Here is a 56020-nt window from a genome sequence, read left to right as displayed (position 1 = left end):
CGCCACACCCGCAGCCGCGACCGCCGCAATATCACTTACCACTATGATGTTTCCAATGATTTCTACGGGTTGTGGCTGGATCGGCGGCGGGTCTATTCCTGCGCTTATTTCGCCGATGGCGACGAAAGCCTGGACCTGGCCCAGGAAAAAAAGCTCGACCATATCTGCCGCAAGCTGATGCTGAAGCCGGGGGAGCGCTTCCTCGATATCGGTTGCGGCTGGGGCGGCCTGGTGATGCATGCCGTCGAGCATTACGGCGTGAAGGCGGTAGGCATTACCTTGTCCGACAACCAGCATGCCCACGTGCAGCGCCTGATAGAGGAGCGCGGCTGGCAGGATAGGCTGGAGGTCAGGCTCATGGACTACCGCGACCTGCCTGCGCACGAGACGTTCGACAAGATTGCCAGCGTCGGCATGTTCGAGCATGTCGGCCGCAAGAACCTCCGGCTGTATTTCGACAAGATCTACAGCCTGCTGAATACCGGCGGGCTGGTCATGAACCACGGCATCACCTCGGTGGCGGTGAAGAGCAGCGGGCTGGGCAACGGCATTGCCGAGTTCATCGATGAGTATGTCTTTCCCGGCGGCGAGCTGACGCATGTGTCCAACGTGCTGGCGGAGCTGTCCCTTTCCGGCCTCGAGCCGCTGGATGCGGAAAACCTGCGTCCGCATTACGGCAAGACGCTGTGGGAATGGGTGGAGCGCCTGGAGCAGCATCGCGAGCAGGCATTGTCCATGATCGGCGAGAGCAAATACCGCATCTGGCGCATCTATATGGCCGGGTCGGCGTTCGCGTTCGATCACAATTGGCTGGCCTTGTTCCAGGTCGTCGCCGGCAAGCCCGATGCGCAAGGCATGCTGGATTATCCATACAACCGTAGCCATATTTACCGTTAGGCGATATTCTTGAGGCTTTTGCCGGGCTGGCCCTGGCAGGGCTTACCGGAACATGCGTCATTCCATTTTGCTGGTGTACGTGCTTGCAGGCCTGACGGCGCTGGCACCGTTCGCGATCGATACCTACCTGCCTGCCTTTCCCCTGCTGGAGCGCGATCTTGGCGCTTCCACGGTGGAAATCCAGCATAGCCTTACCCTGTACCTGCTGCCTTATGCGCTGATGACGCTGTTCCACGGCGCCATCAGCGATGCGGTAGGCCGCATCACGACCATACGCTGGGGGCTGGGCATCTTCATCCTCGCTTCGATAGGCTGCATGCTGGCGCCCAATGTGGAGACCTTGTGGGCCATGCGGATTCTGCAGGGGCTCTCGGCCGGGGCAGGCAATGTGGTGGCGCGCGCCATGGTGCGCGATCTTTTCCAGGGAGTGGAGGCGCAGCGCGTCATGGCGACGGTGCAAATGCTATTCGGCATTGCCCCGGCGGTGGCGCCTATCATCGGCGGTTGGCTGCTTGGTATCCATTGGCAGGCAATCTTCGGCTTCCTCGCGCTGTATGCGGTATTGATCGCGCTTGCGGCATCGAGGTATCTGCCCGAGACCATGCCGAAGGAAAAGCGTACGCCGTTGTCGGTGGCGAACGTATGCCGCAATTACCAGGCAATTTTCAGCCATCGTGAATTCAGCTTGCTGGTGTTGGCAATCGGGGCGAATTTCTCGGCATTCTTTCTCTATGTGCTGGCGAGCCCGGTATTCCTCATCCATCACCTGGGCCTGAGCTCGCAGCAGTTCTCCTGGATGTTCACTCCCACGGTTTGCGGCACGGTGCTGGGGTCATGGCTTGCCAAGCGCGCGGCGGGCAAGTATGGCGCACGGCAGATATTGCGCTTTGCCTATGCCTGGATGGCTGCCATGGCGGTGCTGAACCTTGCAGCCAGCTTGTTGCCTTTTACCCACGCCGCGTTGAATATCCTGCCGGTCGCCCTGTTCAATATCGGGCTTGCGCTCGCGATGCCCTTGCTTTCGATCAGCGCGCTGGACTGCCATCCGCGCATCCGCGGTACGGCAGCGTCCGGGCAGGCGTTCATGCAAATGCTGCTGTCGACGGTTTCCGCCGGACTGGTGGCTCCCCTGGTCTGGCATCATCCGGCAGGGCTGGCCTTGGCGATGTTTGGCTATTTGCTGCTAGGCTGGCTCGCCGTCAGGCGCACCGGGCTGTTCAGACATGCGCATGCCGGGCAAGGATTGCCCGAGCAATAAAGGCGCCAGCCCTTTATAATAGCGAACTTGACTGGCCGTACTGTGGTAGGTACTGGCTTCAACCGCATTCAACCAGGCAGCCTTGCTGCCAAGAACTCGAGAGGTTTTCATGGTAATCAAACCCCGCGTGCGCGGCTTTATTTGTGTCACGGCACACCCCACTGGCTGCGAAGCCAACGTCAAGCAGCAGATCGACTACGTCAAGGCGCAAGGCGCCTTCAATGGCCCCAAGCGCGTGTTGGTGATCGGCGCATCCACCGGCTATGGCCTGGCAGCGCGCATCAGTGCCGCATTCGCAAGCGGCGCCGCGACAGTAGGCGTGTTCCTGGAGCGGGCAGGCGAGGGCAGTAAGCCGGGGTCGGCGGGCTGGTACAACTCCGCTGCATTCCATAAGTTTGCGGAAGCGGAAGGGCTGTATGCCAGCAGCGTGAATGGGGATGCGTTCTCCGATGCCGTGAAGCAGCAGACCATAGACATCATCAAGCGCGACCTCGGACAGGTCGATCTCGTGGTCTACAGCCTCGCCGCGCCGCGCCGCACCCATCCCAAGACCGGCCATGTCTACAACTCCACCCTCAAGCCCATAGGCAAGACCCTGCACCAGCGTGGCCTGGATACCGACAAGGAAGTGGTGAAGGAAAACGTGATCGAGCCTGCCAGCGACGAAGAAATTGCCAATACCGTCGCCGTGATGGGCGGTGAGGACTGGCAGATGTGGATAGAGGCGCTGGACCAGGCGGGCGTGCTGGCCGATGGCGCCAAGACCACGGCCTTTACCTACCTGGGCGAGAAGATCACGCACGATATTTACTGGAACGGCACCATAGGCGCGGCCAAGAAGGACCTGGACCAGCGTGTTCTGAAGATTCGCGAGCAACTGGCTGCCAAGGGCGGCGATGCGCGTGTTGCAGTGCTCAAGGCGCTGGTTACCCAGGCCAGTTCCGCGATCCCGATGATGCCGCTCTATCTTTCCCTGTTGTTCAAGGCGATGAAGAAGGCAGGCACGCACGAAGGCTGTATCGAGCAGGTTGACGGCCTGTACCGCGACAGCCTATACAACGGCACACCGATTGTGGACGAAGAAGGCCGCTTGCGTGCCGACTACAAGGAGCTTGCGCCCGAAATACAGGAAGAAGTGGCTGCCTTGTGGGATAAAGTCACTGATGAAAACCTGTATGAGTTGACTGATTTCTCAGGCTATAAATCAGACTTCCTGCGCCTGTTCGGCTTTGGCGTGGAAGGCGTGGATTATGAGGCCGACGTGAATCCTGAAGTCCCGATTCGGAACCTGGCCCAGGTTTAAAGATCCAGGTGTAAAAACTATGCCCAATAAAAAAGCCCACACATGCGGGCTTTTTTATTGGGCTGAAAAGTGCGAATTGACTATTCAACCAACAGGTCGCGCTTGCCAGGCGTGCCGTTATTGGCATCGGCATCGGGCAGCGGGGCCTTGCGTGCGGTAATAGCCGGCCAGATTTGCGACAGGCGGGCATTCAGTTCGATGAATTCCTGCTGGTCTTCAGGCACGTCATCCTCGGAGAAGATGGCTTCAGCAGGGCATTCCGCTACGCACAAGGTGCAGTCTATGCATTCATCCGGATTGATTGCCAGGAAGTTGGGGCCTTCAACAAAGCAATCCACCGGGCAAACATCGACGCAGTCGGTATATTTGCACTGGATGCAGTTCTCGGTTACTACGTATGCCATTTATATTCCTCTATGGGTCTTAGCACTACTTAATATAATGCTGGGATTATAAGCGATATTAAATACGGTATTTATTGATTTTAGTAATAAGGCTGTTTGGTTTTGCCGATATAAATCAAGCCTGTACCATCCCTGCGCCAACAGTGTTGTTGGTCGCTTCATCGATAATAATGAACGAGCCGGTGGCGCGGTTGACATCATAGGGATCGACCATCAACGGTTGCGCGAGCTTGAAGCTGATGCTGGCGATATCGTTCATGTTCAGACTGCCCTCGGCTGCCAGTCTCTCGGTGGTGTTGACATCGATCTTGTACTCGATGCTGCCCACCTTGGCTTTGGATTCGCGCGTGGTATGGCGGATGATGTAGGTGCGGGCGGGCGAAAGCGGGGTTTCTGAAAGCCAGCACACCATGGCATTCAACTGCTTGACCGGGGCAGGTGCTTCAGCCTTTTTCACGATCATGTCGCCGCGGGAAATATCAATCTCGTCCTCGAGCAGGATGGTGATGGATTGCTCGGTGATGGCATGCCGCAACGTCACGTCGCCAAGCTGGATCGCCTTGACGCGGGAATTCAAGCCGGATGGCAGCACGGTGACTTCGTCGCCCACGGCAATGTCGCCGGACTCGACGCGGCCCATGAATCCACGGAAATCATGCAGCTCGGGATCGTCGGAAGCGTGCGGGCGGCAGACGAACTGCACGGGGAAGCGGAAGGACTCGGTGCGTTCGGAGTGGGCCGGCGGGGCCGATTCCAGCAGCTCCAGCACCGTAGGGCCCTGGTACCAGGGCATGGCTTCGCCGCGATCCACGATCATGTCGCCGTTGAGCGCGGACATGGGCACGAAGTGGATATCACGTCCGTTGCGCTGCAGGCCGATCTGCTCGGCGAATTCCAGGTAGGTAGCGCGGATGCGCTCGAATTCGGATTGCGAATAATCCACCAGGTCCATCTTGTTGATCGCGACCACGATATGCGGGATGCCCACCAATTGCGCCAGATAAGAGTGACGGCGCGTCTGGGTCAGCACGCCCTTGCGCGCATCGATGAGGATGATGGCGAGGTTGGCGGTGGAAGCGGCTGTGACCATATTGCGCGTGTATTGTTCGTGGCCGGGGGCATCGGCGATGATGTACTTGCGGGTGCCGGTGCTGAAGTAGCGGTAGGCGACATCGATGGTGATGCCTTGTTCGCGTTCTGCCTGCAGGCCGTCGGTCAGCAGTGAGAGGTCGACGGATTCCATGCCGCGCTTTTGCGAGGTGCGCTCGATCTGGGTCAGGGTGTCCGCCAGGATGGTCTTGGTGTCGTACAGCAGGCGGCCGATCAATGTGCTCTTGCCGTCGTCCACGCTACCGCAGGTCATGAAGCGCAACAGGCTGTCGTTGTGCGCAGGTAGATTTTCTAGTTTGGACATCTTCAGTACTCTTTAAACTTGTCGCTATTCAGCTGGTTGGTTGGTCGGCTGATGAATCTGGCCGTCATCTGCAGTGCGTAGTGGCCTAGAAATAGCCTTCCTTCTTGCGTTGCTCCATGGAGGCGTCCGAGGTCTGGTCGTCCAGGCGCGTGGCGCCGCGTTCGGTGATGGTGGTGGTCGCGGTTTCCAGCACGATCTTGCCCAGGGAGTCGGCATCGCTAGGCACCGGCGCCGTGCACGTGATGTCGCCGACGGTGCGGAAGCGCACCTGCATGCTGATGACTTCTTCGCCTGCCTTGGGATGGTTGATGACCTCGCCGCTGGTAAGCGGCACATTGACAGGGAAAATCGCCCCATTGCGCATCACGACATCGCGGTTGTGCGCGAAGTAGATACTGGGCAGGCCGAGTTGCTCGCGTTCGATGTATTGCCAGACGTCCATTTCCGTCCAGTTAGAAATCGGGAAGGCGCGGATGTTCTCGCCCTTGTGGGTACGGGCATTGTAGAGGTTCCACAATTCCGGGCGCTGGTTCTTCGGGTCCCATTGGCCGAACTCGTCGCGGAAGCTCATGATGCGTTCCTTGGCGCGGGCCTTTTCCTCGTCACGGCGTGCGCCTCCGATGCAGCAATCGAAGCCGAACTCTTCAATCGCTTCCAGCAGGGTGACTGACTGGTGCTTGTTGCGGGACTCGTCCGGCGATTTCAGCACCACGCTGCCGCGCTTGATGGAGTCTTCAACCGAGCGCACGATCAGGCGCTCGCCGAGCTCGGCGGCACGCTGGTCGCGGAAGTTGATCACTTCCTGGTAGTTGTGGCCGGTGTCGATATGCATGAGCGGGAACGGAAAGCGGCCCGGGCGGAACGCCTTTTCTGCCAGGCGCAGTATGCATAGCGAATCCTTGCCGCCGGAAAACAGCAGCACGGGGTTGGAGCATTGGCCTGCCACTTCGCGCAGGATATGGATCGCTTCCGCTTCAAGCCAGTCGAGGTGGGAGAGGGTGGATTGGGTCAAGGTCGTCATATCGATTTTGTGCTGAAACTGTTGCTGTCTGTCAGCTCACATCTCCAGTTAGGATTCCTAAAACAAAACTACAACTTGCAAAGCCAGGCTGGCGTAGTCGTGGTGGCCAGCCGGCATACGGATTTACTGCGCAGTGGGTTGCCGGTTCACGCGGCGCCAGACGGGCAGTTGCTCGTCAACGGCGCCTTGGTAGGGCTGGCTGAAGTCCTGCAGGCTAGCCAAGGCGTCTTCCGCGGAGCGGTCGGCGCGGATCAGGTAGCTGTTGAAGCCGCAGCGCTTGAGGAAGAACAACTGGTCACGCAGCACATCGCCGAAAGCGCGCAGGATGTTCTTGTAATGGTAGCGCGTGCGCAGCAGGTTGCCGATCGAGAAGATGCGGCCGTCGGCGAAGCGCTCCACATGCACGGCGATCAAGGGCAGGCTGTTGATGTCCTCGACCGAGCCGACCAGGTCTTCCAGCAGCTCATGGGTGTCGAGCCAGACGCCCAGCTCGCCGGCGGCATGGCGTGCCGCGAGTTCGGCCTTGCGTTCGCGCCATACGGCCAAGGGCACCAGTATCTTGCCAGTGGCTGGGATTTCGGTATTGGCGATCTGCTCGGCGGTGTGGCTGGCTTCGCCCGTGAGCTTGAACAGCACCACCTTGCCGGCCTGTTTCTTGACGACTTCTTCGCCGGCGGGCATGGTGACCAATGCCCATTCGTCCTCGACGATGGCGTTGTTCAGGATCAGGTTGGACTGATGATCAGGCATGTGCTACTTCCTTTTTCTTCTCGCCATAAACATGCGTCTTGAACGGGGCAACGCCAATGCGCCGCACCGTATCGATGAAGCGTTCCTCCGGAGTGCGCTCGCGCACATAGACATCGATCAGCTTCTGGATGACGCCGGGCATTTCTTCAGCCGCGAACGACGGGCCGAGAACAGTGCCCAGGCTGGCATCGTTGCCTTGCTTGCCGCCCAGCGTGACCTGGTACCACTCGGAACCGTCCTTGTCCACGCCCAGAATGCCGATATGGCCCACATGGTGGTGGCCGCAGGCATTCATGCAACCCGAGATGTTCAGCTCGAGTTCGCCGATGTCGTAAACGTAGTCCAGATTGTCGAATTGCATCTGGATGGCTTCGGCAATCGGGATGCTCTTGGCATTCGCCAAGGCGCAGAAGTCGCCGCCGGGGCAGCAAATGATGTCCGTCAGCAAGCCGATATTGGCGGTAGCGAGGCCTGCTGCGCGCGCTTTCTCCCACAGCGGGAAAAGGTCGGACAGCTTGACGTCGGCCAGGATCAGGTTCTGCTCGTGAGAGGGGCGTACCTCGCCGAAACTGTATTCGTCGGCAAAGTCCGCGACGATATGCATTTGCTCGGAGGTAATGTCGCCAGGCGGATTGCCATGCGTCTTGAGCGACAAGGTCACGGCGCGATAGCCGGGCTGTTTGTGCGCATGGGTGTTGCGCTTGACCCAGGCAGCGAATGCGGGGTTGCTCGCGACTGCGCTATCAAAGCTGGCATCGTGTTCCGGCAGCGTTTCGTACGGCATTTGGGTGAAATACTTGCTCACGCGGGCGAGTTCGGACTCGGTGATAGTATTCGGGCTGTCCTTGAGGTACTGCCATTCCTCTTCCACCTGGCGGCGGAACTCCTCGATGCCCAGCGCCTTGACCAGGATCTTGATACGCGCCTTGTAGGCATTGTCGCGGCGGCCGTGCAGGTTGTAGACGCGGATAATGGCTTCGCAATAGGTCAATACATGCTGCCATTCCAGATGTTCGCGCACGACGGAGCCCAGGATGGGGGTACGTCCCAGACCGCCGCCTACCCAGACGCGGACTGCCATCTTGTCTTCCTGGTCGCGATAGAACTCCAGGCCGATATCGTGGGCCTGGATCAAGGCGCGATCCTGCTTGGTGCCCGAAACCGCAATCTTGAACTTGCGCGGCAGCAGGGCGAATTCAGGGTGGAACGTGCTCCATTGGCGGGCGATTTCGGCGATGGCGCGCGGGTCGACCACTTCATCGGGGGCAACGCCGGCGAACTGGTCGGTGGTGATGTTGCGGATGCAATTGCCGGAAGTCTGGATGGCGTGCATTTGCACGGTGGCGAGCTCTGCCAGGATATCGGGCACGTCTTCCAACTGGGGCCAGTTCAATTGCAGGTTTTGACGGGTGCTGAAGTGGCCATAGCCGCGGTCATAGCGCTTGGCAATGTCGCCAAGCTTGCGCAGTTGCCTGGAGGAGAGCATTCCGTAAGGGACTGCGATACGCAGCATGGGGGCATGACGCTGGATGTACAAGCCGTTTTGCAGGCGCAGCGGACGGAACTCCTCGTCGGTCAGCTCACCCGCGAGAAAGCGGCGAGTCTGGTCACGGTACTGTTTGACGCGCTCGTCTACGATGGCCTGGTCAATTTCGTCGTATTTATACATGAGCTCACTTTATGCTAGAACAAATTTCAAACCGATCAGCAAGAGGATCAATGCCAGGATCGGGCGTAATACTTTTTCCGGAATTTTGGCACTCAAATGGCTACCAATCCAGATGCCTGGCAGCGAGCCGATCAGCAGGCTGCCGAGCAATACAAAATCCACGTGACCCAGCGTCCAATGCCCGATGCCTGCGATCGCAGTCAGCGGAATGGCGTGGGCGAGGTCGGTGCCCACGACTTTCAAGGTGCTCATCTTCGGGTAGAGCAGGAGGATGGCAATCGTGCCCAGCGCCCCCGCGCCTACTGAAGATAATGTCACCAGCGCTCCTAGTACGGCGCCAGTCAAGATAGTGGCAGCGACTTGTGTCGTGCCCGTGAAGCGACCGGTGCTGATGGCGCCTTGCTCGATTTCACGCTGCTTGTTGCGCATGATGACACTGCGGACCAGCAGAGCACATGCGGTTAAAATCAATGCAATACCCAGGGCATAAGTAATCAACCCGCCGATTTCCTTGCCCACGGCCATCAAGTGCTTGATGACGTAAATCGTGATGACCGATACCGGCAAGCTGCCAGCCGACAGCAACCCGACGACCTTCCAGTCCACAGACTTGTGAGTGCCATGATGCACCCAAACGCCGCCTGTCTTGGTTAGTGCCGCAAACAGCAAGTCGGTTCCAACTGCCACTACTGGCTTGAAGCCAAACAGGAATACCAGCAGAGGGGTCATCAACGAGCCGCCTCCCACTCCGGTAATGCCAACAAGAAAACCTACGGCAAAGCCGGAGAGAATGTATCCTATGTCCATGAATTGATTGTTGTTTTTATCTGGGACGTCTGGTTGTCCAGTTAAAAAACCATGCCAGAAAAAGCCTTACATTATAACAGGTTAATTAAAATTTTTCATAGTATGTTATTCTATGCATATGTGATTTTGTTATAAAACCAAGGCTGAATAAACACATGAAAATACATCAATTGCGGTACATTCGCGAAGTCGCCCGCCAGGGCTTGAGTGTATCCCTTGCGGCTGATGCCTTGCATACTTCCCAGCCGGGGGTAAGCAAGCAGATCCAGCTGCTTGAGGACGAGTTGAGCCTGCAGATATTCAAGCGCAATGGCAAGAGGCTGATCGGGGTTACGGAGCCGGGCCAAATTATACTGCAGTTGGCTGAACGCGTCATGATGGAGATGGACAACATCAAGCGCGTCGGCGATGAGTTTTCACATGAGGATTCCGGCACGCTGACCATCGCCACCACCCATACCCAGGCGCGCTATCGCCTGCCTGCGGCGGTGAAGGAGTTCATGCAGCGCTACCCCAAGGTCAAGCTGACCATCCACCAGGGCAATCCCACGCAAGTGGCTGAGCAGGTGCAGAAGGGGGAGGCCGATATCGGCATCGCAACCGAGTCCATCAGCAGCTTCACCGACCTGCTTTGCCTGCCTTGCTACCAATGGAACCGTTGCCTCGTGATGCCGCAGGGCCACCCCTTGCTGGCCGAACAGCCCATCACACTCGAGAAAATCACGCGCTACCCCTTGATCACCTACGATTTCGCCTTCACTGGCGGCTCCTTGGTGAGCAAGGTGTTCGAGAAGGCGGGCCTGAACCCGAACGTGGTATTGACCGCGATTGATGCCGATGTGATCAAGACCTACGTCAACCTAGGCCTGGGCATTGGCCTGCTTGCCAACATGGCGTACGACCCGCAGCGCGACAGCCACCTGGCCATGCTGGACGTGAGCGACCTGTTCCCGCCCAGCACGACTTATATCGGCTTGCGCCGCGACGCCTACCTGCGCGGGTATTCTTATGCATTCATCGAGCTGCTGGCGCCGCATTATCCTCGCAAGGCGGTAGAGGCCGAATTGAAGACCGGCTACAACGCGGCGGCGGAACAATAAACGTTCATGCGGTGATTGCCGAGGTTGCCGCCGTGCATTTCTGGTATTGTTGAGCATCTGTTCAATTGATAGTTTTTTGAGGTTGTATGACACCGACTCCTTTAGCTAAAAGCGCGGATTTCCTCTACCTGCTGCCTAAAATGGCCAACCGCCACGGCTTGGTGGCAGGCGCGACGGGGACCGGCAAGACGGTAACGCTGCAGAGCATCGCTGAAAGCTTTTCACGCATGGGCGTGCCGGTGTTCATGGCCGACGTCAAAGGCGACTTGGCCGGCATCAGCCAGATCGGCGGCGGCAACGCCAAGATCGATGCGCGCGTCGCCCAGCTCGGCCTGAACGATTTCAGCTTGGCCGCCTGCCCGGTGACCTTGTGGGACGTCTTTGGCAAGCAAGGCCACCCGATCAGGACCACCATCGCCGAGATGGGGCCGTTGCTGCTGGGGCGCATGCTCAACCTCAATGACGTGCAGTCCGGCGTGCTGACCGCCGTATTCAAGATTGCCGACGACCAGGGCTGGCTGCTGCTTGACCTCAAGGATTTGCGCGCCATGATCCAGCACGCATCCGAAAATGCCGCCCAATACAGCGCGCAATACGGCAATATCTCCAGCGCCAGCGTGGGAGCGATCCAGCGCGCATTGCTGCAGCTCGAGCACGAGGGGGCGGACCAGCTTTTCGGCGAGCCGGCCTTGAACCTCGACGACATGATCCAGACCGACCAGAAAGGCTGGGGCATCGTGAACGTGCTGGCAGCCGATACCCTGTATAACTCGCCCAGGGTGTATGCGACCTTGTTGCTGTGGCTGTTGTCCGAGCTGTTCGAGAAACTGCCGGAAGTAGGGGACCTGGAAAAACCCAAGCTGGCATTCTTCTTCGACGAGGCGCACCTGTTGTTCAATGATGCGCCCAAGTCCCTGCTCGACAAGATCGAGCAAGTCGTGCGCCTGATCCGCTCCAAAGGCGTGGGCGTGTATTTCGTCAGCCAGAACCCGCTCGATATTCCCGATGTCGTGCTCGGCCAACTGGGCAACCGCGTGCAGCACGCATTGCGCGCATTCACGCCGCGCGACCAGAAGGCGGTCAAGGCCGCGGCCGAAACCTTCCGCGCCAATCCCGCGGTGAAGGTCAGCGAGGTCATCACCGAGCTTGCCGTGGGCGAGGCATTGGTGTCATTCCTCGACGAGCACGGCCGCCCGACCCCGGTGGAGCGTGCGTTCATCTGCCCTCCGGGCAGCCGTATCGGTGCCATAACGCCGGTCGAGCGCGAGCAGCTCATCAAGAGCTCCATCGTATACGGCCATTATGAGAACAGCATAGACCGCGAGTCCGCCTATGAAATCCTCAAGGGCCGGGCCACGGAAACGCCCACTGAACAGCAGGAGGCCGACAAGGGCTTCGATTGGGGCGACTTGTTCGGCGGCAATGCAGAAAAGTCCGGCAAACCGTCCAGCCGCCAGGGCGTGCTGGAAACCGCCGCCAAGAGCGCCGCGCGTGCAATCGGCTCCGAGTTGGGGCGGCAGATATTGCGCGGGGTATTGGGTTCCATTCTCGGGGGCAAGCGCCGCAAGTAACCGGCGGGATTAAGTATTCAGTGGTAAAGGTCGGGTAGTTTGCAGATCATCGTACAGCCAGGTCAGGCAGAACAGACCATCAATAAATCCCGTTTTTTCGCGATCGCGGAGTATTGCGCGGATGAGCGCGCCGTCGGCATGTCGCTGCGCCGCCTGGCGGCAGCGCACCAAAGCGCACATCATCTCGCCTATGCGTTCCGTCTCAAGACCCCACAGGGTATCGTCCAGCGCTTCAGCGACGCAGGCGAGCCGTCCGGCACTGCGGGCAAGCCTGTGCTGCAATTCCTAGAAGGCCGCGACCTCATCAACGTCTGCGTCGGCGTGATTCGCTATTACGGCGGCATCAACCTCGGCACCGGCGGCCTCGTCCGCGCCTATGGCGGCACTGCGAAGATGGCGCTGGACGCCGCGCAGATTGGGCCTTTCGTCGAGATGCAGAAAATTCGGATTGAGCTTGATTACAAGCAGTTGGATATCTTCACTCGGGAAATTGCCAAAATGAATGGCGAAATCCTGGACAAGACATTCGCTGAATATGTGACGGTCATTGCGACCGTGCCGGCAAGCGAGATTCCGGACTTGCAGCAGAAATACGGATAGTTGTGGTGTTGGGAATGCAATCTATGTGGCGCATATTTTTAATATTGTGTGCTGCATTAACGTGGTTGGCGGTATCTGTGCTCTGATGCTTAAGTTGTTAAGCCGTGCCACGAAGCAGCATCGGCTTGAATGAATTGTGAGAACCCAACTCAGTGCGTCTCAAAAGAGTTCCATTGATGCGTGTCCAACTCAAGAGCGCAATACGGCTCGAAGACGTACAGCTCAAGCGGATTCTCGATAGCGATGGCAGCGACCTTCAACGAGCGTAAATAGGCTTGGGCCTCAGCGAAAGACGTTCCAAACAGTGGGTCTTGCATTGCCTCCGATCGGGTTAGGTTGGCAATAGCTCTGTCCGGGTGTCTGGCCATGGCGATGCGGAACGCTAAGCTCGCGTCAAAGTGAGTTTTGCCGAAGACATGCTGCCGAAGTCGCCCGATCACACCACGCGAAATACCAACGTAGATTGGTGCGTCTGCTTCAAGAAGCACATAGCAGCCAGAGAAGTCCTGGGGAATGCCAAATTCTTTGATTAGCGTGCCGGGGCCGATTCCGGGTCTTGCAAATAGATCCATGTTGCGCGGATCCGCTAAGGCGACGTGCATTCTGGCCATGTGCGCCGGAAGCGTAGTTGTGGCCAGCTCTTGGAAGGTGTGAGGGCACTCGTGTAGTGGCATTGGGAGCTAACTAATATTTAGATAGCCGCATCGTATTTGATGAGGTAAAGCTAAGTCAATCTACTCTCCAATGATTCAAATAACATCAATCTACATATGATGATTTAGGCCGACTAAAATTTTGCAGATCAATATATTGATAATGCTCACTGGCATTAATAGGTATCGTATCGTAATCTGATTATCATCAGCCAATACAGCCTCAGAATTCATTCATAAAATAACCCCGCATATTCAACTGAATATGCGGGGTTATTCATTGGCTACCTGCTAAGAATGTCAGACGAGGTAGGGTTATTGCGCCGGTGCTGGTTCCGCGACGAAAATCTCCACGCGGCGGTTCTTGGCACGGTTGGCTGGAGTGTCGTTGGCAACCAAGGGTTCGTGCGAGCCACGGCCGTCAATGGTGAAGCGGCTGGCGGCGATGCCGCGCGCGGTGAGGTAGTCGCGAGTGTTGGCAGCGCGGTTCACGGACAATGGGTTGTTGATGGAATCGGAACCGGTGTTGTCGGTGTGGCCGATGATGGTGACCAGGGTGCTGGGGTTGTTTTTCAGGGTGGTGGCGAAGTTGTCCAGCACAGCACGGAAATTAGGCTGGATATCGGCCTTGCCGGAGGCGAAGGAGATGTCGCTGGGGATGTTCAGCTTGAGCTGGTTGTCTTCGGTCTGGGAGACTTGCACGCCAGTGCCTTGCGTGGCTTCCTCCATCTGGCGTTTCTGCTCTTCCATGCGTTTGGACCAGACGTTGCCGGCGATGGCGCCCGCGCCTGCGCCGACGGCGGCGCCAATGGCAGCGCCTTTGCCCTTGCCCGCAATCGCGCCTATCACTGCGCCGGTGCCGGCGCCGATAGCGGCGCCCTTGGCGGTGCCTTTCTGCGTTTCAGACATATTGGCGCAGCCGCCCAGCGCGAGAGCGGCCATCATGGCGCCGACAGTGAGTTTTGTTTTCATGATTTTCCTTTATTGTTAGGTGACGCAACGGGTTTTTTGAGTAGCTTAAATGACCATAAGTTCGTTGCAAACATTGTTTACAATTGTTAATGATCGGCCATGCATGAAAAAGCCCGGCCAATGGCGCGGGCTTTGTTTGATGCCGCAGTCGCGCGGAAAAATTTATTGCTTGAATACGAGGATTTCACCCTTGCCGTCGTTGGCGATGTCGCCGGCATAGCGCTGCACGCGGTTCTGGCTGATCGCGGCGAACTTGCTCGGCAGGTTGCGGAACGACTTGAACATCAGGCTGAGGAAGGGCAGGGTGTGGGTGCCGCAGTCCTGCAGGGTAGCGTGCAGCTTGGGCTCCTGCTTCAGCAGCAGTGTGCCGCGGCGCATGCCATAGCCCACGTATTCGCCGACGCTGCCCAGCACGCCGATGGTGCCTGCCAGCATGCGCGAGGCGAGGTATGATCCGGCGTTGCCCTCGATGAGGATGATGCCGCGGCGCATCTGGTCGCCTGCGCGCTCGCCGACGTTGCCGCTGATGAGGACGATGCCGCCTTTCATGCCCTTGCGGTCGCCGGGCAGCGCTGCGGCGAGGAAGTCGCCTACATTGCCCTTGACCTCGATCAGGCCGCCCGCCAGTCCGCTGGCAAGGAAGGCGTCGGCATCGCCGTTGAGCACGATGTGGCCGTTGCGCATCTGCAGGCCGAGATAGGAGCCTGCTCCGCCGTTGACGGTGATGCGGCCAGACTTCATCTGACTGCCGATGAAGTCCAGCTTGCCGTTGGCGTTGTTGAAGACGATGTCTGCGGTATCGTCGCCTGAAATGTCGAACAGGCTGTCCGCGCGCAGTTTCTCGCGGCCGCTATCAAGCAGGATGGCGCCGATGTCCGCCAGGCTCTTGCCTGCCAGGTTGTCGGGGGTGAGCGGGGACAGGTCGACCCGTTGCTGCAATGTTGTCTTGAGAGTGAAGGTCAAAGCGCTCATGCCATGATCTCCCTTAGTTTGAAGTGGTAGGGTCCGAGTTTGCCGCCGTAGTTGCCGGCGGAGATGCGCTTGATGCCGTTCTTGGCGCCGAGTGCGCATGCGGCGGCGATGCCTGCGCGCATGGCGACGCGGATGTCGGGGTCGGTGAGGCCGTCGATCACGATTTCCATCACTGATTCGATCTCGGGCGAAAGCTCGGTCTTGGTGATGCCCTTGAGCGTGGGGCAGAACGCATCGTTGGTCGATGCGATCAATGCCTTGTACTTGGAGCCGACCTTGGACCCGGAGCGTACCACGCCGCCGGGGAACGGCATGATGACGTTGGGCACCTTGCTCATGGCGTCGATCGCGGCTTCGCATGCGGCGAGCGCTTGCGGCTGGGATTCCGCCAGGATCAGGAAGTTGCCGCCGCCGACGGAGCGGATCATGCCGGTGCTTTCCTCGGTGAGGAATTCGCCGTCCATCACTGGTACGCGCCAGTAGCGCTTGCCGTTGAACACCTTGGAGATCTGGAAGCCGTCGCCGAAGAAGCGCAGGTTCTTGCCGAGATTGATCTTGGTAATTTCAGGATAGCCGTCGTCTATGCCCGAGAATGCCGCCGCGGTAGGGCAGGTCAGCACGCATTGGCCCATGCGGGTTTCGAGTTGCTTGATCAATACCGCGCTACTCATCGCGAACATGAGGATGGAGACGCCGGGGCGGCCGTCCGGGGTTTCTTCCGGGGTGAGCTCGCGCTCGATGCCTGCTTCCACGCCGCAGGCGATCACCGAGGTGGCGAAGCCGGTCATGGCGCGCGCTGCGTTGTAGGCCCAGCGCAGGTTCTGCGCGGTGATGATGACACGGGTGCCGCGCATGCCGAAGGCTTCGGCAAAAGTGTCGTCTATGGTTACGCCGTTGATAATCATTATGCTGTCTTCTCCCTGCGACCCTTGGCTTCCTGAACAATCACCTTGCCGCGGCCGCCGTCTTCAAGCTCGGCGGCGTTGACCTTGTAGTTTTCCATGTTCATGGTGTGATAGCGGTCGAAATATTGCTTGAGATCCTTTTCAATGCTGCGGTCGAAGTCCGGCTTGACCGTATGCGTGCTGCCCCAGGTGACTTTGACCACCTGGCCGTCCCTGACCACCAGTTCGCCGTCCTTGAACACATAGTCGGGTTTGGAGAACATGGCTTCGCGGTCCGGGTTGTCGGTGTAGACCGTGATGTCGGCGGCACCGCCGACGCCGAGATGGCCGCGGTCGTGCAGGCCGACCAGCTTGGCTGCCCCAGCACGCGTCATGACGGCGATTTCGTAGAGGCTGTATTCGCGGTCGATCGATGTCAGCGTGCTCATGGCCTGGGCATCCAGGTTGAGCTTGGTGAACATATCGTTGCGGAAGCTCTTGTCCATCAGCAGGCGGATCAGGTGCGGGTAGCTGGTGAAAGGCGCGCCGTTCGGGTGGTCGGTGGTAAGGAAGATGCGCCATGGGTCTTCCGTCAGCAGGAAGATTTCCAGGCCGATCGCCCATTGCAAGGCGTTGACGAAGTTTTGGTCCTTGTACTTGAACGGCACTACGCCGCAGCCGGAATCGCACTCGATATCCATGAGCACGGCTTTGTTCGGGTGCGCATGGCCGGAGTTGGCATACTGGCGCATGGTGTCGCCGGAGGCTGTGACGGTCTGGCCGAACAGGATCTGGCCGACGTCTGCGGAGACGTTCTTGTGCTTGTTCAATGCTTCGGCAACGGCGGCAGCGCCAGACGAGAACTTGCGGTCGCCCTCGGTGCCGTAGCTGTGGAACTGGATATGGGTGAGGTGGACCGGGTAGCCTTCCACCGCACCCATGGTCTTGAGCGTGGTTTCCATGTTGCCGGGTACGCCGAGGTTGTTGCCGTGCACGTGCAGCGGGTGGGCAATGCCCAGTTCGTAGACGGCGCGCGTCAGCGCTTGCAGCACTTCGCGCGGCGTCACCTGGTAATACACGTTCTCCTCGTCCAGGTTCAGTGCGCGCTGGTTGAACTTGAAGGCGTTGATGCCGCCCGGGTTCACCACCTTGATGCCGATGGCCTGCGTCGCGTGCAGTATCCACGCGACGTAGTCATTGATCGCGTTCTGGTCCTTCTTGGCGGCGAGCATGCGCAGGAAGTAGTCGTCGCTGCCGAGCATGGCGTAGCCGCCCTTGTCCAGGATGGGGATGTCGCACATTTCCAGGTGCGACTGGCGCGCATTGACCGGGGAGAGCGCCGGCTCGAAGCCTGCGGTGTAGCCCATTTCCGCGTAGCGGTAGCCGGTGTTCAATGTCGAGGGGGCCGCATGGCCGCAACCGGCGCGGCAGGCGGCCGTATGCGTGGTGGCGGAGCTGCGGTGGTCCTCGGGCAGCATCAGGCGGGCGATATTGACCTTGCCGCCGCCGATGTGGGTATGCATGTCGATCGCGCCCGCCATGACCACCTTGCCGCGCAGGTCGTATTCCTGGTCTATGGTGTCGTTGTCGCCGGGACGGTCGATGATGCGGCCGTCGCGGACGTAGATGTCCATGACCTTGCCGTCGATCTGGTGCGCAGGGTCGTAGACCCGGCCACCTGTCAGTTTAATCAGCATGTTTCTGGTTCCTTGACTTGCTTAAGCGGCCTTGAGTGCGAACTCTATGGCAGAGAGCACGTCGGCGAGTGTGGGCAGGCTGGTGTCGCGCAGTTTGCGCAATGGCAACGTTACCGAGCTGTCGCTGCGGAATTGTGCGCCGTTGGCTTCCAGGCCGGGAATCGCGATCGGGATGAACACCTCAGGCGCTTGCTCGAACTGCATGGCGGAATGGCCGATGACTATAGTGGGCGCCTTGCTCTTGGGCGGTACGCGCTCCGGCTTGAAGCTGTTGATCCAGACCAGTACGTCGGCTTCGCCCTCAGCCAGCAAGCGCGCGGTGTCGTAGTGGTAGGGGTCGTAGTCTGGGTAGCCGCGGCGGTAGGAGTTGCGGAACGGATAGCCGCTGATCCAGGTGCTGACGTTGTAGGCCGTCACGTCGCCGTCGTTGCCGCTCAGTGGCAAGCCGGCGCTGCGCGTGGTCTTGTTCAGCTCCTGCACCACGCCGACGATGTTCTGGATGGAAAGCTCGGCATGCGGGAAATCCAGTGCGCTGCCGGTCCAGGCGAGCACGCTGTACTTGGCTGCCTTGAGGCGATCTGCGAGTTTTTCCAGCGACTCGCGGGCGATGCCGGCGACATTGTCCGCTTTGAGCGGCTTGCCGGCGACGATCGCGCGCAATGCGGCCAACACCTCAGGCACGCGGTCAAGGTCGCAAGGCAGCACGTCGGGTTGCTTGCCGTTCGGCGAAACGCCCGGCGCGGTATTGAGGTCGCGGCCGCCCAGATAGACGATTTCGCGGTCGGCGGTGTTCTCGGTGAACATCGCCTCCTTGTTCCAGATCACGCGCTCGAAAAAACGCGGGAAATAGCTGACGATATCGGTGCCGATCACGACCAGCAGGTCCACGCGGTTCTTCACTTCGCTCAGTGTGGTGACGAACCAGCCGGAATTCTGCATGACCAGGATGTTCTTCATCGAGCTCTTGGAATTCATGTGGTCGATGGTGGCGCCGGAGGTTTCGGCGAGGTTCATGACTGCACGCATGCCGTAGACGTCTGTCGCCAGGCCGGACAGCAAAGGGTGCTTCGCGCCGCGCAACAGGCCGCTTGCCTTCTCGATGGCGGCTTCCAGCGTGGCTGCCTGACCATTGATGGCGGGAGTGGCGTTGCTGGAAGGTTGTTCGAAGAAGGCTTTGCTTTGGGGACAGTGCGGAGACTGCAGTGATAAGTTGCCGTTGGCATCCCGCGAGAGCGTGAGATCGTCGCTCAATAGCCCGTCGGCAGGATAGGGCACAGCTTCCAGCGATGCCGCCGGAAATTGGGTTGATTGCGTCATGTTCTCCATCCGAAAACTGGTTAGTTTTTCAAGGTTCGTGCCTCGGTCAGGCACGCTGCAAGATTATACCCCTTGATCTTGCCCGAAAACAGCTTCAAGCGCGACCATGCCGTTTTGTGCCAACAAACTTTATCTTGAGGGAGGAGAATAAAAATCTTACTCGAACTTTTTAAACTGTATAAGGCTGGGCTACAATAACGGATTATTGGCATCACAAGTGCCGGTTTCTCGCAAGCTGAAGGAATTCATCATCAATAAGCAGGGCGTCAGTGTTGTTACCACGGCACGATTGCACATGGGGTTTTTTGATCTCAACGGTAATTTGGGTCGCAAGTTCGGAAGTATCGGCGTATCGTTGGATCAACCGGCGACCTCCCTGCGCGCTTTTCCCGCACATGATATTAAGGTGGAGGGCCCCGGCGCCAAGCGCGGGCTGAAAATCGCCACTTCCATTGCCGACGCGCTGCAGTTGTCCCAGGGTGTGCATATCCAGATCGAGAGCGCAATTCCGCAACATGCCGGGCTGGGCTCCGGAACTCAGATGTCGCTCGCCATCGGCAGCGCAATCAACCAATTATTCAATCTTGGCCTGAACCTGCGTGATATTGCAGTGCTCACCTCGCGCGGCGCGCGCTCAGGTATCGGGCTGGGTACGTTTGCCCAAGGCGGCGTGATCGTCGATGGCGGCCGCGGCGAGGGCACGGATGTGCCACCCATCATCGCCCGCGCCGAATTTCCTGAGCACTGGCGCATCATCCTCATGTTCGACCGCAGCCATACTGGAGTGCATGGCGCGGAGGAGCGTGAAGCGTTCCGCCGTTTGCCGGAGTTTCCCGCCGATAGCGCGGCGGCGTTGTGCCGGCACCTGCTGATGCAGGCTTTGCCCGCACTGGCCGAACAGGATCTGCCCGCTTTCGGGCAGGCGATACGCGAGCTGCAATGGCGCACCGGCGACCATTTTGCCCCGGCCCAGGGCGGGCGATATGCCAGCCCCGTGATTTCAAGGATATTGACGCAATTGGAAACCGACGGCATCGATTGCGTCGGCCAAAGCTCATGGGGGCCTACAGGTTTCGCCGTCTGTGCCGATGAAACAGATGCACGAGTGCTGTTGGAAGCGCTAGAATCCCGATATTCCCATATTTCTGAAGTGGAATTTTTGTTGTGCAGAGGGATCAATTCTGGCGCGCAGATCAGTTCATGCTCGATAGAATAGTGTCTTGAAGATTTTTGGAACCATCAGGTTTTTGAAACAATGGCAACAGCCATTATTTACTTAACGTAAAGTACCGCATTAATGAGGGCAAGCGAAATGGAAGGGATCAAATTGGAAAAGCCTTATGTACTACACTTTATTACGCCATCGAAGAATGCCAGTCCGTTCGACGTGAACATGGCGTACGATGCGGGCTACGATGCAATTGCGCAATACACCAACGTGCAGCTGGATGAAGTGACCGGCCTTGTGCAGGATGCCATTTTCTCGCGCGGTCCTCGCGGCGTATGGCGTACCGGCATGCTGATCGGCGGCCGCGATGTGGATCTGGCAATGGATATGCTGGAAACCGCCAAGAAATCCATGGTGCCGCCTTTTGAAATCTCCGTGTTTGCCGACCCGTCCGGCGCATTCACTACGTCTGCCGCAATGATGGCGCGTGTAGAGCAGTTGCTGATCAAGAATTTCGGCGGCACTCTCGAAGGCCGCAAGGTGAGCGTATTCGGCGCGACCGGCCCGGTGGGCGGCTGCACTGCCGTGATCGCCTCCAAGTATGGCGCAACCGTGCAGATGGTGGCACACAAGACCATGGCGGATGTCGAAGAGAAGGCTGCCGCCTACAACAAGCGTTACGGCACCAGCATTGTCTGTGTCGACGGCAGCAACGACGAATTGAAGACGCAGATTCTGGCGAGTACCGACATTGCGCTTTGCTGCGCGGCGGCAGGCGTGCGCGTGCTGACCATCGAGCAGATGAAGAAGTCCAAGACCCTGAAGGTGGTGGCCGATGTGAATGCCGTGCCGCCGACCGGCGCGGAAGGCGTAGGCGTGATGGCCGATGGCGTGCTGATCGAAGGCACGGAAATCTACGGCGTGGGCGCCTTGGCGATCGGCAATATCAAGTACCAGACGCAGCAGCGCCTGTTCAAGCGCATGCTGGAAGGTCAAAGCCATGTCTACATCGACTTCATGACCGCGTTTGAACTTGCACGCAAAGACCTCGTGTAATCACGCTGAATAACAAGATCGCGATCGTGGCGGCAAATGTCCGCCCTTATGTCGTTGCAGCCTCGGCAGCAGGATTCCAAGTCCTGGCTGCCGATGTTTTTGGTGACGAGGATACCTTGCTTGCCTGCGACCGGCATTTGCTGCTGGACTATGACAGCCGAGGATTCTCTGCCGACGCCGTGAGGGATTGCCTCCTGCCCGCGATTGAGGAGTTCGGCGCCAGCCGCTTGCTGTACGGCAGCGGTTTTGAAGCCCAGCCAGCCTTGATTGCCGAGCTTGCTTCGCAGGTAGACTTGGTTGGCAACTCTGCGGAAACCGTGGCCGCCTGCAAGGATGCACGCCGTTTTTTCCAGGCATGCGTCCAGCACCGCATCCCGGTGCCGGAAACTTGTTTTGATCAGCCACCGGCTCAATTCCTGTCAGGTGCTGAGGTGTCACAATGGTTGAGCAAGAGGCATGGCGGTTGCGGCGGCATGCATATTGTCCCGGCTGGATTGTCGACGGTGGGAGATGAAAACTATTTTCAGCGCAAGGTCGATGGACAGCCGTTTTCCTTGCTGTTTCTTGCGCATGGGGGCAGTATTCAACCGCTGGGTTTCCAGCGGCAGTTATTGTCTCCTCTGGATTCCCTGCCATACCGTTATGGCGGCCTCGCCGGTCCCGTAGTACTGGCTGAGGCTGTTGCAAAGGAACTGATACGCGCTGCCGGGCGCCTTGCCGAAGCATTCGGTTTGCGCGGCTTGAACAGCCTGGATGTGGTCGTGGACGGCGAGCAGTTCTGGGTGCTGGAAGTCAACCCGAGGTTGAGTTCTAGCCTGGGGCTGTACCCAATCGAAATGCAGGCCGAGTGGCTGGTTTGCCATATATCGGGACAGCCTGCCAGTTTCACGTCATCTGAGCGAATCCAAGCAACGGCGAATCTGGTATTCTACGCTCCTTTCGATATCCGCATTCCGGGCGGCTTCTCATGGCCGGAATGGACGATGGACAAGCCTTTGGCCGGCAGCACCATTGCGCGGAACATGCCCTTGTGCAGCATTGAAGCCGAGGCCGACAATGCGCAGGATGCCGAAGCGCTGGCAAGAACACGAATGACATTATTGAGCGCTATGCTCCAACCATATTTCAACCCTTGATAGATAAATTAGGAGAACTCCATGTCCGAGGCTGTGATCGATACCAGTTATTGGCCAAGCGTTAATCAACTCACCAATCCGTTGGTCAAGCACTTGGTGGATAATGCCAAGACCTTGCGCCTGCTGGTGGAAAAGCTGCCCAGCGGAGTTACCGTCATCGATGCGGGCATCAAGGCCGAGGGCGGCCTGGAAGCCGGGCGCCTGATTGCTGAAATCTGCATGGGCGGCCTCGGGCATGTCAACCTGCATTCTTCCAGCACTTTCCCGCACTGGCCCTGGACGCTGTCCGTGCATTCCAACAATCCCGTGCTTTCTTGCCTGGGCAGCCAGTATGCCGGCTGGAGCCTTTCCCATGAAAAGTTCTTCTCTCTCGGTTCCGGCCCGGGCCGTGCGCTGGCTGGCCGTGAAGAGCTTTATAAGGAGCTGGGCTACAAGGACAGCGCCGATGCCGCAGTGCTGGTGCTCGAAAGCGACAAGGTGCCGCCGCAGGAGGTGGTCGAGAAGGTTGCGCGCGATACCGGCGTCAAGGCGGAGAACCTGACCTTCATCCTGACCCCGACCCGCAGCCTGGCCGGCACCGTGCAGATCGTGGCGCGCGTGCTGGAAGTGGCCTTGCACAAGATCCATACCTTGCACTTCCCGCTGGAGCACGTGGTCGATGGCGCGGCGAGCGCGCCGTTGCCGCCGCCGGCACCTGATTTCCTCATCGGCATGGGCCGTACCAACGATGCCATCCTGTTCGGCGGGCATGCGCATATCTTCGTCAAGGGCAGCGACGAGGCGGCAGCGAAGCTGGCTAAGGAATTGCCAAGCAGCGCCTCCCGCGACTACGGCCGTCCGTTCGCCGAGGTGTTCAAGGCGGTCAACATGGATTTCTACAAGATCGACCCCTTGTTGTTCAGTCCGGCCGCAGTGACGGTGACAGCCATCGAATCGGGCAAGAGCTTCATCGGCGGCAAGCTGGATGCGGCCCTGTTGGATCAGTCGTTCGGCTATAGCGCATAGTGGATCACCGTATTCCGGTTTTCACCGATGATCCCGGCTGGCATGGCAAGCGCCTCAAGGAGGCGTTTGCCGCGCGTGGATACGAGGCGGTATTCGTCTCCCTCAAGGACTGTGCGCTCAATCTTGGCCTTGGTGCCAACCAGCCGGCAGTCCTGATCCCGGGGTTTGAGGACGCCCTGCCAAAGGGAGTGTTCGTGCGCGGCGTGCCGGGCGGAACATTGCAGCGCGTGATTGCACGGCTCGATATCCTGCATGCGCTCAAGCTGCTGGGCGTGGTGGTCTATAACGACGGCCATGCGGTGGAGCGCACCGTCGACAAGGCCATGACCAGCTTCCTGCTGCACCTGAACCAGGTGCCGACGCCGCAAACCTGGGTTTGCGAGTCGCGCTACCAGGCGCAGGAAATCTACCTCAGGGAAACAATGGCCGGCCGGCAATTGGTGCTCAAGCCGTTGTTTGGCTCGCAAGGGCAGGGCATACGCAAGCTCACGCATGAAACCGCCTTCCCCATCCCCATGGAGCAATATGTGGACGGCCTGTACTACCTGCAGGCCTATGTGGACAGCGGCGAGGGCGCCTGGCATGACCACCGGGTGTTCGTTATCAAGGGCAAGGCGGTTGCCGCCATGATCCGTCATGGCAGCCACTGGGTGAATAACGTGGCCCAGGGCGGCCGTTGCGAGGCGGTTGCGGCCGAGGGCGAGCTGGTCCAGCTGGCGGAGGCCGCTGCCAGGGCGGTCGATGTGGACTATTGCGGCGTGGATATCATCCGGGACGGTGCCGGCAAGCTTTACGTGCTGGAAGTCAACAGCATCCCGGCATGGAAGGGCCTGCAAGGGGCAACCGGCCTGAATATCGGGCAGCTCCTGGTCGACGATTTCCTCTCCCGCATCCATACGCAACCTGCCTTGACGGCCGTCTCATGAACGGTTCCCAGCTTGCCGAAGCCTTCCGTGCGGCATGCATGGCGGAGCTGACCAGCCTCAAGCCGGGCAATGTACATATCTTTGCCGACGGACACGGCATGGTGGTGCAGGAGTTCATTCGCAGCGCCGATGCCGTAGCCGGCGTGATTGCACAGCCAGGGCTTTCGGTGGGGCAGCGCATCCTGGCTTCGGTGGAAGCAACCTGGAACGTCGTGGATTGCAATACCAACCTTGGCATCGTGTTGTTGTCCGCGCCCTTGATCCATGCCGCCTTGTCTGATGCGAAAGGTTCGCTGCGCCAGCGGTTGCTGCAGGTACTGGCGCAATTGGATGTCTGTGATGCCGAGCTTGCGTTCAAGGCCATCGTCCGCGCTTCCCCAGGAGGCTTGGGCGAGGCTGGCGAGCATGACGTGCGCGAAGCGCCGAGCATTACCTTGCTTGAGGCAATGCAGGCTTCTGCCGGGCGGGATCGTATCGCCTGGCAGTATGCGCACGGATTCGAAGATGTGTTTGGCGTCGGCCTGGATGCGTATACGCAGGCGATGGGGAGATGGCAGAACGCTGCCTGGGCGACAACGGCGCTTTATTTGACGCTGTTAAGCCGCTTTCCTGATAGCCACATCCAGCGCAAGTACGGCCGGTTGCAGGCGGAAGACGTCAGCCGCCAGGCAGGCGTGCACCTGAATGCGTTGCTGTCGCACGAAAATCCCAAGCTTTACCAGCGGGCGTTGCTCCGGTTCGATGCCGAACTGAAGGAGCGGGAGCTGAATCCAGGAACCAGCGCAGACCTGACTGTCGCGACCTTGCTGGCGTATGCGCTGTCGAGACGCGACGCTCTATAGTTATGAATAAAATTCAGTTATACTAGCCCGATTCCTTTGGCGGGGTCTGGGCCTATTCCTGGCTGAACAGCCTCCCAGTCGGGCAAGCAAGTTTTCAAGCGTAATATTTCTGTATTTTCTCAAGGAGGAGCAATATGGCTAATTTATTCGATCAACTTAAGGAATTCACGACGATTGTAGCGGATACCGGCGATGTGGAAGCGATCAAGAGCGTTAAGCCTTACGATGCAACCACCAACCCATCCCTGCTGCTGAAGGCAAGTACCATTCCTCAATATGCTCCACTGATCGATGAAGCAATCGCCTACGCCAAGTCCCAGAGCAGCGACAAGGCACAACAAATCGAAGACGCTGCCGACAAGCTGGCCGTATTGATCGGTCAAGAAATTCTCAAGCATATCCCTGGCAAGATCTCCACCGAAGTGGACGCACGCCTGTCCTTCGACACCGATGCGATGGTGCAAAAGGGCCGCAAGCTGATCAAGCTGTACGCTGATGCCGGCATTTCCAAGGATCGCGTACTGATCAAGCTGGCTTCCACCTGGGAAGGCATCAAGGCTGGTGAAATCCTCGAGAAGGAAGGCATCAACTGCAACCTGACACTGTTGTTCAGCTTTGCCCAGGCGCGTGCCTGTGCTGAAGCTGGCGTGTTCCTGATTTCCCCGTTCGTTGGCCGTATCCTCGACTGGTACAAGGCCAAGACCGGTGAAACCTACACTGCTGAAACCGATCCAGGCGTTTTGTCCGTACGCCGCATTTATGCTTACTACAAGGAGCATGGCTACAAGACCGTGGTGATGGGCGCTTCCTTCCGCAATACCGGTGAAATCATTGCGCTGGCTGGTTGCGACCGCCTGACTGTTTCTCCCAACCTGTTGGAAGAGCTGAAGGCGACAGAAGGCAACCTGCCACGCGTGCTGGTGGATAACGGCGCTACCAAGCAGCGTCCTGCCTTGTTGACAGAAAAAGAGTTCCGCTTCGAGCAGAACGAAGATGCCATGGCGACAGAAAAGCTGGCTGAAGGCATCCGCGGTTTCGTGGTTGACCAAAACAAGCTGGAAAAGGCATTGGCCGAAAAGCTGTAATGACTTCAATCGCCTGCGTGTCAATGCCTCATTAACGTTGACACGCGGCGCTCTTGGCGATTACCATTGCCGTTCCGCTTTTGTATAAAAAGTAGTTTTTATTTTCAGTAGTACTCAATTTGTAACCCTTTTGGAGGAAGTATCGTGGCATTGACACAAATGGCATTAGATTCACTGGATTTCGACGCAACCGTTGCGCTGGCTGAAAAGGTAGCTCCACACGTTGACATTCTCGAAATCGGTACACCATGTATCAAGCACAACGGTATCAAGTTGCTGGAAACTCTGCGCGCAAAGTTCCCTAACAACAAGATCCTGGTTGACCTGAAGACCATGGATGCTGGTTTCTACGAAGCTGAGCCTTTCTACAAGGCTGGTGCTGACATCGCTACTGTTCTGGGTGTAGCTGATCTGGGTACTATCAAGGGTGTGATTGACGCTGCTAACAAGTACGGCAAGAAGGCTCAAGTCGACCTGATCAACGTAGCTGACAAGGCTGCTCGTACTAAGGAAGTTGCTAAGCTGGGCGCGCACATCATCGGCGTTCACACTGGCCTGGACCAACAAGCTGCCGGTCAAACTCCATTCGCTGACCTGTCGACTGTTACCGGTCTGAACCTGGGTCTGGAAGTTTCCGTTGCTGGTGGTGTTAAGCCAGCTACCGTTAAGCAAGTTAAGGACGCTGGTGCTACCATCATCGTTGCTGGCGCTGCTATCTACGGTGCTGCTGATCCAGCTGCTGCTGCTGCTGAAATCACTGGTCTGGCTAAGTAATCTTTCGCTTAAGCCAAGCTAAAAAAAATCCACCATACATAGCTCTTCCGAGCTAAGTTGGTGGATTTTTTATTATGGCCTTTTAGAGTTTCATCATCGTTTAATTAAGGTGAATGCTATGAATAAATATCAAGAGCTCGTGGTCAGCAAACTGACCAATGTAATCAACAATACAGCAGAAGGCTATGATGACAAGATTCTGAGCCTGGTTGATGCTGCCGGCCGTACTTTTATCGGCGGCGCTGGCCGTTCCCTGCTGGTTTCCCGTTTCTTCGCCATGCGCCTGGTGCATGCCGGTTATCAAGTGAGCATGGTGGGCGAGGTTGTCACGCCAAGCATCCAGGCTGGCGATCTCTTCATCGTGATCTCCGGTTCCGGCAGCACGGAAACCTTGATGCCTCTGGTCAAGAAGGCCAAGAGCCAAGGCGCCAAGATCATCGTGATCTCCATGAAGGCCCAGTCTCCGATGGCGGAGCTGGCTGACCTGGTGGTGCCGGTCGGCGGCAACGATGCACATGCATTCGATAAGACGCACGGCCTGCCTATGGGCACCATTTTCGAGCTGTCCACGCTTTGGTTCCTGGAAGCCACAATTGCCAAGCTGGTAGACCAAAAGGGCCTGACAGAAGAGGGCATGCGCGCGATCCACGCCAACCTCGAATAAGCCCTCGGTTTTAATAACCAAGGTGAGACCCGGACGCCCCACAAGGCCTCCGGGTTTTTTATTGCTTAATTTTCAATCTTGTGTGAACTTCTATTTAAAGTATCACACTAACTCGCCGTTACCATGCATATGCTCATGCTCATCATGGTGAGTAGACCGGGGACAAGCCCGATGTTAATTTTGTATGGAAGCAAATTATTTATGTGGCAATTCACATAGTTTTCATAAACTATGTATAATATTTGCAAATTTTCAAGCTTGACGTTAAACAGACGTAAGGCAGTTAGATGGCATAGCTAACCCGGCAATGTCGACGTGTTTCTACGGAAACTTTATATTGGAGAATGAAATGGCAGTTATTGATCGCGTTTTAGTAGGTGAAGCTCTTGTTATTGACAATCGTCCTGACGGCAGCGGCCTGGACCTGCTGAACGTAGCTCACATCGATCTGATTATTGGGCCTCGCGGTAGCGCTGCAGAAGACGCTTTCTGCCGCACTTTGACCGACCAGAAGGAAGGCGTAAACGGCCTGTTGGCTATCGTGGCTCCTAACCTGATGGTGAAGCCTGCTACCGTGATGTTCAACAAGGTCACCATCAAGAACGGCAAGCAAGCTGTTCAGATGTTCGGCCCTGCACAACGCGGTATCGCGATGGCTGTGATGGATTGTGTTGCCGACGGCACCATTCCAGAAGAAGAAGCTGATGACGTATTCATCTCCGTAGGCGTATTCATCGACAGCCGTGCTGATATCGATGAGCGTATCCAAGAGTGGAACTACCAAGCTACCAAGCAAGCGATCAAGAACGCTGTTGCGCGTGAGCCTAAGGTAGCTGACGTACTGAAGAGCTACAAGGAATCTGCTCACCCATTCCAAGCTAAGTAATCCTCTAGCGTGGAAGATCCGATATCGCCATCATGATATCGGAACACAGAACGAACGCCCTGATATTCCGGTATCAGGGCGTTTTGCTTTATGAAGCGAGCAAGGTGCGCAATGCGCTTTTATCCAGGCTACCGTTGTGCAACGCGCTGGCGATCAGTGCGCCCTTGATGCCTTTTCCACCCAGTAATTGCAAATCGCCCAAGTGGCGAATGCCGCCGGCAGCATAGATGCAGTGCCCGGGATACCGGGAGTGGAAGCGAGTCAGTTTGTCCATGTCAGGGCCATTGTGGCTGCCGACGTGCGGCAGGCTCATGACGATCACGTCCTGGGGCCATGATGTACTGTTGTGCAATAGCTCGGGAGGCCCTTGATACCCGGCCGCGGTGAAGTCCAGCGACAGGATATGCCGGCTCGCACATGCCTGGGCAAGCTGGTGCCAAGTGGCTAGGTCAGGAATGCTTTCAGTGCCAAGCACCGGACGCAGGCGGGCATGCTTCCAATGCTGGATATCCGCGACGGAGCTGATGCCTGCATCAATCCAGATTTCTAGGTCGGGATGTTGGGAAAGCAATGTGTCGATTAGGTTGCGATGGTGGCCGCGGCCTTGTATCGCGTCCAAATCGGCAATGTAGAGGATAGGGAATGGGTATAATCCCAGCAATGCTTGAACAATCTCCGAAGCTTCGCTGCCGTGGCAAAGATTGGAAACAATCGGCTGGTAATGCGCGCGGTCGCCCTTGCGTGCATGGACCACGGCGCCATTCATCAGATCAATCACGGGTATGACTTGCACAAGCGCTCCTTTTTCTTTGTCCCAGTCACCGGCTGCAATGCGTATCCTGGTGTGTGAATATCTCACAGCGGGAGGATTATACCGCGAGCCCATTCCAGCATCGCTGGCGCAGGAGGCTCTCCTGATGCGGGATGCCATGCTGGGCGCCATGAGTGGCGTTCCTGGTGTGGAAATCCTTTCGGCGCACGATGCGCGCTTGCCGTTGCCGGAGCATGTATCACGGTGTCATGTGTTGAATGAGGATGATGTGCCCTGGCAAGTGTGGACGTCACTGATTGCCGAGGCAGACCTGGTATGGCTGGTAGCACCGGAAAGTGCCGGCGCTTTATTGCAATTGACGGAATTGGCCGAGGCCTCAGGCAAGGCGTTGCTTTCAAGCGGGGGCGAGTCGGTCAGGGTGGCCGGCAGCAAGTGGCTGACCTACCAACAATTGCATTCTGCTGGTGTGCCTGTCGTGGAAACCATGCGGGTTCCGCATCGTCCTGGTTCAGGAAGTGCCTGGGTGGCCAAACCGGATGATGGAGTGAGCTGCGAGGGCGCCAGATATTTCCGGGATGTACATGCGTTGGAACATTGGCTGCGGCATGCGCCGGCGGATCATATCGTGCAGCCTTATGTGCAAGGGCAGCCGGCCAGCCTGACCATGCTCTGCCGTGACGGGGAGGCCTGGTTATTGACATGCAATCAACAATTGATTGAGTTCGAGCAGGGAAAAATATGTTATCGCGGCGGAGTGGTGAACGGCGCTGCCGGGCATTGGGTAAGTTTTGACCGGCTTGCCTGCCAGGTTGCCGCGGCCATGCCGGGTTTGTTCGGTTATGTGGGCGTGGACTTGATCATCGGCAACGATGGCCGGTTGCATGTCCTGGAGGTGAATCCGCGCCTGACCACTTCTTTTGCCGGGCTTCACGCTGCGATCCACTATAACCCGGCGCGGTTGCTATTGGACTTGTTTTATAATGAGGCCTTCAAGCTGCCGGCTGGATTGCAGCGCAACCGAATTGAAATCAATCTGAATGAGTGAAACAACCCCTTCCTTCCAACAGTATCTCGGTTGGGACATTGGTGGCGCCAATCTGAAAGCGGCCTTGGTTCGCGCAGATGGCGTTGCCGTCAAGGTAGTGCAGGTGTCATGCCCTTTATGGCAAGGCCTGGATCAATTGGATGCCGCGTTGAATGCGGCATTTGCCCAATTGGGCGCGCCTCAAGGCATTCGCCATAGCGTGACGATGACGGGGGAGCTGGCGGATATTTTTCCTGACCGGCCCAGCGGCGTATGGGAAATCGCGTCGCGGGCGCATGCCAGGCTGGGCGGGGAGGTGTTGTTCTTTGCCGGCGCCAACGGCTTTGTGCCATTGGCGCAGGTGCAGGCGAACGCCAATGCGATTGCGTCGGCCAATTGGCTGGCAAGTGCGGCTTTTGTCGCACGCAAGCTGAAGCAAGGCCTGTTCATCGATATCGGCAGCACCACAGCGGATTTTGTCCTGCTTCAGGACGGCCGCCCCGCCAATCTCGGGCTGACCGATGCGGAGCGCATGCAGCATGAGGAGCTGGTCTACACCGGCGTGGCGCGTACCTCCCTTATGGCGTTGGCTTCCCGCATTCCGTTCGCCGGGCAATGGCACAATGTGGCGGCTGAGCATTTTGCGACAACGGCCGATGTCTACCGGCTGACTGGCGAGCTCGACGCGGCAGAGGATATGGCAGCGACGGCGGATGGCACCGGGAAAAGCATCGAGGAAACCAGCAGGCGTCTCGCAAGAATGGTGGGGAGGGATGCCGGCGATGCCGACAAGGCCGCTTGGTTGCATTTGGCGCAGGCGTTCAAGCAGCAGCAGCTGGCCTTGTTGCGTCACGCGACCTTGCGCAATCTTTCCCGCAATTTGATTCGTCCTGGAACGCCGTTCATCGGCGCAGGGGCCGGGACATTCCTGGTGCGCGAGCTGGCGCAGCAGTTAGGCCATGAGTTCATCGCGGTCAGCTCCTTGCTGAAGGCCGAGTCGGATCCGGTCAGGAATTGGGCAGGCGTTTGCCTGCCTGCCTATGCCGTCGCCAATCTGGGTATTCCTGCATCTGGAACGGAGGCAGCATGCTGAGGCGCGAGCTTCCCTATCTGGCCGATAGCTCCTCCTTGTTCGCGAGAATAACGCAGCGGCCTTGGGCCATTTACCTGGATAGCGGGCGACCCGGCAACGAATACGGGCGCTATGACATCATGGTCGCCGATCCTGTCGTGACGTTCACCACGCGTGGCGGTTCGACCGAAGTGCGCGACCGTCAGGGCGTGCACGAATCCAATGAAGACCCATTCCTGTTGTTGAAGCAGGCATTGCAACAGTATCCGCGCTTGCAGTCGGACCTGCCGTTTACCGGCGGGGCAGTCGGGTATTTCGGTTATGACCTGGCGCGCAGTATTGAATCCTTGCCCAACCGGGCTCAGGATGGCGAGCACATTCCCGAAATGATGGTTGGCATTTACGATTGGGCCGTCATTGTCGATCACCGCAAGCAGCAAACCTGGCTGGTGTGCTGTGCGATCGTCGAAGAACGCAAGGCCGGTTGGGAATCGTTATGCGCATTGTTTGAAGGTGCTGCTAGCCAGCAGGATGCCCCCGGCTTTGCCGTCGATACGCCGGTACGTTCCAATTTTGACGTTGCCGCTTATCAGCATGCCTTTGAATGTATCCAGCGTTATATCCATGAGGGCGATTGCTACCAGGTGAACCTGGCGCAGCGCTTTAGCGCCGGTGCCAGCGGTGATGCATGGCAGGCATACCAATATTTGCGTGAAATCGGCCCGGCGCCTTTTATGGCCTTCATGAACCTGCCCGGTGTGCAGGTGCTGTCGGATTCGCCAGAGCGTTTCCTGCAAGTCAGCGGACGCCATGTCGAAACCCGTCCGATCAAAGGCACCCGTCCACGGTCAGCCGATGCCGGCGAAGACGCACGCCAGGCGGATGACCTGAAAAGCAGCCTCAAGGACAGGGCAGAGAATCTCATGATCGTCGATTTGTTGCGCAACGATATCGGCAAGAGCTGCGCCACCGGTTCCGTCAGGGCCGACCGCCTGTTTGTGCTCGAAAGCTATGCCAACGTGCACCATCTGGTCAGCACCGTGACGGGAAAGCTGGCTGACCAATATGAGGCGGTCGACCTGCTGCGCGGCGCATTTCCCGGCGGTTCCATCACCGGGGCGCCCAAGCTCAGGGCCATGGAAATCATCGAGGAGCTGGAGCCGCATCGGCGTGGCGTCTATTGTGGCGCCATCGGTTACATCGGGTTTGACGGCAATATGGATACCAATATTGCTATCCGCACGGCGGTTTATTCGCACGGGGAAATCCGCTTCTGGGCTGGAGGTGGTATCGTAGCGGATTCGGAAGCGGATAAAGAATATCGCGAAACCTGGGACAAGGCATCAACCATGCTAAAACTCGTTGAACATTTTCGGGGTGACCAAGATGTGGGTAATTAAACTGGGAGGCAGTCTTCTAGGCTCGTCCGAGCTCAATCTCTGGCTGGATGTCGTGGCGCGCCATGGGGACGGCAAGGTGCTGATCGTGCCCGGAGGAGGTATTTTTGCCGATGCTGTGCGCGATGCCCAGATCAGCAGCGGCATCGATGACGCGACCGCGCACCGCATGGCAGTCATGGCGATGGACCAATATGGGGTCCTGATGACCGGCTTGAGCCCGCGTTTGGTCACCGCCAAGAGCGAGCTGGAAATCGCCGAACGCGGCTGGCAGCACCGCGGTATCGTCTGGCTGCCCAGCGACATGATCTGTGCCGATGAGACCATTCCCATGAATTGGGGAATTACTTCCGACAGCTTGGCTGCCTATCTTGCGGCCAAGCTCAATGCCGAACACCTGATTCTCGTAAAATCCTCGCGTCCTGACGCGGACCAGCAGGTTTCGCTGGAAAAGCTGACCAAGGAAGGGTTCGTCGACGACGCCTTCGGCGACCACATTGCCGGGCGGGCGTTCAACACCTGGGTGGTCGGGCGCCAGGATTGCGTGGCATTCAACGACGGCTTTAGCGAAGAGGAACTGACGCGGGTAGGCTTGCCGGTGCGTTGTTCCTGGAATTGAAGGAGGACATATGGGCGAAACGGAAGGTACTTACAGCGAAGCGGAAATCCAGGCCAGGATTGCGGCGGAGTTGCCGCACTGGTATTACGAGGATGGCTGGATACGCCGCAAATACAAGACCAGCGGCTGGAAGGCGACCCTGATGGTGGTCAATACCGTCGGGCATCTTGCCGAAGCGGCCTGGCATCATCCCGACCTGACGGTGTCCTATGCGTTCGTCATCGTCAAGCTGTGCACCCATAGCGCCAAGGGCATTACCGACAAGGACTGGGAACTGGCGCATAAGATAGAATCCGTGATCCAGTGGCAGCCGGCCAAGGAGCAAGGCGCGCTGGAAGGCACTCCTAATGACGATGCCCGCTTCAAATACATCAAGTACGACGACTGATACTTAGTTTCCAGTCTCCACGCATATATAAGACGGCCAGGATGTTTATCCTGGCCGTTTTTTTTGCCCAGCCCTTAAAGAAACCGGGAGTGTTGCCGATAGATAAATTGTAATTATCATATTTTTCATATTTACTGTATTTATCAAAATGTGTATGCTGTGCTTCAGCTGCGATTGAAAATCGCCCGGCATAACTTGAACGAGTAGTCGAGAAGGAGACAAACATGTTTGCAACGATGAAACAGTGGCTGGTGAATCTTTACCTGGATGAAGAGGGCGCAAGCGGCATTGAATATGCCTTGATTGCAGCTATGGTGGCGGTGGTGATCGCAGGGTTATCCGATGGAGTCAGAGCATCGGTTCAGACTATTTTTGAGAGTATTAGAGATGCTCTTGCAGCAGCAGGAACTTAATTAATGCTAACGCTGCTCTGTATCTGGGCGGGATTGCTGGCTTTTTATGATTTTTCCCAAAGGCGCATTCCCAATCTGCTCAGCTTGGGGGCATTCGTTATTGGCTGTATCTATATGGTAGTAACAGGAGAGGTTTTCTACTACGGCCAGCCCATATCCTCTGCCTTTTGGGGCTTGGCCGTTTCTTTTCTTCTGACGATTCCCGGATATGCCACCAAAACATTGGGCGGCGGGGACGTGAAACTGCTGGCGGCGATTGCTGTACTGTGCGGCGTGAAGGTGGTGGTGGCGAGTTTCGTGCTGGCATCGCTAGGCGTTCTGGCGGCATTGGTAATCTGGTGGCAGTTGAGCCCGCAATTGAGTACTTCAGGCTGGGTGTCGGTGAGCAGGGAAAGCAACAAGCGGCGTTATATCCCTTTCGGTGCTGCGCTGGCATTGGCGATGGGCGTTGTCATCCTGTTTCCGGAAATATGGGGGATGGAATCATGGCATCTATGAAGCACATATCAAGTAGGCGTATATCCAGGCATCGGCAATCCGGCGCTGCGGCGATCGAGTTCGCCTTGTTGTTCATGCTGTTCTTCACCTTGTTCTATGCATTGGTGACGTACGCCATCCTGTTCCTGTTGCAGTCGTCTTTCGTCTTTGCCGCATCGGAAGGCGCGCGGGCGGCCATCGCCGTGGATCCGATGGCTTATAGCAGCAGTGCCCAGTATGCCAATGAAGGTATTGCCTCACGGGTCAGGCATACGGTAGGCAATGCGTTGACCTGGCTGCCGGAGAGCGTGCGGGAGCACGTGCTGGGCGCCGGCAACAGCAAGGTGGTGGTGGATGTGGCCGGAAACAGCTTGAGCGTGCGGGTGGTGTATTCCAATTACAACGACAACCCGGTCATCCCCATCCTGACCATTCCCGGCTATGGGCCCATGCTGCCCATGCCACTGGATTTACAAGGTAATGCCAGGATAAATCTCGTCTGACCTGGCATTACCGCTGATTACAACAGCGGAACATCATAATAATGAGCGGAAATGCATTAAGGATTACAGCAATCCTTCTATTCATCGGGGCGGTATTGATAGGCTGGTATGGCATCAGGGCGGGGCGTCAGCCCGAGGTGCATGCGCCGGCTCCAGCGCCAGCGGTGCGCTACTCCCAAGTGGTTGCACGCCAGGATATCCCGGCCGGGCATGTATTGCTCCCGGAGCACCTGGCGCTGAAGGAAAGTGAAAGCCAGAACCCATTGGCTTTCACCGCTACTGCAGACTTGGTCGGGCGCATGGTGGAAAGCGGCGTGGAGAAAGATGCGCCTGTGCTGTCCACCCACTTCGCGCAGCGAGGCCCGGCCGCGCAATTGCTCAAGCATGGCGAGCGCGGCGTTGCCATCAAGGTCGACGAAGTCGTCGGCGTAGGCGGGTTTATCCAGCCTGGCGACCATGTCGACGTACTGGTGTATATCAATAGCAGCAACGGCATGACCACGGATAGCTCCGCGCAGTCCATCCTCAAGGATGTGCGCGTGATCAGTTACGGCGAAGCTCTGCAGCAGAATGTCTCCTCCTCAAGTGTCTCCCCCGGGCCTGCTTCGCTACTTGCCGATAGTGGTACCGGCAAGCAGCAAGCGTTGAGCGGACATTCTGCTGTCATCGCCGTCAAGGAAGAGGATGTCTCCCGCCTGATGCTGGCGGCCAGCGGCGGTACTTTGCGCCTGTCCCTGCGTGGCGCCAGCCCGGATTCACCAAGCAAATCCAGCGATTTGGTACGGTTGTCGGAAATTACCGGGTTGCAGCAACAAATCAGGGCTCCTGCCGTGCCCAGGCCTGTAAAAACATTGCCAGCAAAGAAACAAGCCGGGGTGGTCAATGTCGTTGTCCACTCCGGCGACAAGACGGAAACGATCAGTTTCAAAGGACAATAAATGGCTGCATTCAATTCACGGGGAAAATTGGCCTGCATGATAGGGGCGGGCTTGTTCTCGCTCGGGCAATGGGTCTGGGCCGAGGAAATTCTGGTCGGCATGGGGCAGCAAAAGTTGTACGAGCACACGGTTGCGTTGCAGCGCGTCGCCGTGGCCAACCCGGAAGTGCTGGCGGTCACGCTGACCAGCCCCAAGACCATGATGATCGTGCCCAAGGCAGTCGGCGCCACTGAAATCAGCCTGTGGGACAGCCAGGCGGCTCAGCCCAGCCGGGTGTTGCAAGTCAGCGTGTCGCCTTCGCTGACGCTTGAGAACCAGGGCTTGAAGGCGGCTGATGTGGAGGATTTGCATATCGAGGCTGCGGGAAACGGCGTCGCCCTGACCGGAGAGGCGCGGTCGCTCGAAGAGCATGCCAGGGCGCTGGAATCCTTGCAGAAAGACCGCAAGGGGGCGCTGGATGTAGCAAGCAGCGAGTTTGAAAGCCACGTGCAGATCGACATCAAGGTGGTGGAGGTCAGTAGGCAGAATATGATGCGTTTTGGTTTTTTCCTTGGGCAAAGTAATGTTGGGCGCGGGGATAAGTCTGGGTTTGCAATCAGTGCTCCAAATAATTTGAGTGGTGTTACTAACAGCAATCATATGAATAGGAATCAATTTCCTGATGCCAGTGCATCTGATATTGATACAAGAAATCTTGAAAGAGGCTTCAACTTTGCAAGTGGTTCAGGCTTTTTCCCAATTCTCAATGCATTCAATTTAGCTCTTGGTAATAAAGGCTCAGGCCTCCTTGGTACCTTAAGTGTTCTGGAAGGCAACGGCTTTGCTTATACGCTTGCCGAGCCGTCGCTGTCCGCCATCTCGGGCCAGACCGCCACCTTTCTCGCCGGGGGCGAGTTCCCGGTGCCGATCCGTACCGGCGGCGGGTCTGATAGCGCCATCACGATCCGTTACAAGGAATACGGCGTCAGGCTGATGCTGACGCCCACCATCCTCAGCAGCGAGCGGATTTTCCTCAAGGTGGCGCCGGAAGTCAGCGAGCTGGATTTCGCCAATGCGGTCCAGACCGGCGGCGTGGCGGTGCCCGGCCTCAAGGTCAGGCGCACGGAGACCAGCGTATCGCTGGGCAACGGCGAGAGCTTCGTGATCAGCGGCATGGTGAGCCGCAATACCGTCAACAACATAGACAAGATGCCCTGGCTGGGCAATATCCCGATTATCGGGGCTTTTTTCAGCTCCAAGCGTTTTGACCGCGAGGACAAGGAGTTGCTGATGGTCGTGACGCCCCGCCTGGTGCGCCCGATTGCGCGCAACGCCGCACTGCCGGCGTTACCGGGGGACGAACTCAGGCACTACAAACCGTCATTCAGCGAGTTTTTCCTCTCGCGTGACGCCTATCCGAAACCAAGCTCAACAGGGATGTCACGCTAATGCACGATAGCCGGAACTACATTGTGGTCAGCAATGGTGACGAATGCATACGCTGGCTCAGGAATATCTCCGACCATTCCAGCAAGTTCATCTTCGTGGAAGAACAGGATACCCGCAAGGTGATGCAATTGGTCGATGCCGTCGATATCAATGCCGTGCTGCTGCATATGCGCTCGCAGGATTTCCGGCAGGAAGTGGCATTGTCGCCGGCATTCCTGCAAGAGGTCGCCTTCATCGAGGAGATCAGTTCCACCCGGCCCGATCTGCCGGTGCTTGCCCTGGCGGATACGACGGATGAGCAATTGCTGTTGACGATCATGCGCGCCGGGGCCAGGGATTTCATTCGCATCGGCAGCAAGGAAAACGAGCTGCTTGCCATCCTGGGGCGGTATAGCTTGCGCAATGCCATCCGGCGCGAGCAATCGGCCCCGCAACAGGCATCGGGCCGGATTACGGCCATCATCAATGCGCGGCCCAGCCCTGATTCGGCCATGCTGGCGATCCATTTGGCCCAGGCGATGCAGGAAACGGAATCGACGCTGCTGGTCGACTTGGGCATCCCGCATGCGGACAGCCTGTTGTTCATGGGCGTGCAGGGGAAATACAGTTTTGTGGATGTGATGCGCAACCTGGCAAGAGTGGATGCAACCCTGATCGACACCGGGTTCGCCCGGCACCGGTCCGGGTTGACCGTGCTCTCCATGCCGGACGATCCGGAAGATGATTTCGAGATTTCCCCTGCGGATATCTATACGGTATTGCGCACATTGAGGAAGCATTTCTCGCAGGTGGTGATCAACCTCGGCGGCGTGACGCGCGTGGATTTCCTGCAATTGCTGCTGTCCGCGGTGGACCGCACTATTCTCGTCGCAGAGCAGAGCGTGCCGAGCTGCAAGCGCAATTACGAATTGTTGCGCGCCTTGCGCGCGCAGAACCTGGAACTGCAGAACACTGGCCTGGTGCTGGATCATTACCTTCCGCGCCTGCTGCCGGATGCCGACAACATTGCCAGTTCATTCGATTTGCCGCTGTTGGGCATGCTGCCTCCTGCAGGCATGATCCGCCTTTCTTCGGTCAATACCGGCGACAGCATATTGGAGTTGAGCCCAAAGAGCCTGTATGCCGTAAGGGTCCGCGAGATTGCGCAGGCACTGCAGGAGAGCAGGGAAAATCCTTCCCATAAGCAGGGCCTGGTGGCTAGCCTGCAGCGTATGTTCGGCGAGTGGCATTTCTCCAGGTCCAAGTTGCTGTCATGAGGCTCTCCGAATACAGGTTCGACCTCAAGGCGGCGGAGCAGTCGCAAGACACCAAGCTCCTGCTGCACAGCTATCTGATCGCTGAGATTGAGCAGGATCGCGCCGACTTGGCCAATATGTCGCGCCAGCAGATGTTTACCTACGTCAATAGCAAGGTCTACCGCTATGTGGCCGAGAAGCAGCTGGTGGTGAGCGCCTACGACCTGGAAAAGCTCACCGAGGAAATGGTGGATGAATTGGCGGGGTTCGGCCCGCTGGAAACGCTGATCAGGGACGACAGCATTAACGACATTCTTGTCAATGGCGCCCGGGATATCTTCGTCGAGCGCAAGGGCAAGCTCGAGAAGAGCCAGCTGCGTTTCATTGATGACGAGCACGTACTGCGCGTCATACGCCGCATCCTGTCGCCATTGGGCCGCCGGGTGGACGAGGCCAGCCCAACCGTGGACGCGCGCCTGCCGGACGGCAGCCGCTTGAATGTGATTATCCCGCCGTTGGCCTTGAACGGGCCTTGCATGTCCATCCGCAAGTTCCGCAAGACGCCCATCCTCGGCAACGACCTTCTGGCCTACGGCACCTTGAACTCGCAAATGCTGAGTTTCCTGACCAATGCCGCCCAGCGCCGCGTCAATACCATCATCAGCGGCGGCACGGGCGCCGGCAAGACCACCATGCTCAATTTCATGAGCCGTTCCATTCCCTCCGGCGAGCGCATCGTCACCATCGAGGACGCGGCCGAACTGAGGCTGGAGCATGACCATGTGGTGCGCCTGGAAACCCGCCCGCACAATCTCGACGGGGTAGGAGAGGTGTCCGCGCACGACCTGGTGCGCAACGCCCTGCGCATGCGGCCGGACCGCATCATCCTGGGCGAGGTGCGCAGCAGGGAGGTGATGGATATGCTGCAGGCCATGAACACCGGCCACGAGGGCTGCATGAGCACCGTGCATGCCAATAACCCGACCGATGCCTTGCTGCGCCTGGAGACCCTGGCGGGGCTGGCCGGATTCCAAGGGGCCGAAGCCACCTTGCGCAAGATGATTGCAGCAGCGATTGAGCTGATCGTGCAGGTCACCCGCATGCCGGACGGCAGGCGTCGCATCACCTCGATTGTCGAAGTGGTGGGAATTCGCGACGAGCGTTTCGTCACCAACGAATTGTTCAGCTACAACCTGGAGCTGGAGCAGTTTGCCAGCCTGCCGGTTACTCCCAGCAACCCCAAGCTCCGCGGCGCGCTTGCCTTCAGTTAGGAGGAGTCATGAATAGATGGATATTGCTGTCGTTTTGCATCATGTTGCTGGTGCTGGGCCTGTTGTTATGGTCCGCAAGCAGACAGAAGCAGCTCCAGGCGAAGGCGCGGGTCAATTTCGAGCAGGCGTTGCCTGATTTCGGCAAGATAGAAAGCCTGCTGCCCGGGCGCGATGAAAGCTGGGTATCGCGCACCAGGCTGCGCTTCTCCGTCGTGTACGGCTTTGAACTGGCTTCCTGGCATATCGCGGCATTCGCGGCCGCGCTATTGATCCTGTTTGCGTTCGGCAATGCCTATATGCAGGTGTGGCAAGCCATGCTGTGCGTCTTGATGCTGACCATCCTCTTGCTGGTGGTGATTCCCTATATCCGGTTGCGGCGGCGCCAGCGTACGATCGTGTCGCAAATCCCGCTGTTCGTCGATCAGGTTTCACGGGCGCTCTCCACAGGCAAGAGCGTGGAGGGGGCCGTACGCGGCGTGACCGAGGATATGCAGATGCCACTGCGCGCGGTGCTGGAGCGGGTGGTGCGCGCGACCGACCTCGGCGCCAGTTTCGCCGACGCCATGCAAAAGGCTGCGGAACTCCATCATATCAAGGAGCTCGGGCTGATTGCCTTGGCCATCCGCATCAGCAGCAATTACGGGAGCTCGCCACAGGAACTGCTCAAGAGCATTGTGCAGATGATACGCCAGCAAGAACAGGCGCAGCGCGAGTTGGCGGCCATGACGGGGGAAACCAAGATTACCGCCTGGGTGCTGTCGCTGACGCCTTTGTTGATCGTCGCCTATATGTTTGCAGCCAATCCCGGCTACATCGACATGATGCTGAACGACCCGTCTGGCGCAATGATCTTCAAGGCGGCGCTGATCATGCAGGCTGTGGGCATCCTGATTTTCTGGCGCATGATGAAGAGTATCTAGGGACGAACATGAATGCCTGGGTAATGATCAGTGTGTTGGGCTTGTTCGCAGGCAGCGTGCTGCTGCTGATAGCGGAATTCTCGAAACGCGCCCGCCATGACATTCATGCCCGATTCGACGAGGTGTTTGGCCGCAAGCGCGGGATCTACCTGCCGTCGCCCAAGCGGGGCATCGAGCGGGTCATCGAGCGACTTTCCATCCTACCCTCAAGCAAGGACCGGGAAATTCTTAAGCTCCTAGTGCAGGCCGGGTACAGGGGCAAGGCACGTATCGTGCTAAATGCCACCATCCGCCTTGGGCCTGTCCTGACGGCGGTCCTCATCCTGTTGATCAACCTGGTGCAGGGGCAAGACCTGTTTCGCTGCCTGGCATTCGCCCTGTTCGGATTTGCCTTTTTCTATGTCGGTATCCGCTATCTGCTGCGTTGGCTGGCTGCACGCCGGCGCAAGCTGATCAGCAAAGAAATCACCACCTTCCTGCATATGCTGGTCATGCTGTTCGACTCAGGCCTTTCCCTCGAACATTCGCTGCGCATCATGGTGGAGCAAGCAAGCAATATCATGCCTAATCTGGCCCAGGAGCTTGAGCGTGTTCTGGCTCGGATCAGAGCCGGGCAGGATCAGGGCGAGGCATTGACGAGCATGAGCCAGATGCTGGATATCCCTGAACTGAGCGAAGCGGTAGCCATGTTGAAGCAAGTAGCCCAGCAGGGGGGAAGTGTGCGCGATTCCATCATGCGCTATGCCGCGTTGATCGAGGAGCGGCAGTTTTCACGGCTGCGTGAGCGTGTCAGCAAGCTGTCGGCCAAGATGACGATCGTGATGATGATCTTCATGTTCCCGGCATTGATGATATTCATTGCCGGTCCTGGCTTCATCGGCCTGGGCAAGGCATTGAGCGGACAGGGGTAGGAAATGAGAAAATCTCGATGGATCGGTGTACTGTGCGCGATCGGCTTTTCCTTGGCGGCACTGCCTGGATTGGCCGACGGCAAGGAGCAGAAAAACGGCAAACAGGGCTGCGCGGAAACCACCCAGGAGGACAGGACGCAACTGGAAATGATCGCCAAGGTGCTTGCCGAAGGCAAGGCCTATGCCGCGTTGGCATTCCTGGATGCGGCCAAGCTCGACTCGCCTGCGGCCCGCTTGTACCGCGCCAATGCCTTGCGCCAGACGGCGCAGTTCGAACAGGCAGGCGAACTGTACCAACAGCTGCTTGGCAGTTGCGTCGGCGGCTTGGCGTACCAGGGGCTGGGCTTGCTGGCGGAAATGCAGGAGCAGCATGAAACGGCGATCGGTTTTCTCAAGTCCGCAAGCAGGATGCTGCCGGTGGACAGCAAGATCAGGGGGGATTACGGCTATGCGTTGATGATGTATGGCGACCATCAGTCGGCCCTGAGCGAGCTGCTTACTGCGATCGAGCTGGACGGCAATAACCGGCTGGCCATCCATAACCTCGTCATGCTGATGTACAAGACAGGCCAGGATGAACGCGCCGCCCAGCTTGCACGCGACTTCGACATTACGGAACAACACCTGCAGGGGATCCGCCAGGCCAGCGGCTTGCCTGCATTCAAGGTCAATCAGCGCCAGCAATTCTCATCGGGTAGCTGCTACGGCAACACCCAGCTTTGCACTGGCATCCTGAGTCCGCAACTGGAGGTAGTGCAATGATGATGAAACGAAAAATGATAGCCCTGTTGTCCATAAGCCTGTTCTCTGCGGGCGCTTTTGCAGAAGCCGGCAGCAATCAGGCGCAAGAACAGCAAGTTAACCCTTCCTCCCAGGCCGAAAGGTGGTTGGAGTTGCAGCGGGAAGGCAGCCAGGCATCGCTGAACAAGCAATACCTGTCGGGGCCTGCCATGGAGAACATCCACAAGCGCTATCTCGAAAGCTTCACGCGCCCGATTCCCGAACGGTTTGATCCGGGCCAGTTCAACCGCCAATGATGCAGTCCATGCGTAAAACAAGTAAAAAAAACCAGCAAGGCGCCATCGGCCTGTTCGGCGTGCTGACGCTCATGATGGCCGTGCTGTTCGTGGCAGTGGCAGTGGATAGCGGCCGCATGTGGATGGAAAAACGTAAACTCCAGAACATTGCGGACATGGCGGCCATCGCAGCCGGGGGGCAGGTGGGCGGGTGCATGCAAAATAATACCGATGTCTACAGAATGGCGGCGCAGGGCGCGGCGATGGCAAATGGCTACCAAGGGAGCCTGCTTGCTGCGCCAAACGTAGTGGAGCTAGGCGGTTACAGCACCGATGAAGGAGGGGTGCGTACCTTCGTCGCTAATGGGGAGCGGCGTGCCGTGCATGTCCTGGCGACGCAGGAAGTGCCTTCCAGCTTGTTTGCCGGAGGGATTTTCAACCAGCGGATTGTGTTACAGGCGGAGGCGGTTGCCGCTGTGCGTGCTCCGGTTGCGGCATTACGGGCTGGTTCTACAGCAATTGCTATTGATACGGCTGAATCTGCGTTGTTGAACTCCTTGCTAGGAAGAGTGTTGCAAACCACTGTTCAATTAAGTGCTGCGGATTATCGGGGGTTGGCAAATGCAAATATTACTTTGCTTGATTTAGTCAAGGCAGATCCAACTATTGGCTCGGTAAGTGAGTTGCTGGGATTAAATAATATGACGATTGGCCGACTAATGGCCTTAACTCTAAATGTGGCAAATGAAGGGAATAATAGCCTTGGGTCTGTTGTCGATGTATTGGGGAAATTGCAGTCCTCAAACAATCCTAATCAATTCAGACTCGGTGATGTTATTCATATCACCAATCCAGATTCTAATGCAGGTGCGGCGATTGGTTTAAATCTGCTTTCACTTATTCAATCAGCAGCCTTTGTTGCCAATGGAAATAATTTTATTGACTTGCCATTGGGAATTAATTTGCTTGGACTTACCAGTATAAGTAGCAGAATACGCATCATTGAACCGCCACAATTGGTTATTGGACCGCCTGCAGGAGGAATTAACCAAGTTGCCTGTGCTGTAGTAAGAACTGCCCAGCTACGTGTTGAAACTAGTGTAACTGCTAATGTTCTTTTGGTCGCGGGAGTTGATCTGAAACTTAACTTGGAGGTGGCTCAGGGACGTGCTGAATTAATGGAGATTAGCTCAGAAAATAATCGAACTAGTGTCGTTGTCAATGCTTATCCGGGATTGGCTGCATTAACGTTGACAAATAATCAAGATAGCGGCCCAGCAGAAATTACCTTGTTGGCAGGTAGTATTCCTCTGGCCAAGATCGGCCTCAAGGCACCAATAGCGCAAGCAGCACCTAGTACGATGACATTTGAGGTCGGGCATCCGGTATCTTCCAATCTGCCAATGGTCAAGAACAGTTATAGTGGTGTTGGCAATAGTCTTGCTGGATTCGCAAACACTGGTAGCTTGGATATTAAGGTTTTAGGCCTGAATCTTGGATTACTTGATTCTGTAGTCACTGGGCTTGTTGTACCTTTATTAGCCGTAGTCACTAGTTCTGTACTTGATCCGCTACTCAAGCTCCTTGGTATTAACACGGCTGGAATTACTATCATTCTTGATGATGTGAATTCCGGCAGTTCACAAGGCTTGATACGATAAGAATAGGATGATTATGGCGTTGCCAGCTTGAGCCCAATAATGCCAATAATGATGAGCGTGACGCTGGCCAGGCGAATGGCGCTGGTCGGTTCGTCAAACAGGAAAATCCCCATGATCACAGTACCCACGGCCCCAATTCCCACCCAGACGGCGTAGGCGGTTCCCATGGGCAGCGAGCGCATCGCCAGGCTCAACAGCACTACGCTGAGCACCATGGCGATGATGGTGCCGACGCTGGGCCAGAAGCGCGTGAAGCCGTGACTGTATTTGAGGCCCACTGCCCAGACGACTTCGAGCAGGCCTGCGATGAAGAGGGTAAGCCAATCCATGGAAAATCCTAATTATGTGATGCGCTGCCTCAATGGCGGCAGTTGTTGTCCTTGAATGGGCCCTTGACCTGCGTCCAGCCCTGGCCGGGCGAGGATTGCAGGCAAACCAGCTTGCCGTCCAGCTTGCTTTGCCAGAGGTACCAGGGAGCAGGGGCCGCAGCCAGCGGGGCTGACCACAGCAAAGCCAGCAACATCCATTGTTTCGCCGATTTCATGCGGCTATTCTACAGAGAATCCTGGCAGTTAGGCCATAGGCTCTTGCATTCGAGATGGCTGTTTTTCGAAGCGTCCCAGGTGCAGCATGATGGCCGGCATGATGAGCAGGTTGAGCACGGTGGAGGTCACCAGGCCGCCGACGATGATGGTGGCCATGGGGCCTTCGATCTCGCGGCCGGGTTCGCCGCTGCCGATGGCCAGCGGCAGCAACCCCAGGCCTGTGACGAGCGCCGTCATCAGGATGGAAGGCAGCCGCTCCGATGCGCCGCGTATGGCTGTTTCCAGGTTCCATTCGAGCCCCTCGTGGTCGACCAGGTGTTGGTAGTGCGAGATCAGCATGATGGAGTTGCGTAAGGTGATGCCAAACAGGGTCACGAACCCGACCATGGAGCCTATCGATATCCAGCCTCCCGCCATGACGGCGGCAAAGATGCCGCCGATCAATGCGAACGGCAGGTTGAAAAAGGTCAGCGTCAGGTTGCGCAGGTTGCCGAGCGCAATGTAGAGCAACAGGAATATCCCGCCAAATGCCAGCAGGGAGTGCGCGACGAGCTTCCGGTTTGCCTGGCTGCCGGCCTGGGCTTCGCCGCTGAATGCGAGATAGTTGCCGGGCGAAAGGGCCACCTCGGCATTGATCTTGTGCCGTGCTCGCTCGTAAAAGGCATGGATGTCGCCTTCCTTGACGTTGGCCGTGACGGTCTGGATGCGTTTTGCTCCCTGGTGCAATATCTTGGACTGGCCGTTTTCCTGGCGGATATCCGCCACATCCTTGAGTTGGAGCATGCGGCCCTCGATGTTGCGCAATGGCAGCTTGCCCACTTGCTGGATATTCTGCCGCGCCTCGGGCGCAAGCACCACGGCCACGCCGATGACGCGGTTGCCATGGTAGACCTGGTTCACCGGCATGCTTTCGTAGGCGATGCGGATGGTATCCAGCACATCGCTGGGATGCAGTCCGAATTGCAGCAATTTCTCCGGCAGCAGCCTGATCACCAACTGGGGCGTCCCGGGAGGAGACTGGATCATCACGTCTGTTGCCCCCGGGGTGTCGGCCAATGCTGCCGCCACCGCCGCCGCATCGCGGTTGAGACCGTCGAGGTCGCGTCCGTAAATATTGACCACCAAGGCGGCGGCATAGCCGGAAATGGTTTCTTCTATGCGCTCGGTGAGAAAGGTGTTGATGGCGAAATTGACGCCGACGAACCCTGGATAGCCCGGCCCGTCGTCGTCCATGCCGGACAGTTTTTCACGGATGTCTTCGAGGATGCGGCTTTGCTCTGCGCCGGATAGCGCGCCTATCTCGATCTCGAACTCGCTGTAATGGGTGCCGAAGGTGTCCGCGGCGTTCGGCGCGCGGCCCACCCATTGGGCTACCGAACGCACTCCCTCGATGCTCTGCAGCACTTCTGTCACCTTCTTTCCGATGCGCAGGGATTCTTGCTCAGAAGTGCCGGGCACGGCTGTCATGTGCATGATGTAGTGGCCTTCATGCAGGCTGGGGATGAACTGGGTCTTGAATAGCGGCAACGTGGTGAGGCCCAAGGCAATCAGCATCAAGGTGACGCCGATCAGGATTTTGTAATGCTGCTCTATGTTGCGCAGGCAGCGCACATAGTGTCGCTTAATCAGGCGGATGATGGGGGAGTCCTCCGTTTTCAGGTTGGCGGACTTGCCGAGCAGCAGATAGCAAAGCGCGGGCGTCACGGTTAGCGCAATGACCAGCGACGCCATGATGGCCACGATGTAGGCCAGCCCGAGCGGCGCAAACAGCTTGCCGGCCACCCCGCCGATGGTGAGCAAGGGCAGGAATACCAGCGCCACGATGAACGTGGCATAGACCACCGAGCTGCGTACTTCCATGGAAGCCTGGAATACGACTTGATGCAACGGCGCAGGCGCTGGCAGCAGACGGTTTTCACGAATGCGGCGGAAGATGTTTTCCGAGTCGATGATGGCGTCGTCCACCACCTCGCCGAGCGCAATCGCCAAGCCACCCAGCACCATGATGTTGAGGCCGATGCCAAATTGCTGCAATACCAGGATGGCGGCAAGGAGAGAGAGGGGGATGGCGGTGGCGGAAATAAACGCGGCCCGCACATTGAAGAGAAACAGGAACAGGATGCCGATGACGAGGGCGGAGCCGATCAGGATATCGGTCTGCACGCTGTCGATGGCGGTTTCGATGAAGTTGGCCGGGCGGAACAATTCAGGATGAAGCGTGACTTCGCGGGCATCCAGCACGGGGGCGAGTTCGGCGAGGGCAGCTTCGACCGCCTGGGTGACGCCTTTGGTATTGGCCCCCAGTTGCGATTGTATCGACAGGTATATCCCGGTCTTGCCGTTGATGGCGGCCGCGCTGATAGACGGCACGGCTCCCTCGACGACCTTGCCGATATCGCTGATGCGCAACGTCTGTCCGGAAGCATGCAGCAGGGCGGTGTGTGCCAGTTGCTGCGGGTTCAGGGCCTGACCCTCGGTGTTGATGATGATGCGCTGGTTATTGTTCTCGATGAAGCCTGCGCCGCGGATGGCCGTGCTGCGGCTGACCGCATCCACGACTTGCTGCAGCGACACGTTGTAGCGCACCAGCTTGGCAGGATCGACCTGGACCTGGAACTGGCGGACTTCTCCTCCGAACACATTGACATCCGCGACGCCCTGCACGGCCATCAAGTGCGGTTTGACCGTCCAATCCACCAATGTGCGCAACTCGCTGAGACTCCTGATATCCGAAGTCAGGCCGATGCCCAACACCGTGCTGGCAGAGGAGGTCAATGGCGTGATGTTGGGGACAATCCCCGCGGGTAAAGTGCTGTTGAGCGTGGCAAGCCGTTCGGCCACCACCTGGCGGTTGCGGTAAATGTCTGTGGATTCGTCAAAGATCACCGTAATGACGGACAGCCCGGGAATGGATTGCGAGCGTATGCTGGCGATGCCGACAGTGCCGGCAATGCCATTTTCCAGTGGCTGAGTGACCAGAGACTCGACGAGCTCGGCCGAGAGGCCGGGGGCCTCGGTCTGGATGATCAGCTGGGTGGGGGCGAACTCGGGGAAGACATCGAGATGGCTATGCACTGTCTTGTATATGCCATAAATCACCAGCATGAGCGCCAGTGCCATCATCACGCCGCTATGGCGGATGGAAAAACGGATCAGGGCCGACATCATGGTGGCATCAGCTCCTAATCGTCATTCTCGTTGGTGATCTGGTACTTGAGCTCTTCCGAGAGCAGAAGCTGGGCGCCGTTGGTGACGATGGTATCGCCGGGCTTGAACTTGTCGCGGTTGAACCAGCCGTTATCGCTTTCAATATCCGTGTTGATGGGTTCGCGGACGAATTTGTCGGCATCGTGCTTGCGGTACACCCATGCCTTGCCTCCATACCAGACGACCGCCTGTTGCGGTATCACCACGCCGGTCATCATATTGGCGGTATCAAGCTCCCGCGTGCCAAGGCGCATGCCCGCCCGCAGGCTGGTGGCGGGCGCGGTGTAGAAATAGGTTTTGCCTTGCAGCACCGGATCGGCTTGCGGGGATAGGGCAAGCAAATGCGCCGTGACCGGAGGAATGCCGCTGCCTACCGGGGTCACGCGCAAAGTCGCGGTGGGTTCGGCCTGTTGTGGGGGCAGGACAATGCGCAGCAACACCTGCCTGTATTCGAGCAGGGCGTTGATTTCTGCGCTGGGCTTGGGCTCCAGCATGCCCAGCCCCAAGCGTTCGCCCCATTGTTGGCGCGCGGTGTAACGCAGGTTTTCCAGTGCCGCTTCATGCGCCTGCAGCTTGGCAAGGTCGCTTTTGTACAGGGCTTCCGCTGCTACCAGCATACGGTCGGAGATATTGCGGTCATGCTGGTTGAGCAGCGACAGGCGCTCATAGTCGTTCTTGCTGTTGCTCAAGGATGCCTGGGCAACCGCCAGGTCGCCCAAGGCATTCATGTATTGGGTGCGCAAGCTCAATAGCCCATCGAGGCTGAGCACGTTGCCCAGGCCTTCCAGCATGGGCTGATACTTGGTCATGTTGAGGATTGCGGTGCGGATATCGCTTTGCTGCTGGGTTTCCGCGCTCAATACGATAGTGCTGATGCCTGCCTCGGTCTGGACGCGTTGCGGGCTTTCGATTTCTTCCTCTTCATTGAACGCCTCGAACTCGTCCTTGCTGAACAGCACCAGCAACCAGAGCAGCACCACGATCATGCAAGCCTGGACGATGATGACGGCGACAGCTTTTTTATTCATGACTTGGCTTTCTGAAACGATTGGCGCTGGATAGTGGAATGGCGGGAAGGCGCTGTAACCTGGTCAAGGTTTTCCAGCGGCAGTTGCATACTGTCCTCAAGCGCTGCCGCGGCACGTTGCACCTGGTATTCGGCAGCAAGGAGCCGCTGCTTGGCCAACACATTCTCCAGCTGGTAAGTGAACAGCTCGAGGCGGTCGGCAAAGCCGTGCTCGAATCGCAGGCTGGCTTGTTGGGCCTGGGTTTGCTGGGCTTCGTACAAGCCGCGGGCTTGCTCAAGCGCCAGCAGCGCGGAGCGGTACCGGCTTCTGGCGCTGTCCATGGAGGCGATGACGCGCGCTTGCAGCGCCTCGAACTGCGCTGCTTCCGCTTCGCGCAGCGCCTTGGCTTCGGCGATCTGCCCCTGGTTGCGGTGCAGCACGTTCAGAAGGCTGCTGATGCCCAGCGACCAGATATGGAATCCCTCTTCATAGTTGTAAGCGGGCGCCAGGCTGATATCGGGATATTGCCGGGCGATTTCCAGGCGCAGGCGCGCCTCGCTTGCCGCGTAGTTTGCAAGGCCTGCCCGGATATCCACGCGATTGAGCAGGGCGGCGTCTTGCGCGGCGGGGTTAAGGGCATTGGTGATGTCGATATCGCGCCGCATCCCGAGCAATTGGTCGGTGGCATGCAGCTTCAACTGGAGCTGGTCGAACTTATCCAGCGGAAGGCCGGCATTGCTGGCAAGCTGGGTCTTGAGCTCATCGATGCGTCCCTGCTCTTCGACCAAGGTCTGTTGCGCCTTCTGCCATTGCAGTCTGGCATTGCTCAGCTCCACGCTTGAAATCATGCCGGCCTGCAAGCGTAGCGTGAGCATGGAAACGATCTCGTCGCGCAGCTGCGCCTCTTGCTTGAGCATGGACAGGTTCTGGTGCGCGGCATTGAACTCTATCCAGCTTGAAAGCAGGCGGTAGCGCAGGTTCCAGGTGGTCTGGGCGATATTGAGGCGCGCGCTTTCGGAAAGGTTGGACGCCATGTCGATCCTGGCCTGGCGCTTGCCGGCCGTTTCCACCGGGATGCTGAAACTCAGGCTGTAGACCTCGGGAACCTCGGGCTCGTTGCGGCGACCGGCGCCGATTGAAACGCTGGGATTGGGACGTTGCGCCGCAGTGGTGATGGCGGCCATGGCGCGGCTCAGCTGGGCGCGGGCAACATCGAGGTCGGGGTGGAAATACAGCGTGCAGAATATCAGCTCCTGCCACCCCCATTGCTCAGGCCGGCTGGCATAGCCCTCCTCATGCAAATAGGCGAGAAAGCCGCTATCTTCCGTATCGTGCGCCCGTAACGAGACATGCCCGTGGGCTGCCGCGAGCAGGTGCGCCTGGTATTGCTGATAGCCGCATCCCGTTGCCAGCAAGCTGCACAGGGTCATCGTAGTCCATAGTCCGGGCGGTCGTTTTATTGTTTTCATTGCGCCGCCATTGTTCACTCCACGTGCGATGGTACAACCTGCAGTGCTTGACGGCAATGTTGTCAATGCAAAGCGTACCTATTGCTGCTGATAAAGATGCAGCTTGTTGGAAACGCATCAGAACATTTCGCTGCCGCTGCAATTGTAGGGATGAACTATCTATAGTTTGTCGTAATTCAACTTAGTATTGATGTTAGGTAAACATTGAGAGAATAGTTTGCAAGGAAAAGTGCTGGCAAAAGGCAAGCTGGTGGGAATCTATGAATCTCCCAAAGAGTAATAACGCTAGCCTGCAATAATGGCCTGGACTGAGTTCAAGGCATCTTGCAGTGTTTCTTCGGAGAGGGTGTTGATGCTGCTTGCCAGTAGCTCGGCAGCCTCTTCAGTGCCTGACGGCAGGTCATGGCTGTCCAACTCGGCAATCAAGCCTGCCGCTGCACCGGCAACTTTCAACAATGCTTGGCGCTCCCGCATGAGGATTTCAAGCTCGGCACGTAACATATTGATTTCATCTTGATTGATAGTGCTTTGCATAATTGACTTTCTTGGTGCGTGAACGTGTCGATATTGGCTAGGTTGGGATGATGTGTCAAACAGACGGGCCGGTATTAATTTATACCGGCCTTTTTGTACGGCTGGCTTCGGCCTTTCATGTCAGCTTCGGCATACATAGGCCGATAAGCATTTTATCACTTTTCAGAGCATCCCTTCCGAGTATCGAAGAATCCCGACGCCATATTTTGTGGGGAGTAGCTGATTGATAAACTATTGAGGTTAAGTCATTCTTACATCCAAATAAGCTGTAATGCATTGAAAATGCTAGCTAGAGCAGGCACATTCTCCTTCTCAGCAGTAAATCCTGAGGAAGGAAAGATGGATACTCAATACTACAAAGATCACAGCGTGCAAGTCGTCTTTAAAGCGGTGGATGATATTGGATTCATGTGGCTGGCCTTGGTTGATGGCAGATTTGTTGGCCCTCCAGATCAACAAAAGTTTATTTACGAGACGCCGGAAGAAGCGAAAGATGCAGGTTGGCAATATGCAGCTTCCTACATCAACGGTCTTGAAAAAGCGGTTTAGTAAAAAGGAATGCAGTCATGATTTCCATCGTGAAAGCAGTTAGGTTTGGAAGCGGCGGGCAAGATGTCACTCATGTGGAGTGGGGCGTGATTGATGAGCATGATCCACGAGAATGGGTTGAGCAACCGCAATTGGCAAGGGCTATTGACGTGGTGAAAGCCATCAAGAATGGCCAAACCGTTCGTCCATTGTTCGAGATCAATGGATTATTGATGATTGGCGAACCGCTACTGGTTAAAATGCTGCCAGATGGTCACGAAACCATTGAAATGCATCAGCCATACAACGAACGCACCTTGATGGATATTCCTAAGATCTAATTATTGCTGCTCCTCCAAAGAGGACAATTAGAGCGGGAATATGTTAATACACAAATGACTACACATTTTAGTTTGAATTCAAACTACATTCCTGTAAGTCATTGGTGCGAAAGGAGAGACTCGAACTCTCACGCCTCGCGGCGCTGGAACCTAAATCCAGTGCGTCTACCAATTCCGCCACTTTCGCTTACCATTTCGATAGTGTTGGGGCTTAGCCAAGCATCTACGAAGGGAACGGATTATAACGTAGTTTTTAGCGTGTAGGTAATCAGTAATGGTTTTCTGTGGAGCTTAGATTCTAGGCGATGCAGCATTCTCGGCTTGTAGTGTTTGTATTTTTAGAAACCTATGCCCCAATGCCGTCAATTTCAGCATAGGCACCTTTTCAATTTGCCAGGGATGTTCGCGAGACGTGCTGGTAATAAACCATGGTTGCTTGATGAGGCCTTGCTTATGGGCATATTGCAAACAGACGACCGCGACCTGGAATCTAACCATATCTTGTTGAGTTGTAGGTGTTAATGTGGTTTCCCCATTTTCTATTCTCAATAAAGTTTCCAGAAGCATATCCATGGCTATTCTCTCATTGGTAATCTTTAAAACGCTCGATATCTGAGGGTTGCAAATGGTCATTCGTCTGAATGTACGGCGTTTTTTCAATAGCATTGCAATTGAACGATCAATTTCCAGAGCATGTTATCAATAGTAGGGGAGATTGCTCAGGCTCTGCTATCAGTAGAATTGCCGAGCTTGTGTCGGATTATTCCGACTGTAGAAGATATGGAAGTTGCTAGCCATGTATCGCTAGGCAGGTAGTTAAAGGTCTTTGATTGCGTTTAGGCAGCTATTGTTTAAATACTACGAGAATTTTTGCTAGTCCATAAAACGACAGAATGATGGAATTGTCTTAGACCTGTCACCGCTTTAGTGGGACAATGCCTGCTTATGAATTTACAGTTTTGGTCTAGGGAAGTGCTGAAAGGTAATATTTTAGATGTAGAAACAAAAAAGCACCGCCTGAAATTCAGTAACGGTGCGCTTTTTGATCAATCATTTGGTGCCAGAAGAAAACCAGAATAGTCATCCAGGCTAATCTGATCTAATCCAAAAATATCCTCGTAAAATCCTTTTATAATAGGGTGTTGTAGAAAATACTGTGCAACGCCATCCAAAATAGTCCAACACAATCCAGAAAGTTTTTGGTATATTTTTCGGTATAGAAATTTCGGTAGTACCCGAACGCTATGCCTAAACTCGCCAAAGGTCTAACAATCAAGCAGATTGATGCTGCCAAGCCAGGAAAGACGCTGGCTGATGGGCGTGGTTTGTCATTGGTTATTGATGCTGGTGGAAATAAGCGCTGGGTGTTTCGCTATACGCGCCCTGACGGTCGTAGGAACTGGATCGGCCTCGGCTCATATCCTGAAACCTCTTTGCCTGTGGCTAGAGCACTTGCCCAGGATCAGCGAGAGAGGCTTGCTGCTGGGGTTGATCCTGCTATCGCAAAGAAAGAAGCCAAGCAGCAACTCAAAGTCAGCGTCCGGGGAACATTCAAGTCAGTGGGTGAGGAGTGGCATGCCCATAAATCGAAAGGCTGGGCCTCAGAGACGGCGCGAAAGGCTAGGGAGGTACTAGATGATTACCTTTACCCTAAAATTGGCCCTAGAGCGATTTCTGAGCTTTCCAGCGCTGATGTCAAACCTGTGCTGCTGTATATCCATGAGCGCGGTCCGAGATTGGCCGTGAAAGCCAGGCAATACGTGAATCAGATTGTTGACTATGCCATTCAGGAAGGCTTGCGTGAGGATGGCAAGCTGCTATCCCTGAAGGGTGTGCTGCCGAAGACAGAGAGGGCGCATTACGCGGCAGTGACCAAGACTAACGACTTGCCCAGCATGTTGGACAAGATCAACGGTATCGATTCTCACAAAATGCGGGTTGCAGTGCAGACCTTGCTATATACCGCTTCACGCCCTGGGGTAGTGGCGGGCATGCTCAAATCAGAACTGGATCTGCAAGCAGGGGAGTGGCACGTATCAGCCAAGCGCATGAAAACAGGCAATGACCATATCACCCCCTTACCCAGGCAGCTAATCCCATTGCTGCAAGAAGCTATTGCCTACAGTGGCAATTCCCCGTTTGTGTTCCCTGGTGAGCGTGACCCAATGGGCAAGCACCTGAACCGGGATAGCATCAGCAAGGCACTGCGAGAGGCTGGCTTGCGTGGTGTGACAGTTTCCCATGGCTTCAGGGCGACATTCAGAACGATTGCTCGTGAGCGCTTGAGGATTGATCCTGACGTGCTGGAGGCCCAAATAGCCCATGCCAAGAAGGATGAGATACAGGCAGCCTATGATCGCGCGCAATTCCTCGAAGAGCGCCACCAGATTATTCAGCGATGGGCAGATTACATTGATGCGGTACAGAGTGGGGCAAAAGTAATCCCTTTGAAAACAGCTTGAGACAGTAGTGTTTCAGATTGAGAGATATTGAAATGTGTAACGTATCAGAGTACAGTTTTAGATGATTAAATCTTTCCGGCATAAAGGGCTGCAAGACTTTTTTGAGAGTGGCAGCAAGAAAGGCATCAGGCCAGATCATGCCGCCAGGCTATCACGGCAATTGAGGCGCTTGGACGAAGCAAAGGCTGCTGCTGATATGAATGTGCCTGGCTGGGGGCTTCATCCCCTTGCAGGCGGTTTACATGGGCATTACGCGGTATCGGTGAATGGCAATTGGCGCATGACCTTTACCTTTGAAGGCGAGCATGCCGTGCTGGTGGATTATCAGGACTATCACTAAAAGGATTTTGGATCATGAGCAGAATGTTTAACCCACCTCACCCAGGGGAAACCTTACGGGAAGATATCTTGCCCGCTTTGGGGCTGACAGTGACAGAGGCAGCGGAGCAGCTAGGGGTTGCCAGGCCATCCCTTTCGCGCGTGCTGAATGGCCGTGCTGCCATCTCCCCTGAAATGGCGCTCAGGCTCGAACAATGGCTGGGCGTGGAGAATGGAGGCAGGGCCGATCTGTGGCTGGCTGAACAGGCCTCTTATGACCTGTGGCAGGCCAGGAGATCGTTCAAGCCCAAGATCAAGCCTGCAATAGCAGCAGCAAAGAGCAACACCGCTGCCTGACGGTATCAGGCATTAGCGGGAAGGCTGGTTAACTGTGAGAGGTCCACCAGCCAACCCTCACCACAACGCAATACTGCAAAGGAGTATCACGCTATGGCTGGCGCCGATTCTAACATTGTCACAGCAATCAGGCCTTCATCATCTCTAAATTCCCAAGATGCTTTAGATAAAGCTCAAATTAAGATTGAGCATATCAAGGGAACGCTAGATTGCTTGTACACCTTGACTTGCAAAACTTCTGATCAAGGTTTGAATCGCCCCCACTTTCCTAGACAGCTCAAGAGCCTCAAACTATGGAAGTTGAGGAGACATCATGAGCAAGCAACAACGTTACACCGAAGAATTCAAACAGGCCGCCGTCAAGCAAGTCACTGAA

Annotated in this window: 58 protein-coding genes and 1 tRNA gene (1 of these 59 cut by a window edge); 38 read left to right on the top strand and 21 right to left on the bottom strand. The window is 57.0% G+C overall.

Going from position 1 to position 56020, the window contains the following annotated elements; translation table 11 throughout:
• The 3 genes from ACJSDX_RS04060 to fabV all read left to right on the top strand — a co-directional run.
• Window positions 1-897 carry the 3' portion of a class I SAM-dependent methyltransferase gene (locus ACJSDX_RS04060; RefSeq protein ID WP_407993609.1) on the top strand. It extends 300 nt beyond the left edge of the window, so the window shows 897 of its 1197 coding nt (coding positions 301-1197); its start codon lies beyond the left edge, outside the window; the stop codon is at window positions 895-897.
• Between the two features lie 52 nt (window positions 898-949).
• Window positions 950-2155: a multidrug effflux MFS transporter gene (locus ACJSDX_RS04055; protein WP_407993608.1), complete on the top strand. Its 1206-nt coding sequence runs from the start codon at window positions 950-952 to the stop codon at window positions 2153-2155.
• Window positions 2156-2264: 109 nt separating this feature from the next.
• Window positions 2265-3458, top strand: a complete 1194-nt coding sequence (gene fabV, locus ACJSDX_RS04050; protein WP_309565496.1) for an enoyl-ACP reductase FabV — start codon at window positions 2265-2267, stop codon at window positions 3456-3458.
• An 80-nt stretch (window positions 3459-3538) separates the two neighbouring features.
• On the opposite strand, the gene fdxA is transcribed toward fabV, so the two are convergent.
• The 6 genes from fdxA to ACJSDX_RS04020 all read right to left on the bottom strand — a co-directional run bounded on the left by fdxA (window position 3539) and on the right by ACJSDX_RS04020 (window position 9523).
• Window positions 3539-3862, bottom strand: coding sequence for a ferredoxin FdxA (fdxA, locus tag ACJSDX_RS04045; RefSeq protein ID WP_309565495.1), 324 nt, complete (start codon window positions 3860-3862; stop codon window positions 3539-3541).
• A gap of 115 nt (window positions 3863-3977) precedes the next feature.
• Window positions 3978-5276, bottom strand: coding sequence for a sulfate adenylyltransferase subunit CysN (cysN, locus tag ACJSDX_RS04040; RefSeq protein WP_407993607.1), 1299 nt, complete (start codon window positions 5274-5276; stop codon window positions 3978-3980).
• An 85-nt stretch (window positions 5277-5361) separates the two neighbouring features.
• The gene (gene cysD / locus ACJSDX_RS04035) at window positions 5362-6297 is read right to left on the bottom strand and encodes a sulfate adenylyltransferase subunit CysD (protein WP_407993606.1); all 936 of its coding nucleotides are present in this window, start codon (window positions 6295-6297) and stop codon (window positions 5362-5364) included.
• 123 nt (window positions 6298-6420) lie between these two features.
• Window positions 6421-7047, bottom strand: a complete 627-nt coding sequence (locus ACJSDX_RS04030) for a DUF934 domain-containing protein (RefSeq protein ID WP_407993605.1) — start codon at window positions 7045-7047, stop codon at window positions 6421-6423.
• On the bottom strand, window positions 7040-8716 hold the full coding sequence (locus ACJSDX_RS04025) for a nitrite/sulfite reductase (protein ID WP_407993604.1): 1677 nt from the start codon (window positions 8714-8716) through the stop codon (window positions 7040-7042). Before ACJSDX_RS04025 ends, ACJSDX_RS04030 begins: the two co-directional genes overlap by 8 nt.
• 9 nt (window positions 8717-8725) lie before the next feature.
• Window positions 8726-9523: a sulfite exporter TauE/SafE family protein gene (locus ACJSDX_RS04020; RefSeq protein WP_407993603.1), complete on the bottom strand. Its 798-nt coding sequence runs from the start codon at window positions 9521-9523 to the stop codon at window positions 8726-8728.
• A gap of 155 nt (window positions 9524-9678) precedes the next feature.
• On the opposite strand from ACJSDX_RS04020, the gene ACJSDX_RS04015 reads away from it, so the two are divergent.
• From ACJSDX_RS04015 to ACJSDX_RS04005, 3 genes are all read left to right on the top strand, one after another.
• A complete protein-coding gene (locus tag ACJSDX_RS04015; RefSeq protein ID WP_309565489.1) occupies window positions 9679-10623 on the top strand; it encodes a CysB family HTH-type transcriptional regulator in 945 nt (314 codons plus the stop codon).
• 86 nt (window positions 10624-10709) lie between these two features.
• Entirely contained in the window at window positions 10710-12194 is a 1485-nt protein-coding gene (locus tag ACJSDX_RS04010) for a helicase HerA-like domain-containing protein (protein WP_407993602.1), read from the top strand.
• A 39-nt stretch (window positions 12195-12233) separates the two neighbouring features.
• A complete protein-coding gene (locus ACJSDX_RS04005) occupies window positions 12234-12794 on the top strand; it encodes an IMPACT family protein (protein WP_407993601.1) in 561 nt (186 codons plus the stop codon).
• A gap of 149 nt (window positions 12795-12943) precedes the next feature.
• Here the strand turns inward: ACJSDX_RS04005 and ACJSDX_RS04000 are convergent, their stop codons facing one another.
• The 6 genes from ACJSDX_RS04000 to ACJSDX_RS03975 form a co-directional block, all read right to left on the bottom strand.
• Entirely contained in the window at window positions 12944-13405 is a 462-nt protein-coding gene (locus ACJSDX_RS04000) for a GIY-YIG nuclease family protein (protein WP_407993600.1), read from the bottom strand.
• A gap of 357 nt (window positions 13406-13762) precedes the next feature.
• Window positions 13763-14419, bottom strand: a complete 657-nt coding sequence (locus ACJSDX_RS03995) for a YiaD family glycine zipper/OmpA-like lipoprotein (RefSeq protein WP_407993599.1) — start codon at window positions 14417-14419, stop codon at window positions 13763-13765.
• A gap of 162 nt (window positions 14420-14581) precedes the next feature.
• Window positions 14582-15391, bottom strand: coding sequence for a formylmethanofuran dehydrogenase subunit C (locus ACJSDX_RS03990; protein WP_407993598.1), 810 nt, complete (start codon window positions 15389-15391; stop codon window positions 14582-14584).
• Entirely contained in the window at window positions 15388-16296 is a 909-nt protein-coding gene (gene fhcD / locus ACJSDX_RS03985; protein ID WP_309565484.1) for a formylmethanofuran--tetrahydromethanopterin N-formyltransferase, read from the bottom strand. The genes ACJSDX_RS03990 and fhcD overlap by 4 nt, the downstream gene beginning before the upstream one ends.
• Window positions 16296-17972, bottom strand: coding sequence for a formylmethanofuran dehydrogenase subunit A (locus ACJSDX_RS03980; protein ID WP_407993597.1), 1677 nt, complete (start codon window positions 17970-17972; stop codon window positions 16296-16298). Before ACJSDX_RS03980 ends, fhcD begins: the two co-directional genes overlap by 1 nt.
• A 21-nt stretch (window positions 17973-17993) precedes the next feature.
• The gene (locus ACJSDX_RS03975; RefSeq protein WP_407993596.1) at window positions 17994-19289 is read right to left on the bottom strand and encodes a formylmethanofuran dehydrogenase subunit B; all 1296 of its coding nucleotides are present in this window, start codon (window positions 19287-19289) and stop codon (window positions 17994-17996) included.
• A gap of 217 nt (window positions 19290-19506) precedes the next feature.
• On the opposite strand from ACJSDX_RS03975, the gene ACJSDX_RS03970 reads away from it, so the two are divergent.
• The 10 genes from ACJSDX_RS03970 (at window position 19507) to fae (ending at window position 28831) form a co-directional block, all read left to right on the top strand.
• A complete protein-coding gene (locus ACJSDX_RS03970) occupies window positions 19507-20505 on the top strand; it encodes a beta-ribofuranosylaminobenzene 5'-phosphate synthase family protein (protein WP_407993595.1) in 999 nt (332 codons plus the stop codon).
• A 96-nt stretch (window positions 20506-20601) separates the two neighbouring features.
• Window positions 20602-21513, top strand: coding sequence for an NAD(P)-dependent methylenetetrahydromethanopterin dehydrogenase (locus ACJSDX_RS03965; protein ID WP_407993594.1), 912 nt, complete (start codon window positions 20602-20604; stop codon window positions 21511-21513).
• Between the two features lie 26 nt (window positions 21514-21539).
• Window positions 21540-22649 carry an ATP-grasp domain-containing protein gene (locus ACJSDX_RS03960; protein WP_407993593.1) on the top strand — a complete coding sequence of 370 codons (1110 nt, stop codon included), beginning with the start codon at window positions 21540-21542 and terminating at the stop codon, window positions 22647-22649.
• Window positions 22650-22670: 21 nt separating this feature from the next.
• On the top strand, window positions 22671-23654 hold the full coding sequence (mch, locus tag ACJSDX_RS03955; RefSeq protein ID WP_407993592.1) for a methenyltetrahydromethanopterin cyclohydrolase: 984 nt from the start codon (window positions 22671-22673) through the stop codon (window positions 23652-23654).
• Window positions 23654-24580, top strand: a complete 927-nt coding sequence (locus ACJSDX_RS03950; protein WP_407993591.1) for an ATP-grasp domain-containing protein — start codon at window positions 23654-23656, stop codon at window positions 24578-24580. Before mch ends, ACJSDX_RS03950 begins: the two co-directional genes overlap by 1 nt.
• The gene (locus ACJSDX_RS03945) at window positions 24577-25422 is read left to right on the top strand and encodes a triphosphoribosyl-dephospho-CoA synthase (protein ID WP_407993590.1); all 846 of its coding nucleotides are present in this window, start codon (window positions 24577-24579) and stop codon (window positions 25420-25422) included. Before ACJSDX_RS03950 ends, ACJSDX_RS03945 begins: the two co-directional genes overlap by 4 nt.
• A 134-nt stretch (window positions 25423-25556) precedes the next feature.
• Window positions 25557-26507, top strand: coding sequence for a transaldolase (gene tal / locus ACJSDX_RS03940; protein ID WP_309565475.1), 951 nt, complete (start codon window positions 25557-25559; stop codon window positions 26505-26507).
• 144 nt (window positions 26508-26651) lie between these two features.
• The gene (gene hxlA, locus ACJSDX_RS03935) at window positions 26652-27281 is read left to right on the top strand and encodes a 3-hexulose-6-phosphate synthase (protein ID WP_309565474.1); all 630 of its coding nucleotides are present in this window, start codon (window positions 26652-26654) and stop codon (window positions 27279-27281) included.
• A 118-nt stretch (window positions 27282-27399) separates the two neighbouring features.
• Window positions 27400-27945: a 6-phospho-3-hexuloisomerase gene (gene hxlB, locus ACJSDX_RS03930; RefSeq protein ID WP_309565473.1), complete on the top strand. Its 546-nt coding sequence runs from the start codon at window positions 27400-27402 to the stop codon at window positions 27943-27945.
• Between the two features lie 349 nt (window positions 27946-28294).
• Window positions 28295-28831: a formaldehyde-activating enzyme gene (gene fae / locus ACJSDX_RS03925; RefSeq protein ID WP_407993589.1), complete on the top strand. Its 537-nt coding sequence runs from the start codon at window positions 28295-28297 to the stop codon at window positions 28829-28831.
• A gap of 88 nt (window positions 28832-28919) precedes the next feature.
• Here fae and ACJSDX_RS03920 read toward each other — a convergent pair whose 3' ends face one another.
• A complete protein-coding gene (locus tag ACJSDX_RS03920; RefSeq protein WP_407993588.1) occupies window positions 28920-29624 on the bottom strand; it encodes a HisA/HisF-related TIM barrel protein in 705 nt (234 codons plus the stop codon).
• A gap of 49 nt (window positions 29625-29673) precedes the next feature.
• Here ACJSDX_RS03920 and ACJSDX_RS03915 point away from each other — a divergent pair, with 49 nt between their 5' ends.
• The 17 genes from ACJSDX_RS03915 (at window position 29674) to ACJSDX_RS03835 (ending at window position 44876) form a co-directional block, all read left to right on the top strand.
• The gene (locus tag ACJSDX_RS03915) at window positions 29674-30648 is read left to right on the top strand and encodes an ATP-grasp domain-containing protein (RefSeq protein WP_407993587.1); all 975 of its coding nucleotides are present in this window, start codon (window positions 29674-29676) and stop codon (window positions 30646-30648) included.
• Window positions 30641-31720: a hydantoinase/oxoprolinase family protein gene (locus ACJSDX_RS03910; RefSeq protein WP_407993586.1), complete on the top strand. Its 1080-nt coding sequence runs from the start codon at window positions 30641-30643 to the stop codon at window positions 31718-31720. Before ACJSDX_RS03915 ends, ACJSDX_RS03910 begins: the two co-directional genes overlap by 8 nt.
• Entirely contained in the window at window positions 31714-33099 is a 1386-nt protein-coding gene (pabB, locus tag ACJSDX_RS03905; protein WP_407993585.1) for an aminodeoxychorismate synthase component I, read from the top strand. Before ACJSDX_RS03910 ends, pabB begins: the two co-directional genes overlap by 7 nt.
• Complete coding sequence (locus tag ACJSDX_RS03900) at window positions 33086-33715, top strand: amino acid kinase family protein (protein WP_309565468.1); 630 nt, start codon at window positions 33086-33088, stop codon at window positions 33713-33715. The genes pabB and ACJSDX_RS03900 overlap by 14 nt, the downstream gene beginning before the upstream one ends.
• A gap of 10 nt (window positions 33716-33725) precedes the next feature.
• Window positions 33726-34103 (top strand): 4a-hydroxytetrahydrobiopterin dehydratase, encoded by a 378-nt coding sequence (locus ACJSDX_RS03895; RefSeq protein ID WP_407993584.1) that lies wholly within the window; start codon window positions 33726-33728, stop codon window positions 34101-34103.
• Between the two features lie 224 nt (window positions 34104-34327).
• The gene (locus ACJSDX_RS03890) at window positions 34328-34516 is read left to right on the top strand and encodes a Flp family type IVb pilin (protein ID WP_407993583.1); all 189 of its coding nucleotides are present in this window, start codon (window positions 34328-34330) and stop codon (window positions 34514-34516) included.
• 3 nt (window positions 34517-34519) lie between these two features.
• Window positions 34520-35014: an A24 family peptidase gene (locus ACJSDX_RS03885; protein ID WP_407993582.1), complete on the top strand. Its 495-nt coding sequence runs from the start codon at window positions 34520-34522 to the stop codon at window positions 35012-35014.
• Entirely contained in the window at window positions 35011-35496 is a 486-nt protein-coding gene (locus ACJSDX_RS03880; RefSeq protein WP_407993581.1) for a TadE/TadG family type IV pilus assembly protein, read from the top strand. Before ACJSDX_RS03885 ends, ACJSDX_RS03880 begins: the two co-directional genes overlap by 4 nt.
• Before the next feature lie 41 nt (window positions 35497-35537).
• Entirely contained in the window at window positions 35538-36434 is an 897-nt protein-coding gene (gene cpaB / locus ACJSDX_RS03875) for a Flp pilus assembly protein CpaB (RefSeq protein WP_407993580.1), read from the top strand.
• Window positions 36435-37862, top strand: a complete 1428-nt coding sequence (locus tag ACJSDX_RS03870; RefSeq protein ID WP_407993579.1) for a type II and III secretion system protein family protein — start codon at window positions 36435-36437, stop codon at window positions 37860-37862.
• Window positions 37862-39118 (top strand): CpaE/TadZ family protein, encoded by a 1257-nt coding sequence (locus tag ACJSDX_RS03865; RefSeq protein WP_407993578.1) that lies wholly within the window; start codon window positions 37862-37864, stop codon window positions 39116-39118. The genes ACJSDX_RS03870 and ACJSDX_RS03865 overlap by 1 nt, the downstream gene beginning before the upstream one ends.
• Window positions 39115-40368 carry a TadA family conjugal transfer-associated ATPase gene (locus tag ACJSDX_RS03860; RefSeq protein WP_407993577.1) on the top strand — a complete coding sequence of 418 codons (1254 nt, stop codon included), beginning with the start codon at window positions 39115-39117 and terminating at the stop codon, window positions 40366-40368. The genes ACJSDX_RS03865 and ACJSDX_RS03860 overlap by 4 nt, the downstream gene beginning before the upstream one ends.
• Window positions 40369-40376: 8 nt before the next feature.
• The gene (locus tag ACJSDX_RS03855; protein WP_407993576.1) at window positions 40377-41288 is read left to right on the top strand and encodes a type II secretion system F family protein; all 912 of its coding nucleotides are present in this window, start codon (window positions 40377-40379) and stop codon (window positions 41286-41288) included.
• A gap of 8 nt (window positions 41289-41296) precedes the next feature.
• Window positions 41297-42199 carry a type II secretion system F family protein gene (locus ACJSDX_RS03850; protein ID WP_407993575.1) on the top strand — a complete coding sequence of 301 codons (903 nt, stop codon included), beginning with the start codon at window positions 41297-41299 and terminating at the stop codon, window positions 42197-42199.
• Window positions 42200-42202: 3 nt separating this feature from the next.
• The gene (locus ACJSDX_RS03845) at window positions 42203-42961 is read left to right on the top strand and encodes a tetratricopeptide repeat protein (protein WP_407993574.1); all 759 of its coding nucleotides are present in this window, start codon (window positions 42203-42205) and stop codon (window positions 42959-42961) included.
• Window positions 42958-43236 carry a DUF3613 domain-containing protein gene (locus ACJSDX_RS03840; RefSeq protein ID WP_407993573.1) on the top strand — a complete coding sequence of 93 codons (279 nt, stop codon included), beginning with the start codon at window positions 42958-42960 and terminating at the stop codon, window positions 43234-43236. Before ACJSDX_RS03845 ends, ACJSDX_RS03840 begins: the two co-directional genes overlap by 4 nt.
• An 8-nt stretch (window positions 43237-43244) precedes the next feature.
• Window positions 43245-44876 (top strand): TadG family pilus assembly protein, encoded by a 1632-nt coding sequence (locus ACJSDX_RS03835; RefSeq protein ID WP_407993572.1) that lies wholly within the window; start codon window positions 43245-43247, stop codon window positions 44874-44876.
• Window positions 44877-44887: 11 nt separating this feature from the next.
• On the opposite strand, the gene sugE is transcribed toward ACJSDX_RS03835, so the two are convergent.
• From sugE to ACJSDX_RS03805, 6 genes are all read right to left on the bottom strand, one after another.
• Window positions 44888-45205, bottom strand: a complete 318-nt coding sequence (gene sugE, locus ACJSDX_RS03830) for a quaternary ammonium compound efflux SMR transporter SugE (protein WP_407993571.1) — start codon at window positions 45203-45205, stop codon at window positions 44888-44890.
• Window positions 45206-45234: 29 nt separating this feature from the next.
• On the bottom strand, window positions 45235-45420 hold the full coding sequence (locus ACJSDX_RS03825; RefSeq protein WP_309565453.1) for a hypothetical protein: 186 nt from the start codon (window positions 45418-45420) through the stop codon (window positions 45235-45237).
• 28 nt (window positions 45421-45448) lie between these two features.
• The gene (locus tag ACJSDX_RS03820; protein WP_407993570.1) at window positions 45449-48589 is read right to left on the bottom strand and encodes an efflux RND transporter permease subunit; all 3141 of its coding nucleotides are present in this window, start codon (window positions 48587-48589) and stop codon (window positions 45449-45451) included.
• A 14-nt stretch (window positions 48590-48603) separates the two neighbouring features.
• Window positions 48604-49656 (bottom strand): efflux RND transporter periplasmic adaptor subunit, encoded by a 1053-nt coding sequence (locus ACJSDX_RS03815; RefSeq protein WP_407993569.1) that lies wholly within the window; start codon window positions 49654-49656, stop codon window positions 48604-48606.
• The gene (locus ACJSDX_RS03810) at window positions 49653-51104 is read right to left on the bottom strand and encodes a TolC family protein (RefSeq protein WP_407993568.1); all 1452 of its coding nucleotides are present in this window, start codon (window positions 51102-51104) and stop codon (window positions 49653-49655) included. The genes ACJSDX_RS03815 and ACJSDX_RS03810 overlap by 4 nt, the downstream gene beginning before the upstream one ends.
• Before the next feature lie 285 nt (window positions 51105-51389).
• Complete coding sequence (locus ACJSDX_RS03805; protein WP_309565449.1) at window positions 51390-51638, bottom strand: hypothetical protein; 249 nt, start codon at window positions 51636-51638, stop codon at window positions 51390-51392.
• Between the two features lie 339 nt (window positions 51639-51977).
• Between ACJSDX_RS03805 and ACJSDX_RS03800 the strand changes: the two genes are divergently transcribed.
• Complete coding sequence (locus ACJSDX_RS03800) at window positions 51978-52187, top strand: hypothetical protein (protein ID WP_407993567.1); 210 nt, start codon at window positions 51978-51980, stop codon at window positions 52185-52187.
• A gap of 17 nt (window positions 52188-52204) precedes the next feature.
• Window positions 52205-52507: a hypothetical protein gene (locus tag ACJSDX_RS03795; protein ID WP_407993566.1), complete on the top strand. Its 303-nt coding sequence runs from the start codon at window positions 52205-52207 to the stop codon at window positions 52505-52507.
• A gap of 102 nt (window positions 52508-52609) precedes the next feature.
• Here the strand turns inward: ACJSDX_RS03795 and ACJSDX_RS03790 are convergent.
• A tRNA-Leu gene (locus ACJSDX_RS03790) sits at window positions 52610-52694 on the bottom strand.
• Window positions 52695-52798: 104 nt separating this feature from the next.
• Window positions 52799-53080 carry a hypothetical protein gene (locus tag ACJSDX_RS03785; protein WP_407993565.1) on the bottom strand — a complete coding sequence of 94 codons (282 nt, stop codon included), beginning with the start codon at window positions 53078-53080 and terminating at the stop codon, window positions 52799-52801.
• A 671-nt stretch (window positions 53081-53751) separates the two neighbouring features.
• On the opposite strand from ACJSDX_RS03785, the gene ACJSDX_RS03780 reads away from it, so the two are divergent.
• From ACJSDX_RS03780 to ACJSDX_RS03770, 3 genes are all read left to right on the top strand, one after another.
• The gene (locus tag ACJSDX_RS03780; protein WP_407993564.1) at window positions 53752-54969 is read left to right on the top strand and encodes a tyrosine-type recombinase/integrase; all 1218 of its coding nucleotides are present in this window, start codon (window positions 53752-53754) and stop codon (window positions 54967-54969) included.
• Between the two features lie 61 nt (window positions 54970-55030).
• Window positions 55031-55309 (top strand): type II toxin-antitoxin system RelE/ParE family toxin, encoded by a 279-nt coding sequence (locus ACJSDX_RS03775; protein WP_309565444.1) that lies wholly within the window; start codon window positions 55031-55033, stop codon window positions 55307-55309.
• Between the two features lie 14 nt (window positions 55310-55323).
• The gene (locus ACJSDX_RS03770) at window positions 55324-55644 is read left to right on the top strand and encodes a HigA family addiction module antitoxin (RefSeq protein WP_407993563.1); all 321 of its coding nucleotides are present in this window, start codon (window positions 55324-55326) and stop codon (window positions 55642-55644) included.
• The last annotated feature ends 376 nt before the right edge of the window (window positions 55645-56020 follow it).

The organism is Methylobacillus draconifructus (genome assembly GCF_045984355.1).
In the GTDB taxonomy this organism is placed as follows: domain Bacteria; phylum Pseudomonadota; class Gammaproteobacteria; order Burkholderiales; family Methylophilaceae; genus Methylobacillus; species Methylobacillus flagellatus_A.
Note: the sequence above shows the minus strand (reverse complement) of the source record. Positions and strands in the feature narration are given on the sequence as shown.

Coding starts and splice junctions, on each gene's coding strand:
- ACJSDX_RS04025 (WP_407993604.1), bottom strand. CDS start 8,716: ATGTATAAATACGACGAAATTGACCAGGCCATCGTAGACGAGCGCGTC.
- ACJSDX_RS04010 (WP_407993602.1), top strand. CDS start 10,710: ATGACACCGACTCCTTTAGCTAAAAGCGCGGATTTCCTCTACCTGCTG.
- ACJSDX_RS03850 (WP_407993575.1), top strand. CDS start 41,297: ATGAATGCCTGGGTAATGATCAGTGTGTTGGGCTTGTTCGCAGGCAGC.
- ACJSDX_RS04030 (WP_407993605.1), bottom strand. CDS start 7,047: ATGCCTGATCATCAGTCCAACCTGATCCTGAACAACGCCATCGTCGAG.
- sugE (WP_407993571.1), bottom strand. CDS start 45,205: ATGGATTGGCTTACCCTCTTCATCGCAGGCCTGCTCGAAGTCGTCTGG.
- ACJSDX_RS03780 (WP_407993564.1), top strand. CDS start 53,752: ATGCCTAAACTCGCCAAAGGTCTAACAATCAAGCAGATTGATGCTGCC.
- ACJSDX_RS03895 (WP_407993584.1), top strand. CDS start 33,726: ATGGGCGAAACGGAAGGTACTTACAGCGAAGCGGAAATCCAGGCCAGG.
- fhcD (WP_309565484.1), bottom strand. CDS start 16,296: ATGATTATCAACGGCGTAACCATAGACGACACTTTTGCCGAAGCCTTC.
- ACJSDX_RS03910 (WP_407993586.1), top strand. CDS start 30,641: ATGAGTGAAACAACCCCTTCCTTCCAACAGTATCTCGGTTGGGACATT.
- ACJSDX_RS03800 (WP_407993567.1), top strand. CDS start 51,978: ATGGATACTCAATACTACAAAGATCACAGCGTGCAAGTCGTCTTTAAA.
- ACJSDX_RS03805 (WP_309565449.1), bottom strand. CDS start 51,638: ATGCAAAGCACTATCAATCAAGATGAAATCAATATGTTACGTGCCGAG.
- ACJSDX_RS03865 (WP_407993578.1), top strand. CDS start 37,862: ATGCACGATAGCCGGAACTACATTGTGGTCAGCAATGGTGACGAATGC.
- ACJSDX_RS03870 (WP_407993579.1), top strand. CDS start 36,435: ATGGCTGCATTCAATTCACGGGGAAAATTGGCCTGCATGATAGGGGCG.
- ACJSDX_RS03975 (WP_407993596.1), bottom strand. CDS start 19,289: ATGACGCAATCAACCCAATTTCCGGCGGCATCGCTGGAAGCTGTGCCC.
- ACJSDX_RS03885 (WP_407993582.1), top strand. CDS start 34,520: ATGCTAACGCTGCTCTGTATCTGGGCGGGATTGCTGGCTTTTTATGAT.
- ACJSDX_RS03785 (WP_407993565.1), bottom strand. CDS start 53,080: ATGGATATGCTTCTGGAAACTTTATTGAGAATAGAAAATGGGGAAACC.
- ACJSDX_RS03860 (WP_407993577.1), top strand. CDS start 39,115: ATGAGGCTCTCCGAATACAGGTTCGACCTCAAGGCGGCGGAGCAGTCG.
- ACJSDX_RS03945 (WP_407993590.1), top strand. CDS start 24,577: ATGAACGGTTCCCAGCTTGCCGAAGCCTTCCGTGCGGCATGCATGGCG.
- ACJSDX_RS04055 (WP_407993608.1), top strand. CDS start 950: ATGCGTCATTCCATTTTGCTGGTGTACGTGCTTGCAGGCCTGACGGCG.
- ACJSDX_RS03795 (WP_407993566.1), top strand. CDS start 52,205: ATGATTTCCATCGTGAAAGCAGTTAGGTTTGGAAGCGGCGGGCAAGAT.
- fae (WP_407993589.1), top strand. CDS start 28,295: ATGGCAGTTATTGATCGCGTTTTAGTAGGTGAAGCTCTTGTTATTGAC.
- cysD (WP_407993606.1), bottom strand. CDS start 6,297: ATGACGACCTTGACCCAATCCACCCTCTCCCACCTCGACTGGCTTGAA.
- ACJSDX_RS03855 (WP_407993576.1), top strand. CDS start 40,377: ATGAATAGATGGATATTGCTGTCGTTTTGCATCATGTTGCTGGTGCTG.
- ACJSDX_RS04015 (WP_309565489.1), top strand. CDS start 9,679: ATGAAAATACATCAATTGCGGTACATTCGCGAAGTCGCCCGCCAGGGC.
- ACJSDX_RS03825 (WP_309565453.1), bottom strand. CDS start 45,420: ATGAAATCGGCGAAACAATGGATGTTGCTGGCTTTGCTGTGGTCAGCC.
- ACJSDX_RS03880 (WP_407993581.1), top strand. CDS start 35,011: ATGAAGCACATATCAAGTAGGCGTATATCCAGGCATCGGCAATCCGGC.
- ACJSDX_RS03810 (WP_407993568.1), bottom strand. CDS start 51,104: ATGAAAACAATAAAACGACCGCCCGGACTATGGACTACGATGACCCTG.
- ACJSDX_RS03835 (WP_407993572.1), top strand. CDS start 43,245: ATGCGTAAAACAAGTAAAAAAAACCAGCAAGGCGCCATCGGCCTGTTC.
- ACJSDX_RS03840 (WP_407993573.1), top strand. CDS start 42,958: ATGATGATGAAACGAAAAATGATAGCCCTGTTGTCCATAAGCCTGTTC.
- pabB (WP_407993585.1), top strand. CDS start 31,714: ATGCTGAGGCGCGAGCTTCCCTATCTGGCCGATAGCTCCTCCTTGTTC.
- ACJSDX_RS03775 (WP_309565444.1), top strand. CDS start 55,031: ATGATTAAATCTTTCCGGCATAAAGGGCTGCAAGACTTTTTTGAGAGT.
- ACJSDX_RS04020 (WP_407993603.1), bottom strand. CDS start 9,523: ATGGACATAGGATACATTCTCTCCGGCTTTGCCGTAGGTTTTCTTGTT.
- hxlB (WP_309565473.1), top strand. CDS start 27,400: ATGAATAAATATCAAGAGCTCGTGGTCAGCAAACTGACCAATGTAATC.
- ACJSDX_RS03845 (WP_407993574.1), top strand. CDS start 42,203: ATGAGAAAATCTCGATGGATCGGTGTACTGTGCGCGATCGGCTTTTCC.
- ACJSDX_RS03770 (WP_407993563.1), top strand. CDS start 55,324: ATGAGCAGAATGTTTAACCCACCTCACCCAGGGGAAACCTTACGGGAA.
- ACJSDX_RS03990 (WP_407993598.1), bottom strand. CDS start 15,391: ATGAGCGCTTTGACCTTCACTCTCAAGACAACATTGCAGCAACGGGTC.
- ACJSDX_RS03995 (WP_407993599.1), bottom strand. CDS start 14,419: ATGAAAACAAAACTCACTGTCGGCGCCATGATGGCCGCTCTCGCGCTG.
- ACJSDX_RS03900 (WP_309565468.1), top strand. CDS start 33,086: ATGTGGGTAATTAAACTGGGAGGCAGTCTTCTAGGCTCGTCCGAGCTC.
- ACJSDX_RS03890 (WP_407993583.1), top strand. CDS start 34,328: ATGTTTGCAACGATGAAACAGTGGCTGGTGAATCTTTACCTGGATGAA.
- mch (WP_407993592.1), top strand. CDS start 22,671: ATGTCCGAGGCTGTGATCGATACCAGTTATTGGCCAAGCGTTAATCAA.
- ACJSDX_RS03965 (WP_407993594.1), top strand. CDS start 20,602: ATGGAAGGGATCAAATTGGAAAAGCCTTATGTACTACACTTTATTACG.
- ACJSDX_RS03820 (WP_407993570.1), bottom strand. CDS start 48,589: ATGATGTCGGCCCTGATCCGTTTTTCCATCCGCCATAGCGGCGTGATG.
- fdxA (WP_309565495.1), bottom strand. CDS start 3,862: ATGGCATACGTAGTAACCGAGAACTGCATCCAGTGCAAATATACCGAC.
- ACJSDX_RS03980 (WP_407993597.1), bottom strand. CDS start 17,972: ATGCTGATTAAACTGACAGGTGGCCGGGTCTACGACCCTGCGCACCAG.
- cysN (WP_407993607.1), bottom strand. CDS start 5,276: ATGTCCAAACTAGAAAATCTACCTGCGCACAACGACAGCCTGTTGCGC.
- ACJSDX_RS03815 (WP_407993569.1), bottom strand. CDS start 49,656: ATGAATAAAAAAGCTGTCGCCGTCATCATCGTCCAGGCTTGCATGATC.
- tal (WP_309565475.1), top strand. CDS start 25,557: ATGGCTAATTTATTCGATCAACTTAAGGAATTCACGACGATTGTAGCG.
- cpaB (WP_407993580.1), top strand. CDS start 35,538: ATGAGCGGAAATGCATTAAGGATTACAGCAATCCTTCTATTCATCGGG.
- fabV (WP_309565496.1), top strand. CDS start 2,265: ATGGTAATCAAACCCCGCGTGCGCGGCTTTATTTGTGTCACGGCACAC.
- ACJSDX_RS04000 (WP_407993600.1), bottom strand. CDS start 13,405: ATGGCCAGAATGCACGTCGCCTTAGCGGATCCGCGCAACATGGATCTA.